Origin of the sequence: Curtobacterium sp. MCPF17_031 (genome assembly GCF_003234035.1) — a bacterium.
Taxonomy (GTDB): Bacteria; Actinomycetota; Actinomycetes; order Actinomycetales; family Microbacteriaceae; genus Curtobacterium.
In genome coordinates this window covers 224,818-280,830 of the sequence record NZ_QKSG01000001.1, presented here as the reverse complement: position 1 = coordinate 280,830, position 56,013 = coordinate 224,818, and the positions used below count along the sequence as shown (strand labels likewise).

At 70.9% G+C, this 56,013-nt stretch carries 59 protein-coding genes and 1 tRNA gene (2 of these 60 cut by a window edge); 36 read left to right on the top strand and 24 right to left on the bottom strand.

Features of this window, described 5'->3' with window-relative positions; all coding sequences use genetic code 11:
- The 9 genes from DEJ31_RS01405 to treS form a co-directional block, all read right to left on the bottom strand.
- Window positions 1-481, bottom strand: the 5' portion of a protein-coding gene (locus DEJ31_RS01405) for a TerD family protein (protein WP_110902250.1). The gene continues 80 nt to the left of window position 1, outside the view; only the first 481 of its 561 coding nucleotides appear in the window; it begins with the start codon at window positions 479-481; its stop codon lies off the left edge, out of view.
- Entirely contained in the window at window positions 478-1,050 is a 573-nt protein-coding gene (locus tag DEJ31_RS01400; RefSeq protein ID WP_110902251.1) for a hypothetical protein, read from the bottom strand. The genes DEJ31_RS01405 and DEJ31_RS01400 overlap by 4 nt, the downstream gene beginning before the upstream one ends.
- 18 nt (window positions 1,051-1,068) lie before the next feature.
- Window positions 1,069-2,289 carry a toxic anion resistance protein gene (locus tag DEJ31_RS01395; RefSeq protein WP_110902252.1) on the bottom strand — a complete coding sequence of 407 codons (1,221 nt, stop codon included), beginning with the start codon at window positions 2,287-2,289 and terminating at the stop codon, window positions 1,069-1,071.
- An 83-nt stretch (window positions 2,290-2,372) separates the two neighbouring features.
- The gene (locus DEJ31_RS01390; RefSeq protein WP_110902253.1) at window positions 2,373-2,951 is read right to left on the bottom strand and encodes a TerD family protein; all 579 of its coding nucleotides are present in this window, start codon (window positions 2,949-2,951) and stop codon (window positions 2,373-2,375) included.
- A gap of 43 nt (window positions 2,952-2,994) precedes the next feature.
- Complete coding sequence (locus DEJ31_RS01385) at window positions 2,995-3,576, bottom strand: TerD family protein (RefSeq protein ID WP_110902254.1); 582 nt, start codon at window positions 3,574-3,576, stop codon at window positions 2,995-2,997.
- Window positions 3,577-3,605: 29 nt separating this feature from the next.
- Window positions 3,606-4,193, bottom strand: a complete 588-nt coding sequence (locus DEJ31_RS01380) for a TerD family protein (protein WP_110902255.1) — start codon at window positions 4,191-4,193, stop codon at window positions 3,606-3,608.
- Between the two features lie 40 nt (window positions 4,194-4,233).
- Complete coding sequence (locus DEJ31_RS01375) at window positions 4,234-5,364, bottom strand: DUF475 domain-containing protein (RefSeq protein WP_110902256.1); 1,131 nt, start codon at window positions 5,362-5,364, stop codon at window positions 4,234-4,236.
- A 91-nt stretch (window positions 5,365-5,455) separates the two neighbouring features.
- Complete coding sequence (locus tag DEJ31_RS01370; protein WP_375334541.1) at window positions 5,456-6,214, bottom strand: 3'-5' exonuclease; 759 nt, start codon at window positions 6,212-6,214, stop codon at window positions 5,456-5,458.
- A 9-nt stretch (window positions 6,215-6,223) separates the two neighbouring features.
- Window positions 6,224-7,978 carry a maltose alpha-D-glucosyltransferase gene (treS, locus tag DEJ31_RS01365; protein WP_111121036.1) on the bottom strand — a complete coding sequence of 585 codons (1,755 nt, stop codon included), beginning with the start codon at window positions 7,976-7,978 and terminating at the stop codon, window positions 6,224-6,226.
- 117 nt (window positions 7,979-8,095) lie between these two features.
- Between treS and DEJ31_RS01360 the strand changes: the two genes are divergently transcribed.
- Complete coding sequence (locus DEJ31_RS01360) at window positions 8,096-9,010, top strand: alpha/beta fold hydrolase (RefSeq protein ID WP_111121035.1); 915 nt, start codon at window positions 8,096-8,098, stop codon at window positions 9,008-9,010.
- On the top strand, window positions 9,007-10,095 hold the full coding sequence (locus DEJ31_RS01355; RefSeq protein ID WP_111121034.1) for a glycosyltransferase family 1 protein: 1,089 nt from the start codon (window positions 9,007-9,009) through the stop codon (window positions 10,093-10,095). Before DEJ31_RS01360 ends, DEJ31_RS01355 begins: the two co-directional genes overlap by 4 nt.
- 19 nt (window positions 10,096-10,114) lie before the next feature.
- Here the strand turns inward: DEJ31_RS01355 and DEJ31_RS01350 are convergent, their stop codons facing one another.
- Window positions 10,115-10,861, bottom strand: coding sequence for a hypothetical protein (locus DEJ31_RS01350; protein ID WP_146243080.1), 747 nt, complete (start codon window positions 10,859-10,861; stop codon window positions 10,115-10,117).
- Between the two features lie 139 nt (window positions 10,862-11,000).
- Between DEJ31_RS01350 and DEJ31_RS01345 the strand changes: the two genes are divergently transcribed.
- A complete protein-coding gene (locus DEJ31_RS01345; protein ID WP_146240625.1) occupies window positions 11,001-11,216 on the top strand; it encodes a hypothetical protein in 216 nt (71 codons plus the stop codon).
- A gap of 6 nt (window positions 11,217-11,222) precedes the next feature.
- Here DEJ31_RS01345 and DEJ31_RS01340 read toward each other — a convergent pair whose 3' ends face one another.
- Together DEJ31_RS01340 and DEJ31_RS01335 are read right to left on the bottom strand one after the other, a co-directional pair.
- Entirely contained in the window at window positions 11,223-11,861 is a 639-nt protein-coding gene (locus DEJ31_RS01340; protein ID WP_111121032.1) for a histidine phosphatase family protein, read from the bottom strand.
- A complete protein-coding gene (locus DEJ31_RS01335) occupies window positions 11,858-12,784 on the bottom strand; it encodes an NAD-dependent protein deacetylase (protein WP_111121174.1) in 927 nt (308 codons plus the stop codon). Before DEJ31_RS01335 ends, DEJ31_RS01340 begins: the two co-directional genes overlap by 4 nt.
- Before the next feature lie 96 nt (window positions 12,785-12,880).
- Here DEJ31_RS01335 and DEJ31_RS01330 point away from each other — a divergent pair, with 96 nt between their 5' ends.
- Window positions 12,881-13,696, top strand: coding sequence for an RNA methyltransferase (locus DEJ31_RS01330; RefSeq protein ID WP_111121031.1), 816 nt, complete (start codon window positions 12,881-12,883; stop codon window positions 13,694-13,696).
- Window positions 13,697-13,718: 22 nt separating this feature from the next.
- Entirely contained in the window at window positions 13,719-14,081 is a 363-nt protein-coding gene (locus tag DEJ31_RS01325) for a hypothetical protein (RefSeq protein WP_111044125.1), read from the top strand.
- Between the two features lie 43 nt (window positions 14,082-14,124).
- Here DEJ31_RS01325 and DEJ31_RS17040 read toward each other — a convergent pair whose 3' ends face one another.
- Window positions 14,125-14,637, bottom strand: coding sequence for a LysM peptidoglycan-binding domain-containing protein (locus tag DEJ31_RS17040; RefSeq protein WP_181433435.1), 513 nt, complete (start codon window positions 14,635-14,637; stop codon window positions 14,125-14,127).
- A 172-nt stretch (window positions 14,638-14,809) separates the two neighbouring features.
- On the opposite strand from DEJ31_RS17040, the gene DEJ31_RS01315 reads away from it, so the two are divergent.
- Complete coding sequence (locus DEJ31_RS01315) at window positions 14,810-16,066, top strand: D-alanyl-D-alanine carboxypeptidase family protein (RefSeq protein WP_181433434.1); 1,257 nt, start codon at window positions 14,810-14,812, stop codon at window positions 16,064-16,066.
- A 53-nt stretch (window positions 16,067-16,119) separates the two neighbouring features.
- Here DEJ31_RS01315 and DEJ31_RS01310 read toward each other — a convergent pair whose 3' ends face one another.
- A complete protein-coding gene (locus DEJ31_RS01310; RefSeq protein ID WP_111044128.1) occupies window positions 16,120-16,905 on the bottom strand; it encodes an SGNH/GDSL hydrolase family protein in 786 nt (261 codons plus the stop codon).
- A 24-nt stretch (window positions 16,906-16,929) separates the two neighbouring features.
- Between DEJ31_RS01310 and DEJ31_RS01305 the strand changes: the two genes are divergently transcribed.
- The 7 genes from DEJ31_RS01305 to DEJ31_RS01275 all read left to right on the top strand — a co-directional run bounded on the left by DEJ31_RS01305 (window position 16,930) and on the right by DEJ31_RS01275 (window position 24,907).
- The gene (locus tag DEJ31_RS01305) at window positions 16,930-18,096 is read left to right on the top strand and encodes an acyl-CoA dehydrogenase family protein (protein ID WP_111121029.1); all 1,167 of its coding nucleotides are present in this window, start codon (window positions 16,930-16,932) and stop codon (window positions 18,094-18,096) included.
- 78 nt (window positions 18,097-18,174) lie between these two features.
- Window positions 18,175-19,419, top strand: coding sequence for a DNA polymerase IV (dinB, locus tag DEJ31_RS01300; RefSeq protein ID WP_111121028.1), 1,245 nt, complete (start codon window positions 18,175-18,177; stop codon window positions 19,417-19,419).
- Between the two features lie 134 nt (window positions 19,420-19,553).
- A complete protein-coding gene (locus DEJ31_RS01295; RefSeq protein ID WP_111044275.1) occupies window positions 19,554-21,347 on the top strand; it encodes a DEAD/DEAH box helicase in 1,794 nt (597 codons plus the stop codon).
- A gap of 13 nt (window positions 21,348-21,360) precedes the next feature.
- Window positions 21,361-21,567 carry a hypothetical protein gene (locus DEJ31_RS01290; protein ID WP_110902270.1) on the top strand — a complete coding sequence of 69 codons (207 nt, stop codon included), beginning with the start codon at window positions 21,361-21,363 and terminating at the stop codon, window positions 21,565-21,567.
- A gap of 76 nt (window positions 21,568-21,643) precedes the next feature.
- Window positions 21,644-22,972, top strand: coding sequence for an NAD(P)/FAD-dependent oxidoreductase (locus DEJ31_RS01285; RefSeq protein WP_111044131.1), 1,329 nt, complete (start codon window positions 21,644-21,646; stop codon window positions 22,970-22,972).
- 181 nt (window positions 22,973-23,153) lie between these two features.
- On the top strand, window positions 23,154-24,293 hold the full coding sequence (locus tag DEJ31_RS01280; protein WP_111044132.1) for a zinc-dependent alcohol dehydrogenase: 1,140 nt from the start codon (window positions 23,154-23,156) through the stop codon (window positions 24,291-24,293).
- Window positions 24,294-24,319: 26 nt separating this feature from the next.
- Window positions 24,320-24,907 (top strand): hypothetical protein, encoded by a 588-nt coding sequence (locus tag DEJ31_RS01275; protein ID WP_220033180.1) that lies wholly within the window; start codon window positions 24,320-24,322, stop codon window positions 24,905-24,907.
- A 236-nt stretch (window positions 24,908-25,143) separates the two neighbouring features.
- Here DEJ31_RS01275 and DEJ31_RS01270 read toward each other — a convergent pair.
- Window positions 25,144-25,229, bottom strand: a tRNA-Leu gene (locus DEJ31_RS01270).
- A gap of 165 nt (window positions 25,230-25,394) precedes the next feature.
- On the opposite strand from DEJ31_RS01270, the gene DEJ31_RS01265 reads away from it, so the two are divergent.
- The 3 genes from DEJ31_RS01265 (at window position 25,395) to mshC (ending at window position 28,823) form a co-directional block, all read left to right on the top strand.
- Window positions 25,395-26,693, top strand: coding sequence for a M20/M25/M40 family metallo-hydrolase (locus tag DEJ31_RS01265; RefSeq protein ID WP_111121027.1), 1,299 nt, complete (start codon window positions 25,395-25,397; stop codon window positions 26,691-26,693).
- 64 nt (window positions 26,694-26,757) lie between these two features.
- Complete coding sequence (locus DEJ31_RS01260) at window positions 26,758-27,585, top strand: undecaprenyl-diphosphate phosphatase (RefSeq protein WP_110902274.1); 828 nt, start codon at window positions 26,758-26,760, stop codon at window positions 27,583-27,585.
- Window positions 27,582-28,823 (top strand): cysteine--1-D-myo-inosityl 2-amino-2-deoxy-alpha-D-glucopyranoside ligase, encoded by a 1,242-nt coding sequence (gene mshC, locus DEJ31_RS01255; protein WP_111077171.1) that lies wholly within the window; start codon window positions 27,582-27,584, stop codon window positions 28,821-28,823. The genes DEJ31_RS01260 and mshC overlap by 4 nt, the downstream gene beginning before the upstream one ends.
- 227 nt (window positions 28,824-29,050) lie before the next feature.
- On the opposite strand, the gene DEJ31_RS01250 is transcribed toward mshC, so the two are convergent.
- Window positions 29,051-29,983 carry a proteasome assembly chaperone family protein gene (locus DEJ31_RS01250; RefSeq protein WP_111044135.1) on the bottom strand — a complete coding sequence of 311 codons (933 nt, stop codon included), beginning with the start codon at window positions 29,981-29,983 and terminating at the stop codon, window positions 29,051-29,053.
- 134 nt (window positions 29,984-30,117) lie between these two features.
- On the opposite strand from DEJ31_RS01250, the gene DEJ31_RS01245 reads away from it, so the two are divergent.
- The 9 genes from DEJ31_RS01245 (at window position 30,118) to DEJ31_RS01205 (ending at window position 40,429) form a co-directional block, all read left to right on the top strand.
- Complete coding sequence (locus DEJ31_RS01245; RefSeq protein ID WP_258366066.1) at window positions 30,118-30,891, top strand: HAD family phosphatase; 774 nt, start codon at window positions 30,118-30,120, stop codon at window positions 30,889-30,891.
- Window positions 30,888-32,024, top strand: coding sequence for a tRNA (adenine-N1)-methyltransferase (locus DEJ31_RS01240; RefSeq protein WP_111121026.1), 1,137 nt, complete (start codon window positions 30,888-30,890; stop codon window positions 32,022-32,024). The genes DEJ31_RS01245 and DEJ31_RS01240 overlap by 4 nt, the downstream gene beginning before the upstream one ends.
- Before the next feature lie 43 nt (window positions 32,025-32,067).
- The gene (locus DEJ31_RS01235) at window positions 32,068-32,991 is read left to right on the top strand and encodes an FKBP-type peptidyl-prolyl cis-trans isomerase (RefSeq protein WP_111044136.1); all 924 of its coding nucleotides are present in this window, start codon (window positions 32,068-32,070) and stop codon (window positions 32,989-32,991) included.
- A gap of 30 nt (window positions 32,992-33,021) precedes the next feature.
- Window positions 33,022-34,104 carry a YafY family protein gene (locus DEJ31_RS01230; protein WP_110902279.1) on the top strand — a complete coding sequence of 361 codons (1,083 nt, stop codon included), beginning with the start codon at window positions 33,022-33,024 and terminating at the stop codon, window positions 34,102-34,104.
- Window positions 34,097-35,068 (top strand): YafY family protein, encoded by a 972-nt coding sequence (locus DEJ31_RS01225; RefSeq protein ID WP_110902280.1) that lies wholly within the window; start codon window positions 34,097-34,099, stop codon window positions 35,066-35,068. Before DEJ31_RS01230 ends, DEJ31_RS01225 begins: the two co-directional genes overlap by 8 nt.
- A 94-nt stretch (window positions 35,069-35,162) precedes the next feature.
- Window positions 35,163-35,915 carry a twin-arginine translocase subunit TatC gene (tatC, locus tag DEJ31_RS01220; RefSeq protein ID WP_110902281.1) on the top strand — a complete coding sequence of 251 codons (753 nt, stop codon included), beginning with the start codon at window positions 35,163-35,165 and terminating at the stop codon, window positions 35,913-35,915.
- Window positions 35,912-38,350, top strand: a complete 2,439-nt coding sequence (locus DEJ31_RS01215) for an RNA helicase (RefSeq protein ID WP_110902282.1) — start codon at window positions 35,912-35,914, stop codon at window positions 38,348-38,350. The genes tatC and DEJ31_RS01215 overlap by 4 nt, the downstream gene beginning before the upstream one ends.
- 23 nt (window positions 38,351-38,373) lie before the next feature.
- A complete protein-coding gene (gene lnt / locus DEJ31_RS01210) occupies window positions 38,374-39,957 on the top strand; it encodes an apolipoprotein N-acyltransferase (protein WP_258366065.1) in 1,584 nt (527 codons plus the stop codon).
- 121 nt (window positions 39,958-40,078) lie between these two features.
- Entirely contained in the window at window positions 40,079-40,429 is a 351-nt protein-coding gene (locus tag DEJ31_RS01205) for an RNA polymerase-binding protein RbpA (protein ID WP_110902283.1), read from the top strand.
- 85 nt (window positions 40,430-40,514) lie between these two features.
- On the opposite strand, the gene DEJ31_RS01200 is transcribed toward DEJ31_RS01205, so the two are convergent.
- The gene (locus tag DEJ31_RS01200; RefSeq protein WP_111121025.1) at window positions 40,515-41,678 is read right to left on the bottom strand and encodes an SPFH domain-containing protein; all 1,164 of its coding nucleotides are present in this window, start codon (window positions 41,676-41,678) and stop codon (window positions 40,515-40,517) included.
- Window positions 41,675-42,148, bottom strand: coding sequence for an NfeD family protein (locus tag DEJ31_RS01195; RefSeq protein ID WP_258366064.1), 474 nt, complete (start codon window positions 42,146-42,148; stop codon window positions 41,675-41,677). Before DEJ31_RS01195 ends, DEJ31_RS01200 begins: the two co-directional genes overlap by 4 nt.
- Window positions 42,149-42,323: 175 nt before the next feature.
- Between DEJ31_RS01195 and DEJ31_RS01190 the strand changes: the two genes are divergently transcribed.
- From DEJ31_RS01190 to DEJ31_RS17035, 3 genes are all read left to right on the top strand, one after another.
- A complete protein-coding gene (locus DEJ31_RS01190) occupies window positions 42,324-43,085 on the top strand; it encodes an SDR family oxidoreductase (protein ID WP_110902285.1) in 762 nt (253 codons plus the stop codon).
- Between the two features lie 4 nt (window positions 43,086-43,089).
- A complete protein-coding gene (locus DEJ31_RS01185; RefSeq protein ID WP_111044139.1) occupies window positions 43,090-43,542 on the top strand; it encodes an NUDIX hydrolase in 453 nt (150 codons plus the stop codon).
- Window positions 43,543-43,656: 114 nt separating this feature from the next.
- Window positions 43,657-43,818: a hypothetical protein gene (locus tag DEJ31_RS17035; RefSeq protein WP_181421453.1), complete on the top strand. Its 162-nt coding sequence runs from the start codon at window positions 43,657-43,659 to the stop codon at window positions 43,816-43,818.
- A gap of 44 nt (window positions 43,819-43,862) precedes the next feature.
- Here the strand turns inward: DEJ31_RS17035 and DEJ31_RS01175 are convergent, their stop codons facing one another.
- A complete protein-coding gene (locus DEJ31_RS01175) occupies window positions 43,863-44,333 on the bottom strand; it encodes an arsenate reductase ArsC (protein WP_111044140.1) in 471 nt (156 codons plus the stop codon).
- Window positions 44,334-44,606: 273 nt separating this feature from the next.
- Here DEJ31_RS01175 and DEJ31_RS01170 point away from each other — a divergent pair, with 273 nt between their 5' ends.
- Window positions 44,607-44,909, top strand: coding sequence for a pentapeptide repeat-containing protein (locus DEJ31_RS01170; RefSeq protein ID WP_111044141.1), 303 nt, complete (start codon window positions 44,607-44,609; stop codon window positions 44,907-44,909).
- Window positions 44,910-45,040: 131 nt separating this feature from the next.
- Here the strand turns inward: DEJ31_RS01170 and DEJ31_RS01165 are convergent, their stop codons facing one another.
- A complete protein-coding gene (locus DEJ31_RS01165) occupies window positions 45,041-45,721 on the bottom strand; it encodes an SDR family NAD(P)-dependent oxidoreductase (RefSeq protein WP_110902290.1) in 681 nt (226 codons plus the stop codon).
- Here DEJ31_RS01165 and DEJ31_RS01160 point away from each other — a divergent pair.
- The gene (locus DEJ31_RS01160; RefSeq protein WP_375537604.1) at window positions 45,720-46,664 is read left to right on the top strand and encodes a helix-turn-helix domain-containing protein; all 945 of its coding nucleotides are present in this window, start codon (window positions 45,720-45,722) and stop codon (window positions 46,662-46,664) included. The two genes, DEJ31_RS01165 and DEJ31_RS01160, sit on opposite strands and share 2 nt — an antisense overlap.
- A gap of 83 nt (window positions 46,665-46,747) precedes the next feature.
- Here the strand turns inward: DEJ31_RS01160 and dhaM are convergent, their stop codons facing one another.
- The 3 genes from dhaM to dhaK form a co-directional block, all read right to left on the bottom strand.
- Complete coding sequence (gene dhaM / locus DEJ31_RS01155; RefSeq protein ID WP_111121024.1) at window positions 46,748-47,473, bottom strand: dihydroxyacetone kinase phosphoryl donor subunit DhaM; 726 nt, start codon at window positions 47,471-47,473, stop codon at window positions 46,748-46,750.
- Window positions 47,470-48,096 (bottom strand): dihydroxyacetone kinase subunit DhaL, encoded by a 627-nt coding sequence (gene dhaL / locus DEJ31_RS01150; RefSeq protein WP_111121023.1) that lies wholly within the window; start codon window positions 48,094-48,096, stop codon window positions 47,470-47,472. The genes dhaM and dhaL overlap by 4 nt, the downstream gene beginning before the upstream one ends.
- A gap of 62 nt (window positions 48,097-48,158) precedes the next feature.
- Window positions 48,159-49,160, bottom strand: coding sequence for a dihydroxyacetone kinase subunit DhaK (dhaK, locus tag DEJ31_RS01145; RefSeq protein WP_111121022.1), 1,002 nt, complete (start codon window positions 49,158-49,160; stop codon window positions 48,159-48,161).
- 419 nt (window positions 49,161-49,579) lie between these two features.
- On the opposite strand from dhaK, the gene DEJ31_RS01140 reads away from it, so the two are divergent.
- Both DEJ31_RS01140 and glpK read left to right on the top strand, forming a co-directional pair.
- Entirely contained in the window at window positions 49,580-50,254 is a 675-nt protein-coding gene (locus DEJ31_RS01140) for an MIP/aquaporin family protein (protein ID WP_375334544.1), read from the top strand.
- 172 nt (window positions 50,255-50,426) lie between these two features.
- A complete protein-coding gene (glpK, locus tag DEJ31_RS01135; RefSeq protein WP_111121021.1) occupies window positions 50,427-51,938 on the top strand; it encodes a glycerol kinase GlpK in 1,512 nt (503 codons plus the stop codon).
- A gap of 154 nt (window positions 51,939-52,092) precedes the next feature.
- On the opposite strand, the gene trpD is transcribed toward glpK, so the two are convergent.
- Window positions 52,093-53,157, bottom strand: a complete 1,065-nt coding sequence (gene trpD, locus DEJ31_RS01130) for an anthranilate phosphoribosyltransferase (protein ID WP_110902296.1) — start codon at window positions 53,155-53,157, stop codon at window positions 52,093-52,095.
- Window positions 53,158-53,227: 70 nt separating this feature from the next.
- Here trpD and DEJ31_RS01125 point away from each other — a divergent pair, with 70 nt between their 5' ends.
- The 4 genes in view from DEJ31_RS01125 to DEJ31_RS01110 are tightly spaced (at most 33 nt apart) and all read left to right on the top strand, a layout consistent with a single transcriptional unit that may run on beyond the window.
- Window positions 53,228-53,866: a heme-copper oxidase subunit III gene (locus DEJ31_RS01125; RefSeq protein WP_110902297.1), complete on the top strand. Its 639-nt coding sequence runs from the start codon at window positions 53,228-53,230 to the stop codon at window positions 53,864-53,866.
- 20 nt (window positions 53,867-53,886) lie between these two features.
- Window positions 53,887-54,702 (top strand): cytochrome c, encoded by an 816-nt coding sequence (locus tag DEJ31_RS01120; RefSeq protein ID WP_110902298.1) that lies wholly within the window; start codon window positions 53,887-53,889, stop codon window positions 54,700-54,702.
- 33 nt (window positions 54,703-54,735) lie between these two features.
- Window positions 54,736-55,803, top strand: a complete 1,068-nt coding sequence (locus DEJ31_RS01115; RefSeq protein WP_110902299.1) for a ubiquinol-cytochrome c reductase iron-sulfur subunit — start codon at window positions 54,736-54,738, stop codon at window positions 55,801-55,803.
- Window positions 55,800-56,013, top strand: the start of a protein-coding gene (locus tag DEJ31_RS01110; protein ID WP_111044144.1) for a cytochrome bc complex cytochrome b subunit. The gene runs 1,478 nt beyond the window's last position; 214 of the gene's 1,692 nt are visible here — the first part of the coding sequence; it begins with the start codon at window positions 55,800-55,802; its stop codon lies off the right edge, out of view. Before DEJ31_RS01115 ends, DEJ31_RS01110 begins: the two co-directional genes overlap by 4 nt.

The following is a 56,013-nucleotide window of genomic DNA, read 5'->3' as shown; positions in this document are numbered from 1 at the left end:
TCCACTCCGACCGGTGGCGGTAGAGCTCGCCGAGGATCACCGCGTCGATCAGGTGGTTCCGCTCCGACGGCAGCGGGAACGCGACGAGTTCGCGACCGTCGGGCGCGCAGACGCGGACCGACATCGACCGGACCGAGCCGAGGTCCTTCGGGGACCGCGGGTCAGGGTCGAGGTAGACCGCGAAGACGATCTTGTCGACGGCGTCGGGGATCGAGGCGAAGTCGACGTCGATCTCCTCCTGGTCGGACTCGGCCAGGTACCGGACGGACGCGTCGGCGCTCTCGATCTGGTTGAAGAAGACGAGGTCCTCGTCGGAGAGGACGTGCCCGTCCGGGCCGCAGACGATCGCCACCGGGACGAGCTCGGCCGAGGGCCCGCGGCTGGCGATCTGGTCCCAGTGGATGCCGACGACGACCGCGGTGAGGCCGGGGTTCTCGGCCGTCAGCGCAGCGTTCGCTCCCGGGACGAGCTGCCCGGTCACGAGTCGGCTCCGCGGAGGCGCAGGCCCTCGTCGCCGTCGCCCAGTCGGTCCCGCAGGAACCGGCCGTGCGAGGAGAGTTCGGCGATGGCACCGCTCCTGATCTGTTCGTGCATGTCCTCCACCGTCTCCGCGACGACGTCGAGTTGGCCGGCGAGGGTCGCCGTGGCGGCGCTCTCCGGGGTGCGGTCCGCCGCGGGCAGCGAGCGGTACGTCCGGACGGGCGTGGGCAGGTAGTCGTTCACGATGGCCTGGAAGAGGTACCGCTGCTCGGTCGAGGCGCCACGCGCGATGACGGTGCCGGCGGCCTCCCGGAGGAGGTCCTCGACGTGTCGGACGCGCGAGGAAACGACGGTCGGCAGATCGGCTCCGGCCGCGCGCACGATGGTCCGGAGGTCGTCGAGCCCGGCCGCGGCTGCAGCGTCGTCGGCCGCGCCACCCGAACCCCGGACGTCGATGCGGGCCGCAGCAGCAGCTGCGGCCGACGACGGCGTCTCGGCGTCCGGGTCGGGCACCCGTCGGTCCTGGTCGTCGTCGTCGCGGCCGAACAGCGCGCGCAGGCGATCACGCACGGCAGCCGACCGCAGGGGTCATCGCGTGACCGACCGGGGGTCGTCGTCGGTCTGGCGGGCGCGCTCCAGGTACGGCTTGGCGCGCTGGATGCCGGACTCGAGCGCCGACACCGTCGAGGACATGTTCTGTGCCGCCTGCGAGCGGAACGAGTCGATCGCGTCCATCGTCTGGAACACGTTGTCGAACGCCTTCTGCAGGGTCTCGACGCTGACACCGGAGTTCGTCGCCTGCTCGTGGATCCGCGTGGTCTGGTCACGCAGCATCTCGCTGGTCTGCAGGATCATCGCGTTCGTGGTGTTGTTCACCGCGTCGATCTGGTCGAGGACCATCTTCTGGTTCGCCAGTGCCTGGGCCACGACGACGGCCGTCCGGAGCGCCGCGATCGTCGTGGTGCGGGCGCGCTCCACACCCTTGATGAGCTCCGTGTTGTTCTTCCGGACCAGGTCCATCGCCAGGTAGCCCTGCACCGACACGGCCAGCTGGGTCAGGATGTCCTGGTGGCGCTGCCGCACCGGGAACAGCACGTCGGACTCGAGCTTCTGCGCTTCGTCGACGCGGCCGCCGTTCCGCAGGCTCTCGATCTTGGTGACCGTCGCGGCGTCCAGGGCCTTCGCGAACACCGCGTACTCGCTCAGCTGCTGCATGGTCTCCCACAGCTGGACCTTCTCGTCGGCGAGCGTCGCGTTGTCCTTGCGGAGCTCGTCCTGCCCGGCCATCAGGGACTTGATGATGTGGTCGAGCTGGGTCTGCGCGGACTCGTAGCGCTGGAAGTACTTCGCCAGCTTGTTGCCGCCCGGGATCATGCCGAGGATCTTCCGGCCGGTGCTGAGGTCGGCCGCGTTGGGCGTCAGGTCCTCGACCGTGGACCGCAGGTCGCCGAGCGTGGTGGCGACCTTGACCTGCGTGCCGTCCCCGGTCCGCTTGGCGCCGGCGACCGACGACTGGGAGCGCTCGAGCATGCGCGAGGAGAACCCGCCGGACCGTGCGATCTCGGACCCGGCGATCGCGTTGATGCCGTCGACCTTCTCGGTGAACGCGGGGGACCGCGGGTCGAGCCGGGCGACCTCGTCGACGAACTCCCGGGCCTGGGCCGCGATCTGCGCCTGCCGGTCCGCGTCCACCGGCACCATGCCCGGAGCGTCGTCCGGGGTGACGACCTCGGCAGCGTCGGCAGCACGCAGGACGAGGGCGTCCTGCGACGGGTCGGTGGGCTCCGGCGGAGCGAGCGGTCCGGGCATCGGTGGTCTCCTGTGACGAGGTGGAACTGCTGGGTGCTGCTGGGCGCTGCTGGGGACTGCTGGGTGCTGCTGGTGGCGCTGGGTCAGCTGAGATTGACGCCGAAGTCCGTCGCGACGCCGGCGAGACCGGACTGGTAGCCCTGGCCGACCGCGCGGAACTTCCACTCGGCGCCGCTGCGGTAGATCTCCGAGAAGATCATCGCGGTCTCGGGGGCGGCGTCCTCGGAGAGGTCGAAGCGGACGATCTCGGCGCCGTCCTGGTCGAGCACACGGGAGTACGCGCTGCGGACCTGGCCGAAGTTCTGCCGACGAGCCTCGCCCTGGTCGATCGAGACCACGACGACGACACGGTCCACGTCGGCCGGCAGGCTCTGCAGGTCGATGGCGATCTGCTCGTCGTCACCGTCGCCCTGACCGGTGCGGTTGTCGCCCTTGTGCTCGACGGATCCGTCGGCGCTCTTGGGCTGGTTGTAGAAGATGAAGTCGGCGTCCGAGCGCACCTTGCCGTCGGGACCGACCAGGAGCGCCGATGCGTCGAGGTCGAACGCCTCGCCGGCCGTGGTGCGCGGGTCCCAGCCGAGGCCGACGGTGGCCACGGTGAGCCCGGGGCTCGTCTTCGTGAGGGAGAGGTTGCCGCCCTTGCTGAGGGAGAGTCCGGCCATGATCGGGTCCTTTCGGTTGTGGGGGAGGGAGGTCGTCTGACCGTCAGTCGAGGACGACGCCGTAGTCGGTCGCGACGCCGCGGAGGCCGGTCGCGTAGCCCTGGCCGACCGCGCGGAACTTCCACTCGCCGTCGTACCGGTAGATCTCGGCGAAGATCATGCCGGTCTCCGACGCGGCGTCCTCGGTGAGGTCGAAGCGGACGACCTCGTTGCCGGTCTCGTCGTTGACGACCCGGCAGAAGGCGCCACGCACCTGCCCGAAGTTCTGGTGGCGGGCGTCGGCCTGGTCGATGGTGACGACGATGACCACCCGGGCGACGTCGGCGGAGACCAGGTCGAGGTCGATGAGGATCTGCTCGTCGTCGCCGTCACCCTCGCCGGTGCGGTTGTCACCCTGGTGGACGACCGAACCGTCGACGGACTGCAGCTGGTTGTAGAAGATGAAGTCGTCGTTCGAGCGGACCTTGCCGTTCGCACCGACGAGCAGGGCCGAGGCGTCGAGGTCGAACTGCTCGCCGGCCGTCGTCCGCGGATCCCAGCCGAGGCCGATCATGGCGCGTCGTAGCCCCGGGTCGGTCTTGGTCAGGGAGAGGTTGTTGCCCTTCGAGAGCGAGAGGGTCGCCATCGGTCGTCCTTCCGTCTGGTGGGGTGCCGTCAGAGCGCGGCGGCCGCGGGACCGACCAGGTCCTGCACCGTCCGGCCGTCGGCACGTTCGCCGATCGCCGTGAAGGTCCATCCTGCTCCGGTGCGGGACACCTTCGCCATCACCATCGCGGTGTGCTGGCCGGAGTCGGTCAGCTGGTAGCGGGCGACCTCGGGCGCACCGGCGGTCGAGTCGTCGACCACCCGGCAGAACGCGTTCTGCACGTTGTCGAACGTCTGCCGGCTGTAGCTGCTGATGACGAAGACGATCTGCTGCACGGCGCCGTGCACCGCGCTGAGGTCGATGCGGATGACCTCGTCGTCGCCGTCGCCCTCACCGGTGAGGTTGTCACCGGTGTGCTGCGCCGAGCCGTCCTTGCTGCGGAGCTGGTTGAACCAGACGTAGTCGACGGGCTGGCCGTCGGCGCCGAAGAAGACCGCCGAGGCGTCGAGGTCGACGTCCGCGGACTTCTTGCCGCCGAACAGGCCGCGCTTCGTCGCCACGGCGTCCCACCCGAGACCGAGACGGACGCGCGTCAGTGCGCTGCCGTCGGTCTTCGTGAGCGAGAGCGCCTGGCCCTTCTGGAGGCTGAGACCCATTGCGGTGAACCCTTCGTCGGTGGTGCAGTCGTCGCGACCGTCAGGAGGCGACGGCTGCGTGGTCGTCTGCCGGCTCGTGGTCGCCGGCCTTGCGCTTGTTGCGGACCACCGAGGAGATGAACGCGGCGAGGATGAAGACGACGCCGATGAGGCCGGTGACGACCTCGTTCACCTCGGTGGTGATCGTGACGAGCAGGATCGCCGCGAGAGCACCGATCGCCCAGTGCGCCCCGTGGTCGAGGTACTCGAACTCGTCCAGCGTGCCCTGTCGGACCAGGAAGACGGTGAGAGAACGCACGAACAGGGCACCGATCAGGCCCAGACCGAGCGCGATGATGATCGGGTCGGCGGTGATCGCGAAGGCGCCGATGACCCCGTCGAACGAGAACGACGCGTCGATGACCTCGAGGTAGAGGAACAGCAGGAACGCGGCCTTGCCGGCGACGTTGCCGACGCGGCGCTTGTTGCTGATGCGGTTCGCCTCGGCGACCATCTCGCCGGTGCTCTCGAACGAGTTGCCGTCGTCCTCCGGGTCGTCGACGTCGAACAGCCCGCCGAGTCCGGTGACCAGGAAGTACGTGACGAGGCCGGCGATGCCCGCGATGAGGACCGTCGACTGGTGCTCGCCGGCGGTGGTGCCCGCGACGGCCAGCAGCACGAGGGCGACGATGACGTTGACCATCGGGAGCTTGCCGATGAAGAGCAACGGGCGCTCGAGCCAGCGCAGCCAGAGGATGTCGCGCTCCTCGAACATGAAGTCCAGGAAGATCATCAGCAGGAACATGCCGCCGAAGGCCGCGATCTGCGGGTGCGCTTCGTGGAGCAGGTACGCGTACGTGCCGGGCTCGTCGATCGGCCCCTTCTCGAGCGCGAGCTGCACGGCCTCGACCGGGTTCAGCGACGCCGTGACGCCGACGATGAGCAGCGGGAAGAGCACGCGCATGCCGAAGACGGCGATGACGATGCCCACCGTCAGGAACATCTTCTGCCAGAACGGGTTCATCCGCTCGAGGATGCGGGCGTTGACGACCGCGTTGTCGAAGCTGAGGCTGATCTCGAGCACGCCGAGGATCGCGGTGATGATGACCGCGCTCCATCCGCCGTAGACCAGCGCGATGGCCAGTGCGAGCACGGTGATGGCCAGGGACCACCCGAAGGTCTTCAGGAACACGTGCGCGGATCTCCCCTTGAGCGGTGCAGGCGGTGCCTGCAGTGCGGTCGTCGAGGGGACGGCGCGATCCGGCCCTCCCCCTCTCGGAATGCTACATGCTCGGGGCCGAGTGCCGTCGGGGCCAGCGGCCGTCGGCGGTGAACGAGGGGTCGCGCTTGCCCCGCATGTACTCCTGGAACGACGCAGCCTGCTCGGAGCACCACGTCACCTGCTTGCGGTGCAGTTCTTCGGCACTGATGCCGAGTTCGTCGGGGTACTTGGCGGCGATCGCCTGCGCGACCCGACCGGCGGCGATCGCGTCGGCACCGGCGTCGTGCGCGTCGTCGAGCTGCACGCCGTAGAGCTGCGACGCCACCTCGAGCGTCCGCTTGCCCTTCCGGTAGGTGTCGAGCGCCTTGTCCATCACCAACGGGTCGACCACGTTGCCGATCACGGGGGAGGCGATCCCGTGGCGCTTGGCCTCCCGGTCGAGCAGCGTCAGGTCGTAGGGGGCGTTGTAGATCACCAGCGGGATGCCGCGCGCGAACACGGCCTCGACCGCGGCGACGATCTCGGCCACGACCTCGCCGGCCGGGCGTCCGTCGGCACGGGCGCGTTCGGTCGTGATGCCGTGCACCGCCGCGGCCTGCTCGGGGATCTCGACGCCGGGGTCGGCGAGCCAGCTGCCCTCGACGATGGAGCGGCCGGTCATGTCGATGAGGCCGACGTGTGCGCTGACGATCCGCGCGGTCTCGACGTCGATCCCGGTCGTCTCGAGGTCGAACACCCCGAGCGCGTGCCACCACGGTCGGGTGGTCAGGTCCTGCGGGGGCCGGGTCGCCGGGTCGAGCGCGGCAGCGGGGGAGGTCACGCGGTCAGGCTAGCCAACGGCACCGACAGCCCCGCGAGGCGCGCTCGTGTTCTCCGCACCCCGACCGACGTGCAGCCAGTAGAACGCTTGCGTGCCGAGCGTCAGCGTCACGGTGCCCTCGGCGTCGAAGGACGGGAACGCGCCGCCACCGAAGAGGTCGACCAGCGGCCGGCCCGCGTACTCGGGCGCGGTGATCGTCACCGAGGTCGGGTTGTGCGCGAACGAGAACACGCAGAGCACGTCCTCGGCGCTCGGCCCGAACTGCTGGTCCGAGCCGGAGCCCGCCCAGGACCGGACGAACGCCAGCACGCTGTCGTTCGAGGTCTGCTGCACGGCGATCGACCCCATGCCGAACACCGGGTGCGCCTTCCGCACGTGGATGACGTTGCGGATCCAGTGCAGCAGGGAGCGCGACTGCGCCAGCTGGGCCTCGACGTTCACCTGGGCGTAGTTGAACACCAGGGACTGCACGACGGGCAGGAAGAGCTTGCCCGGGTCGGCGGACGAGAACCCGGCGTTGCGGTCCGGGGTCCACTGCATCGGCGTGCGGGACGAGTCGCGGTCCGGCAGCCAGATGTTGTCGCCCATCCCGATCTCGTCGCCGTAGTACAGGAACGGCGAGCCGGGGAGCGAGAACAACAGCGCGTGCACGAGCTCGAGTTCGGCGCGCGAGTTGTCCAGCAGCGGTGCGAGCCGTCGCCGGATGCCGATGTTCGACCGCATCCGCGGGTCGTAGCCGTACCAGCCGTACATCGCCTGCCGGTACTCCTCGCTCACCATCTCGAGGGTGAGTTCGTCGTGGTTGCGGAGGAACACACCCCAGGCCGCGGTCTCCGGCACGTCGAGCGTCTCGGAGAGGATCGCCTGGAGCTCCTTGGCGTGCTGGGCCCGCAACGAGTAGAAGATGCGCGGCATCACCGGGAAGTCGAAGGCCATGTGACACTCGGGTTCCTCGTCGGTGCCGAGGAACGCAGCGGTCTCCCGGGGCCACTGGTTCGCCTCCGCGATGAGCACGCGACCCGGGTACTCGTCGTCGATCATCGTGCGGAGCTTCTTGATCCACTCGTGCGTCTCCGGCTCGCCCTCGCCGTTGCCCTCCTCCGACTGGAACAGGTACGGGATCGCATCCAGCCGCAGGCCGTCGACGCCGAGGTCCAGCCAGTGCCGGACGACGTCGTACACGGCCTCGACCACGGCCGGGTTCTCGTAGTTGAGGTCCGGCTGGTGGGAGAAGAACCGGTGGAAGAAGAACTGCCGTCGGACCGGGTCGAAGGTCCAGTTGGACTCTTCGGTGTCGACGAAGATGACGCGGATGTTGGAGTACTCCTCGTCGGTGTCCCGCCAGACGTAGAAGTCGCCGTAGGGGCCGTCCGGGTCCTCGCGCGACTGCTGGAACCACTCGTGCTGGTCGCTCGTGTGGTTGATGACCATGTCGATGACGATGCGCATGTTGCGCTCGTGCGCCTTCGTGACGAGTTCACGGAACTCGTCCAGGGTGCCGAACTCGGGCAGGATCGCCTTGTAGTCGGAGATGTCGTAGCCACCGTCACGCAGCGGTGAACGGAAGAACGGCGGCAGCCAGAGGGCGTCGACGCCGAGCCACTGCAGGTAGTCGAGGCGACTGATCAGGCCCTGCAGGTCTCCGGTGCCGTCGCCGTTCGAGTCGACGAACGAGCGGATCATGCACTCGTAGAACACCGAACGCTTGTACCAGAGCGGGTCGAGGGTCAGTCCGGGCTGCTGGATCGGGGCTGTGAAGGACACCGTGCTCCTCGGAGGTCGTGGCGGCCTCCAGAGCAGGAGGGCCGCCCCGGACACGCTAGCCGGGCGACCCCCGACGCGCACACCACGTCACCGGGGACGTTCCCTAGACTGACGCGGATGGAACCGCCCGTGCTGTCCCCGTACCAGTCGCTGATGGCGGCCACCCCCGTCGTGCACCGCTCGGTCCTGGTGGCGGACCGGACCACGCACTTCTGGGAGTACGGCCCCGCCGACGCCGGGACCGCGCCGGCGACCGTCCTCGCGGTGCACGGGTTCCGCGGCGACCACCACGGACTCGAGTCGATCGCCGCGCACCTGGTGTCCGGACACCCGACCGGCGTCCGGGTGATCGTGCCGGACCTGCCCGGGTTCGGCGTGTCCGACCCGCTCCCGACCTCCGATCTCGACGGCTACGTCCACTGGCTCGAGGGCTTCCGGACGGCACTCGGGCTCGACCGTGACACCGTCGTCCTCGGCCACTCCTTCGGGTCGATCGTCGTGTCGGCTGCGGCCGCCGCCGGGCTCGACACCCGGCTGCTCGTCCTGGTGAACCCGATCGCGGCGCCCGCGCTGCAGGGTCCCCGGGCGGTCGGCACCGCCATCGCCATCGCGTACTACCGTCTCGGCGCCTGGTTGCCGCGCCCGCTCGGACTCGGGCTCCTGCGGAACCGGGCGATCGTCCGGGCGATGAGCATCGCGATGCTGAAGTCGCGCCGGCCGTCGCTCCGGCGGTGGGTGCACGACCAGCACGACCGCTACTTCTCGGCCTTCGCGAACCGCACCAGCGTCATGGAGGCGTTCCGGACGTCCGTGACGCACGACGTCGCCCAGTTCGCCGACCGGATCCCGGTGCCGGTCCTGCTGGTCGCCGCCGAGCACGACGACATCACGGCCGTCCCGGAGCAGCGTGCCCTGGCGGAGCGCCTCGCCGACGCGGAACTCGTCGTCGTCCCCGGCGTCGGCCACCTGGTGCACTACGAGACGCCCGCCGCGGCCGCGAGCGCGGTCCTCCGACGGATGCAGACCTCGTGACCCGCCTCCGGATCGGCATCGACTGCCGCTACGTCCGCATCGGCCGCCATGACGGGATCAGCCGCTTCACGGCGGGGGTCGCCGCGCACCTGCCGGACCGACACGACCACGTGCTGCTCGTGTCCGACGAGCGGCAGCTCGGGTCACTCCCGTCACACCTGCCGTGGGAACTCGTCCCGGCGCCGACCGAGGCGGGGGAGCCGCTGGTGGCGCGGCGGGTCAACCGCCTGGGCCTCGACGCGGTGTTCTCGCCGATGCAGACGATGGGTTCCCGTGGCCGCCGGTACGCCCTGGTGCTCACGCTCCACGACCTCATCTACTACCGGAACCGCACACCCCCGCGGGAGTTCTCGTGGCCGTTGCGCCTCGGCTGGCGTGCGTTCCACCTGGCCTGGTGGCCCCAGCGGATGCTGCTCAACGGCGCGGACGGGGTCGTGACGGTCTCGGAGACGACCGCTGGGCTGATCCGGGAGCACCGGCTGACCGATCGTCCCGTGACGGTCGCGTACAACGCCGCGGACCCGGCCGAGCCCCGGGACGCCGACGCTCCCCGCCAGAAGTCGCTCGTCTACATGGGCTCGTTCATGCCGTACAAGAACGTCGAGACGCTGGCGGCCGCCCTGCCCCTGCTCGGGCCGGACTGGACCCTGCACTGCATGTCGCGCGTGTCGGACGCCGACCGGGCACGCATCGGCCGTCTCGCGCCGGCCGGCGCCGTGGTCTTCCACGACGGCGCGAGCGACGAGGAGTACCGGTCGGTGCTCCGGTCCGCCACGGCCCTGGCGACCGCCTCGTACGACGAGGGCTTCGGGATCCCGCTGGTGGAGTCGATGGGTGTCGGGACACCGGTGGTCGTCAGCGACATCCCGATCTTCCGGGAGATCGGGGGCGAGGTGGCCGAGTACTTCGACCCCTCGTCGCCCTCTGCCGTCGCGGCTGCCGTCCGCCGACTGGAGGCCCGCTGGGGCACCGCCTCGCAGGCGTCGGTCGCGCAGGCGGCCCGGTTCCGCTGGCAGGACTCCGCCGAGCAGGTCGTCCGTGCCGTCGAGCGCGCCGTCTCGGACCGAGCTGCCCACCGCCGCTGACGGGGTCGCCGTCCGGACCTCAGGGCTGGACGGTCCGGACCTGCACGCCCGGGAAGACGTCGTCGCCCACCTGCTCGGCGGCAGCCGCGACCGCGGCGAACCCGGTGCCCGTACCCGCTGACCGGACCGTCACCTGCTGCGCCGCAGGCTCGTCGGAGCGCCCGTCGGCGCCGGCTGCGAACGTGCAGCTGACGCCGACCACGCCACCGATCGCGTCGAGCTGTCCGGCCATCCGCAGTCGTCGCTGGCTGGCATCCTCGGAGTCCGACACCCCGACCTGCTGCGATCCGAAGTCGACGTCGGCCCAGATGCGGACGCCGGAACCCGAGGCATCGGCCGCAGCGGCGCTCACGGCCGAGACGAGTGCGCGGCGGTCCTCGGCACCGAGCGCCGGATCGGCACGCACGAGCGCGGTCACGTCGTAGCCCGCGAACGAGGTCTTCTCACTGCGGGCTCGCTCGACGGCCGTCACCCCGGGCAGCGCCGACGCTGCCGCCACGAACCGCGCCCGGTCGGCCTCGGGCTGCGGGAACACGCCCCCGACGCCGCGTTGCACGCCGGACAGGATCACGCCGAGCACCACGACGAGGACCACCGCGACGCCGATGACGCCGAGGACGATCGCCGTTCCAGCCCGGACCCGCTCGGGACGAGACCGGGCGCGGATCGACGCCGTGTCCGGTCCGAACGCGGTGTCGAGGTCGTCGTCGTCATCCCACGGATCGCGGCCGCGAGGACCGTCGGTGTGCCGTCCACCAGCGCTCACAGCGTCACCTCGCAGCGGGCGGACCGAGCGTCGGGCCGCGTCGTCCACCGGAGCGTAGTCCGCGCACTGGGCGTGTGCTCTCGGTCACGCTACGGTGGAGTTCGACGGGGGCACGGGCCTCCCGTCGGACGGGGGGACCATGCTCTTCACACTCATCGTTGTCGGCGTCGTCATCGTGGCGATCGCCGTCGGGATGGCGGTCACCGACCGCCGCCGAGCGCGTCTGCTGCGCGACCTGCCGGAGGCCGGTGTCCTGCACGGCAGCGGTCCGGGTGACCACGACCTGCGGGTGGCCGAGGCGCAGGCCGCCCGGACCGCGGGTGGGACCGGCTACACGGGCGGTTCGGGCACCTGACCCGGGTCAGTGCCGGCGTTCGAGCGGGTTCTGGTACTCGAAGGCGTAGCGACCCGGGGCGTCCGAGACGTCCTCGATCGGGTCGTCGGAGCGGACGAGTTCTGCACGGAAGCGCTCCGGGTCCCAGCGGAACGAGTGCACCGACCCGTTCCGGATCGGCACGGTCGACCGCTCGATGGTGCCCGGAGCGGCCGCGTCGACCACGGTCCGGATGACTGCGCCGTGGGTCGCGACGACGACCGAGCCGGCGTCGAAGCGGACGGCGATCTCGGCGAGCGTCTCGGTGACGCGGTCGAGCAGCGCCACGCGGGATTGGCGCCCCGGCACCGCGTCGTGCGGCCAGCGGGCCTCGATCTCCGGGTGCGTGAGCCCCTCGGCGTCACCGTAGGAGCGTTCACGCAGCCCGTCGTACGTCGACGGCTCGGGGAGGCCGAGGCGCGTGGCGATGATCGTGCCGGTCTCGAGCGCCCGGGACAGCGGCGACGAGACGACGGCGTCGAACCGGCGGCGGGTGAGCAGCGTAGCGGTCTCGGCGGCCTGTCGGCGCCCGGTGTCGTTGAGCGGCGCGTCCGTCGAACCCTGGATGCGTCGTTGCCGGTTCCAGTCGGTTTCACCGTGGCGGACCAGGTAGAGGAGCGTCGTCACCCGTCGATCATCGCAGACGCGGACAGCCGCGCCGCCAGTTCGACGAGGGTCTCGGTCGTGCCGGCGTCGATCTTCACCGCGGCACGACGGTCGCTGCGGGTCACGCCGCGGTTCACGATCACGACCGGGTGCTTCCGCCGGGTCGCGTGGTCGAGCAGGCGGACACCGGAGTTCACGGTGAGGGACGACCCGACGACGAGCAACGCGTCCGCCTCGGCGACGATCGACACGGCTTCACGGAACTTCTCAGCGGGGACGAACTCGCCGAAGAACACCACGTCGGGCTTCAGCACGCCGCCGCACACGGTGCAGTCAGGCACCCGGAAACGCTGGACGTCGCTGATCTCCACGTCGCCGTCCGGCTGCAGTTGCACCGAACCCGGTTCGTCGATCCACGGGTTCTCGCGGTCCAGCACGGCGGCCAGGTCGGCGCGGGAGAACACCTGCCCGCAGGTCAGACAGACGGCGCGGTCCATCGAGCCGTGGATCTCGACGACACGACGGGACCCGGCTCGCAGGTGCAGGCCGTCGACGTTCTGGGTGACGATGCCGCTGACGATCCCGGCGGACTCGAGGGCGGCGAGTGCCCGGTGTCCGTCGTTCGGCCGGGCCGCAGCGAACGTCCGCCACCCCAGGTGCGAGCCCGCCCAGTAGCGTTGGCGCTTCGCGGGGTCTGAGAGGAACTCCTGGAAGGTCATCGGCTTCCGGACGACTCGGCCCGCGCCGCGGTAGTCGGGGATGCCGGAGTCGGTGCTGACACCGGCACCCGTCAGGACGGCGATGCGCTTGCCGCGGAGGACCGCGACCGCCCGATCGACGTCGGTGACGGTCTCGTCGGTCGCCGTGCCGTCCGTCACCGTGCCGTCGGTCGCCGTGCCGTCCGTCACCGTGCCGTCGGTCGCTGTACCGTCGCTCGTCGCCATCGTGTCCACGGTACCCTCAACCGCCGAGCGTCCCCGGTCCTTCCCCGGGCCGACGTCCGCGACCCGACCACGATCCTCCCGACCGGAACGAGCACCGTGCACCCCGTCCGCATCGACTCCCTCGACGACCCGCGCCTGGACGACTTCGCCCGGCTCACCGACGTGGCACTCCGCCGCGTGACGGAGCCCGAGGGCGGGCTGTACATCGCCGAGTCGAACACCGTCATCGAGCGCGCCGTCCGTGCCGGCCACGTGCCGCGGAGTGTCCTGGTGCAGGAGAAGTGGCTGGACAGCGTGCTGCCGCTGGTCGCCGAGCACGACGGCCCGGTCTTCGTCGGGTCGGACGCGCTGCTCGAGGAGCTCACCGGGTTCCGGATGCACCGCGGCGCGATCGCGGCGATGCACCGTCCGGAACTGCCCTCGGTGGCCGACGTCGTGGGCGACGCCCGGCTCGTCGTCGTCCTCGAGGACATCGTCGACCACACGAACGTCGGCGCCGTCTTCCGCAGCGTCGCTGGTCTCGGTGCCGACGCCGTCCTGGTCAGTCCGCGCTGCGCCGACCCGCTCTACCGACGGAGTGTCCGGGTGAGCATGGGCACCGTGCTGCAGGTCCCCTGGACGCGGATCGGGGAGTGGCCGGCCGCGGGGGAGGACCTCCGCGCGCAGGGCTTCCACGTCGCCGCGATGGCACTCACCGACCGCTCCGTCGACCTGGAGGAGTTCGTCGCCGACGTGCCGGAGCGGGTCGCCCTGGTCATGGGCACCGAGGGACAGGGCCTCACTCCGGCCGCGGTCGCGACGGCCGACACCACGGTGCGGATCCCCATGCACCACGGCGTCGACTCACTCAACGTGGCCGCGGCGAGCGCCGTCGGCCTGTGGGCGGTCGCGCACGCGCAACGTGCACGCTGATCCCCTCCTTTAGGCTTGCCGGATGCTCTCCCGACGCGACGCCGCCGTCCGCCTCGACATCACCCTCGAGATGGCGACCCACCACGGGATCCCGTCGCGCCTCAGCGAGGCTGAACTGACAGCGATCGAGCAGGACCCGCCCGCCTGGCTGGTGCAGTCGCGGGCGAACCGCACGGGTGCGAAGAAGGTCTGGGTGCGCCTGGAGTGCGTCGTGTGCGGCTACTGGGAAGAGGCGCGGCCGAAGAAGTGGTGGCCCGACTGGGACCACCTGATGTGCGACTACCACGCGCCGTACCAGGCTCCTGAGCCGACCGCGGGCTTCGTGCGGCACGAGGTCGAGGGTGTCGGCAGCCGGTTCGTCGCGCTGGTCGACGAGAAGGCGTAGACGGCGGGCGTGCGTTCCCCGCGGTCGTCCGTCGCTCTGGCGGTCAGCCGGGGTAGTTGCAGCGCCAGCCCGAGTGCTCGGCGTCGGCGTCCTGCTGGCTCACGCCGTCCTGTGTCATGCGGCGTTCGAGCGTGAGGACCTCCCCGGGCGTCAGCACACCGGTGTCCGACGCGGGGTACGTGAGGTCCGCGTTGCACAGTCCGAACCGCAGGGCGATCACGGAGACGACGTCGTCCGGCTGCACCGTGTAGGTGTAGACACCGGCAGCGGACCTGCTGGCCGGGCCGGTGGCGTGGGGACGTGTGCCGTGGTCGAGCGCGGGCCACGTCCGGATGGTGTCGGACGCCACGGCGGTCGGTGCGGCGGTCGCGTGTGCCGCGTCGGCCTGTGCCTGTGCGGCGGCGATGTCGGCGCGCGCCTGGGCGCTGAGGGTCGGCTCGGTCGTCGCCGGAGCCGGCGGCACACCCTGGTCCGCCATCGAACAGCCGGTGAGCGCGACGACCGCGGCCACCCCTGCGAGGACCGCCGTCAGGCGTCCCCGGTACCGACTCGTCATGCTGCTGCCCCCTCTGGCTGCCAGGCGCACCGCTGCGCCCGGCAGGAGTCTAGTCAGACTGACGCGCTCCTCCAGAGCAGGACGGCACAGTGCCGGGAGGCCCACCCCGGCCCCGCGACGAGCCGCACCGGAGCCAGGGACCCGCCCCGGGCCTCCAGTACGATCCGGTCTCGTGCCGAACGTCGTCCGCCGCCCCCGCTCCGCGATCCGGAGGCCCGTGACGGTTGCCGTCATCGCGGTGCTCCTGCTCGTCGTCGCCTTCCTGGTGGCCGCCGCAGTCGTGCCGTTCGCACCGGCGACGGCCAGCACGGCGACGTACCGCCCGCCGACCGCGAGCGCCGCGGACGTCCGGTTCCCGGACTACGGTGCGACGGCGGTGGAGGCCGACGGGTTCCCGGAGAGCCTGACCACCAGCGGGGACCGGAAGGCCCGTTCGATCGCGAGCATCTCGAAGGTCGTCACGGCTCTGGTCGTGCTCGAGGAGAAGCCGCTGCAGCCTGGTGACCAGGGCCCGGACGTGCGGTTCACACCTCAGATGGAGGCGCTGTACGGCCAGTACGCGGCGCAGAACGGTGAGGTGGCGCCGCTGCCGACGAACCTGCGGCTGTCCGAGTACCGGGCGTTCCAGGTGATGCTGATGAAGTCGGCGAACAACTACGCCGGCTCGCTGGCGCTCTGGGCGTTCGGGTCGATGGACGGCTACCGGAAGGCCGTGGCGACCTGGCTCGACGACCACGGCCTGGACGACACCACGATCGTGGAACCGACCGGCCTGGACCCCCGGAACCAGAGCACCGCGACGGACCTGGTCGACCTCGGCAAGCTGGCGTTGGCGGACCCGCTCGTCAAGGAGGTCGTCGGGACGGCGTCGGCGACGGTGCCGGGCGTCGGCGACATCGAGAACTCGAACAAGCTGCTCGGCATGGACGGCGTCGAGGGCATCAAGACCGGCACGCTCGACGAGGCCGGAGCGTGCCTGCTCTTCGCGGCGACCTACCAGCGCGGTGGCCGCACGGTGACGGTGATCGGGGCGATGCTCGGCGGGGTCGACCACGACTCGCTCGACGGCGACGTGCGGAGGCTGCTGCACTCGGTGGCGGACGACTTCCACACCATCACCCTGACGAATGCCGGGCAGACCTTCGGCACGTACCAGGCGCCCTGGCAGGAGGAGGTCGACGCGACGGCGAGCCGGGCCGCATCGCTCCTGGTCTGGGGACGGACCGACGTGACCGCGAAGACGACGCTGGAACCACTGACGTTCGGGTCGGCGGGGGAGCGCGTCGGGTCGGTGCGGTTCGCGGTGTCGCACCACGACCCGGTGACGGTTCCGCTCGAGCTCGACCGGTCCATCGAGGACCCGGGAGTCTGGTGGCGGTGGTCGAACCCGTTCCGCGGTGTCGAGCTCGACCGTTCACTCGCCGGCTGACATGACCTGACCTGGCCTGGCCTGGCCTGGCCTGGCCTGGCCTGGGGCAGCGTTCAGTCGCGCGGTGCCACGGGCTGCAGCGAGGTCCGCTTGGCCGTGATGCCGTCGCCCGACGACGTCCCACGGACGCGTCGGACCACCCACGGCACGAGGTACTCCTTCGCCCAGCCGAGGTCCTCGACGCGGGCCTCCCGCCAGGGCCGAGCGGCGAGCGGCTCGGGGACCGCGGCGCCGAGTTCGTGGGCGACGCCGAGCGTGTCGAGCACGGCGGCGGCGACGGTGGCGTGTCCCAGCGGGGAGTGGTGCAGACGGTCGGCGGCCCACATCCGCGGGTCCCGCAGCACCCGGAGCGCCCAGAGGTTCGTGACGAGCGCCCCGTGCTGCAGCGCGATGGCCTGCAGGTGCTCGTTGTAGATGGCGGTCTTGCCGCGCACCATGCCGAGGACCGGCGTCATGCCGACGTCGGGGCCGGTGAACAGCACCACGGTCGCACCGTCACGACGGAGGGTCGCGATCATCCGGTCGTAGCGCTCCGCCAGGGCGTCCGGGTCGGAGCCCGGTCGGATGATGTCGTTGCCGCCCGCCGACACGGTGATCAGGTCCGGAGCGAGGGCGACGGCGGCCTCGGCCTGCTCGTCGACGATCTGCCCGAGCAGACGTCCACGAACGGCGAGGTTGGCGTAGCCGAAGTCCTCGTCGGTGCGGTCGGCAAGGGTCTCGGCCACGCGGTCGGCCCAGCCGCGGTGGCCGCCGACCGAGTGCGGGTCCGGGTCACCGATCCCCTCGGTGAAGGAGTCACCGATCGCGACGTACCGGGTCCAGGGATGCTCGTCTGACACGACAGGCGACCGTACTCTCGTCCCATGACCGAGTCCACTCCCGGCAAGCGACGTCCCTGGACCGTTCCGGACGACCTCCTGGCACGCATCGCCGCACGCGCCCCCGGCTACGACACCGACAACGCCTTCTGCGCGGAGGACCTGGCGGAGCTCCGGCAGGCGGGGTACCTCCGGATCGGGGTGCCGATCGGGGACGGAGGCTCGGGGCTGGGTCTCCGTGAGACCGCTGCGGTCCAGCGGACCCTCGCGACCGCGGCGCCGGCGACGGCGCTCGGACTCGGCATGCACCAGGTGTGGGTGCAGGCGGCGCGCAGCGTGTCCGCACGGGGCGGGACGTTCCTCCAGACCGTCACGGACGCCGCGGCGGCGGACCGGCTGCTCGCCTTCGGGGTGAGCGAGCCGGGCAACGACGCCGTGCTCTTCGACTCGCTGACGACAGCCGAGCCGGACGGCGCTGGCGGGTACCGGTTCACCGGCACGAAGGTGTCGACGTCGCTCGCGCCCGCGTGGGACCTGCTGAGCGTGTTCGGGAAGGACACCTCGGGCACCGGACCGCGGCTCGTGCACGGCTTCGCGGTCCGTGCCGACGACGGGGTCCGGCACCTGGACGACTGGGACACGCTCGGCATGCGGGCGACGCAGAGTCGGACGACGATCCTCGAGGGGCTGCACGTGCCGGCGGAGCGCATCGTCCGGGTGCTGCCGGTCGGGCCGGTCGCGGACCCGCTCGTCTTCGGGATCTTCGCCGCGTTCGAACTGCTCGTGGCGTCGGTGTACGTCGGGATCGCCTCGCGGGCCGTCACCCTGGCGGTCGAGCGGGTCGCCGAACGGGTCGCCATGGACGGGACGCGGCGCTCGGCCGACGCGGACGTCCGGCGCGCGGTCGCCGCGATGCGCAGTGCGACCGACGCCATCGCGCTGCAGGTCGACGCGCTCGCCCGGGACGCTGACGAGCTCGTCGAGCACGACCGGTGGTTCCCGCTGCTCGTCGGCACGAAGACCCGTGCGGTGGACACGGCGCAGTCCGTGGTGGACGAGGCGCTGCGGGTCGTCGGCGGATCGGCGTTCCGGGCGTCGGACGAACTCGCCCGCATGGCCCGGGACGTCCGCGCCGGCCAGTACCACCCGTCGACGCGGGACTCGGCGATGCGGACGATCGCGGCGGCGGAGTTCGGGCCGCTGCCCGGCTGAGCCCGTCCCGGTCGCGCGGGGTCCGGTGTCGCGGGCGCCGTCGGTCCGGGTGTCGCCGGTCCGTGCGAGCATGACCCCGTGAGCAAGCAGGACGGACGGAACCGACTCGTCACCGACGCACCGGTCGACGACGCCACGGCGACGGTCCTGCACGTCGACATGGACGCCTTCTTCGCCTCCGTCGAACTCCTCGACCGCCCCGACCTGGTCGGCCTGCCGGTCATCGTCGGCCACGACTCGGACCGCTCGGTCGTCACCGCCGCCACCTACGAGGCCCGCAAGTACGGCATCAACTCCGCGATGCCGATGGCCGTCGCGAAACGCCGCTGCCCCGCGGCCGTCATCGTCGAACCGCACTTCGAGAAGTACAGCGCGCGCTCCGCCCAGGTCATGCGGATCTTCGACCGGTTCACGCCGCGGGTCGAGCGGCTCGGTATCGACGAGGCGTTCCTCGACGTGGCCGGTGCGCTCCGGCTCTACGGCACGCCGTGGCAGATCGGCACCGAGATCCGACGGACCGTGTTCGCCGAGACCGGGCTGCACTGCTCGGTCGGTGCCGCGTCCACGAAGTTCGTGGCGAAGCTGGCGTCCAGCCGCGCCAAGCCCGACGGGCTGCTCGTCGTCCCGCACGCGTACACGATCGAGTTCCTGCACCCGCAACCCGTCTCCGCGCTCTGGGGCGTCGGCGGCAAGACGCAGGAGACCCTCGAGCGCCGGGGGATCCGCACCGTCCGCGACCTCGCCACCACGCCGCTGCCGTCGCTCGTGGCCCTGCTCGGACCGTCCGGCGGGCAGCGGTTGCACGACCTCGCCTGGGGCCGCGACCCGCGCACCGTCGAGGCCGGGGTGGGCGAGAAGTCGATCGGGCACGAGGTCACCTTCGGCCGCGACCTCACCGAACGCGACGACGTCGCCCGCGAGCTGCTGCGCCTGGCCGAGAAGGTCGCGGTCCGGCTCCGCCGCGCCGAGGTGCAGGCGCGCACGGTCGCGCTCAAGGTCCGGTACACCGACTTCACCACGCTCACCCGGTCCCGCACGCTCCCCGAACCCAGCGACGTCGCCAAGCGGATCCACCGCGAAGCCGTCGAGCTGTACGACGTCCTGCACCGGCCGGGCAACCGCATCCGACTGATCGGCGTCCGCGGCGAGAACCTGGTGCCGGCCGCCGCGAGCAACGCCCTGTGGGACGACGACGCGCCGTGGCGTGAGACCGAGACCACCGTCGACGCCGTCACCGCACGCTTCGGCGCCGGCGTGCTGCGACCCGCCTCGCTCGTCCGCGCGACGCCCGAGCAGCGTGCCCCGCACGCCCGACAGGACTGAGCGTGCCGGTACACTCGGGTGGAGTGAGCGCAGCGGAGAACATCGAGCACCAGGAACCCGCCGAACTCCCGATCGACGGGCCGTCGGCGAACGGGACCGCCCCGACCCAGCCGGCTCCGACCGAACCGGCCGCCATCGCCGAGGTCGCGGGCAACGCGGCCGCCGAGCACCTCTCCCCGGCGTTCCCGGAACGAGCCGCATGGGGCACCGCCTCGAAGCTCCGTGCCTGGCAGGTCGAGGCGCTGACGAAGTACTTCGAGAAGGAGCCGCGCGACTTCCTCGCAGCGGCCACCCCGGGCGCGGGCAAGACGACCTTCGCGCTGCGGCTGGCGACCGAGCTGCTCGCCCGCGGCACCGTCGACCGGCTCGTCGTCGTCGCACCGACCGAGCACCTCAAGCGCCAGTGGGCCGACGCCGCCGACCGCGTCAACATCCGACTCAACCCGATGTTCAAGAACGGCGACGGCATGTTCGGTCGGCACTACCAGGGCGTCGCGATCACCTACGCCCAGGTCGGCATGAACCCCGAGGTGCACGAACGGATCACCGCCGGCGGCAAGACCCTGGTCGTCCTCGACGAGGTGCACCACGGCGGCGACGCCCTCACCTGGGGTGACGGCATCCGGCTGGCGTTCTCGAAGGCCACCCGGCGCCTCTCGCTCTCCGGCACCCCGTTCCGTTCCGACACGGCACCGATCCCGTTCGTGCAGTACGCCCCCGACGAGCAGGGCATCCGCACCTCGATCTCCGACTACAACTACGGCTACGGCCGCGCGCTCAAGGACGGCGTCGTCCGACCCGTGCTGTTCATGGCGTACGCCGGCCAGATGCGCTGGAAGACCCGGATGGGCGACGAGATGTCGGCGTCCCTCGGCGAAGCCGTCACGAAGGACATCACCGCGCAGGCGTGGCGGACCGCCCTGTCGCCCGAGGGCGAGTGGATGCCCGCCGTGCTCTCGGCCGCCGACAAACGCCTCACCGAGGTGCGCCGCGGTGTCCCCGACGCCGGTGGGTTGGTCATCGCGACCGACACGACCACCGCCCGGGCCTACGCACGCATCCTGCAGCGGATCACGGGGGAGCGCCCCACCGTCGTGCTCTCCGACGAGGCCGCCGGTTCCAGCCGCATCCAGTCCTTCGCCGAGGACACCTCGCGCTGGATGGTCGCCGTCCGCATGGTCTCCGAAGGCGTCGACGTCCCGCGCCTGTGCGTCGGCGTGTACGCGACGAGTGCGAGCACACCGCTGTTCTTCGCCCAGGTCATCGGCCGGTTCGTCCGCGCCCGTCGTCGTGGTGAGACCGCGTCGGTGTTCCTGCCGAGCGTGCCCGGCCTGATGGCCCTCGCCGCCACCCTCGAGCTGGAGCGGGACCACGCACTCGACCGTCCGAAGGACGCCGAGGACGGCATGTACAACCCCGAAGACGCCATGGTCGCCGAGGCCAACAAAGAGGACCGTGCCTCCGAGAGCCTGCTCGACATGCAGCCGTTCGAGGCGCTCGACTCGCAGGCGTCCTTCGACCGGGTGCTCTACGACGGCGGTGAGTTCGGCACCGGGGGCGAGGTCGGCTCGCTCGAGGAACTCGACTTCATCGGGATCCCGGGCCTGCTCGAACCCGACCAGGTGCGGGACCTGCTCCGTGCCCGTCAGGCCACGCAGGCGAAGCGGTCCAAGGGCCGCGTCGTGAAGGACGGGCTGCCGAAGGCGCCGGAGCCGGAGAACCGGCCGATGTACATGACCATCAAGGAGCAGCGCTCCGAACTCCAGCGCCTCGTCTCGATCTGGTCCCGACACGCGAACGAGCCGCACGGGTCGATCCACGCCGAACTCCGTCGGATCAGCGGGGGACCCGCCGTGGCGCAGGCGAGCATCGAGCAGATCCAGAAGCGCATCGACATCCTGCGGTCCCGCATCGGCGGTCGTCGGTGAAGACGGTCCGCGCGTGATCGAGCCCGTCGACGACGACCGCACCTGGTACGTCAAGCGCGACGCGGACTCCTCACCCGAGGCGATCATCGACCGGTTCGGCGGCGGCTACCGGCTCCGGCGGTTCTCGCTGCACGAGTCCCGCCGCACCCAGTACGGCGTCTACACCGGCCGGGAGATCGCCGAGACCGCCTGGTGGCGCCTCCGGGACGGCAGGAAGTGACCAGGATCCGGTACGGATCGCCCGGACAGGTGCGGCGCTGGTGACGGGGACGGGCAGGATCGGGTAGACCGGAGGAATGGCAGACTCCATCCCTCACGTCCTCGTCCTCGGCGGCGGCTCGGCCGGCTACACCGCCGTCAAGCAGCTGCAGAAGCACGCCGCCACGGTGCCGATGCGCATCACCCTCGTGGACCAGAACACGTACTACACGTACCTGCCGTTCCTGCCCGAGGTCGCCGGCGGTCACATCGCCCCCAAGGACGTCACCGTCGAACTCCGACGCGCGCTCCGCAAGACCCGGGTCATCCAGGGCAAGGTGACCGGCATCTCCTCGGCCGACAAGGCCGTCGCGGTCGCCACGGCCGGCGGCGACGACCGCACCCTCGGCTACGACCACCTCGTCGTCGCGCTCGGTTCGGTCACCCGCACCTTCCCGACCCCGGGCCTCGACGAGGTCGGCGTCGGCTTCAAGACCGTCGAGGAAGCCGCGTACGTGCGTGCGAAGCTCCTCGACAACATCGCGAAGGCCGCCGCCACCCGTGATGAGGACGAGCGTCGTCGTCTCCTCACCAGCATCTTCATCGGCGGTGGCTACACGGGCGTCGAGGCGATCGGTGAGCTGTTCGACGTCTCCCAGGCCGCGATCGCCACGTACCCGTCGCTCGCCGGCGAGCAGCCTCGCTGGGTGCTCATCGACGCCCTCGACCGGGTCGCACCCGAGGTCGGCCCCGAGCTGTCGAAGTGGACCCTCGAGTCCCTCCGTGCCCGCGGCATCGACGTCCGCCTGAAGACGACCATGCCGAGCTGCGAGGGCGGGATCGTCAAGCTCTCCGACGGCGACGAGTTCGCCACCGGTCTGCTCGTCTGGACGGCCGGCGTCAAGCCGAACCCGCTGCTCGACGCCACCGACCTGCCGCGCGGGCCGAAGGGGCACCTCGCGGCCAACGCGAAGCTCCAGGTCGAAGCCGAGGACACCCACGAGGTCGTCCCCGGTGTCTGGGGCCTCGGTGACGTCGCCCAGGTCCCCGACCTGACCGCCGAGAAGCAGCCGGCCTACTACCCGCCGAACGCCCAGAACGCCGTCCGTCAGGCCGTCGTCGTCGCCGACAACATCGTGGCGTCGATCACCGGCAAGCCGCTCGAGGAGTACCGCCACCCGTCGATCGGCACGGTCGCCTCGTACGGTGTCGCCAAGGGTGCGGCGAACATCAAGGGCATCAAGATGACGAACCTGCTGGCCTGGCTCGCGCACCGGGCGTACCACGTGTACGCGATGCCGACGCTGAACCGCAAGGCGCGCATCGTCATCGGCTGGGTCACCGGTGCGGTGTCCGGCCGGGACGCGACCTCCCTCATCAAGGAGACCGACCCGCGTCGCACCTTCGTCGACGCGGCGAAGAGCTAGCGCACGCGTCGCGACGCGACTGTCTGCCGACGGGAGGCCCGGTACCAGCTGGTACCGGGCCTCCCGTCGGTCTGCCACCGGTCCTGGTCTGCGCTGCTGTCGGCTGGGACAGGGAACGCGACCCTGGACCTCCTCCCAACCGCCGACCGTCAGCGTGGACGGCACGACCGAGAGGAGCGCCATGCGCGCCATGACCTACCGCGGCCCCTACCGGGTCCGCGTCGAGGACAAGCCGGACCCCCGCATCGAGCACCCGAACGACGCCGTGATCCGCGTCGAACGGGCGGCGATCTGCGGGTCGGACCTGCACCTGTACCACGGCATGATGCCCGACACCCGCGTCGGCCACACCTTCGGCCACGAGTTCATCGGGGTCGTCGAACAAGTCGGGTCGTCCGTGGAGACCCTGAACGTGGGAGACCGGGTGATGGTGCCGTTCCACATCTCCTGCGGCACCTGCTGGTTCTGCGCCCGCGGTCTCTTCACGAACTGCCACAACGTGAACCCGAACGCCACCGCGGTCGGCGGCATCTTCGGCTACTCACACACCACCGGCGGCTACGACGGCGGCCAGGCGGAACGCGTCCGAGTGCCGTTCGCTGACGTCGGCCCGCAGGTGATCCCGGACTGGCTCGACCCGGAGGACGCGCTGATGATGACGGACGCCCTGGGCACGGGGTACTTCGGAGCGCAGCTCGCCTCCATCCGGGAGGGAGACACCGTCGTGGTGCTCGGTGCCGGACCGGTCGGGCTGTACGCAGCGAAGTCGGCGTGGTTCATGGGTGCCGGACGGGTGATCGTCATCGACCAGCTCGAGTACCGCCTGGCCAAGGCGCGCGAGTTCGCCCAGGCCGAGACGATCAACTTCGCCGAGGTGGACGACGTCGTCGTCGAGATCAAGAAGCAGACGGACTTCCTCGGAGCGGACAGCGTCATCGACGCGGTCGGTGCCGAAGCGGACGGCAACTTCCTGATGCACGTCTCGAGCGCGAAGCTGAAGATGCAGGGCGGGTCGCCGGTCGCGCTGAACTGGGCGATCGACGGCGTCCGGAAGGGCGGCACCGTGTCGGCGATGGGCGCCTACGGGCCCATCCCGAACCTCGTGAAGTTCGGCGACGCGATGAACAAGGGCGTCACGATCCACATGAACCAGGCGCCGGTGAAGCGTCAGTGGCCGCGCTTGCTGGAGCACATCCAGGCCGGGCACCTCAAACCGAGCGACATCATCACGCACCGGATCCCGCTCGAGCACATCGGTGAGGCCTACCACCTGTTCTCGTCGAAGCTCGACGGGTGCATCAAGCCGGTGATCGTGCCGTGAGCGGGACCGGGAACGGAGAGCAGAGCATGAGCAACGCAGACGACCACATCGCCTACGTGGCGGACAAGCCCCGGGACCTGCCGTCCGCGGACGAGCTCCGGGCACGGATCCCGGGGTGGGGGAGCGACCTGGACCTGGCCGACCGGCCGAGCGTGCCGAAACTGTCCCGCGAGGCCGGCTCCGCCACCAACGCCCACTGGGAGCGTCCCGAGCAGCAGGCCGGAGCCGAGGGACGCGAGCGGTCGATCGAGCACGCCCACGTCACGCCCGTGTTCGGGACCGCGCAGCCGCTCGCCGGTCCCGCCGGGATCGTCAAGCGGTACGCGTACCGGCGGTTCAGCGAGGGGCGCCTGGCGCACTGGATGCTGCTCGTCGTCGGCGACCGGCTCGACGTGGCCACCCACCGCGTGACGGACGCGCTGCGTGGGCGGCCGGACCGGTTGATCCGCGAGACCGGCATCGCGGCGGAGCAGGCCGACAGTCCGATCGGCGCGCGGCTCGGGTCGACCCGGAGCGACTGGCGGCACGGGGTGCTCGACCCGGTCGTCACCATGTGGCCCTACCTGCTCATCGGCGGCGTGGCGGTGTGGGTGGTGCGGCGCGCGCGACGCTGACGCGCAGTGTCCGTGAGGCCCAGTGTCCGTGAGGGCGTACGGGACGGACGGGAGGCGCGAGCCCAGGTGGTGACGGGCCTCCCGTCCGTGACGTCGCGGCCGGAGAACGCAGAGCCCCCGTCACGCGCACCAAAATCACGGGCGCACCAAAACGAACGGCCCTCCCGAAGGAGGGCCGTTCGCCGCTTGTCTCAACACAAGTGTTCGAGTACGTGCTCCGAAGAGCGGGTACTGCGTGTCCGAGAGGGGACTTGAACCCCTACGCCCTAATACGGGCACTAGCACCTCAAGCTAGCGCGTCTACCAATTCCGCCACCCGGACTGGGTGTGATGCGTTGCACATGATGCCCGCATCGGGCCGTTCAACCGGGTTTCCCCGGCGTTCCTGCCGAGAGAAGACACTAGCACGGGTGTGAACGCGCGTTGAACACGGTCGCGCATCCCGGGCGCGGCGCAGTCGGAGCGGCTTCGCCGGTAGCGTTGGACCATGACGTCCGAGCTGGAACGCACCGCGGCGATCGCGCGGGACCTGATCCGGATCGACACGACGAACTGGGGTGAGGGGAAGTCGCGCGGTGAGACCGAGGCGGCGCACTACGTCGAGTCCGCGCTGCAGGAGCTCGGGCTCGCGCCGCAGCTGTTCGAGTCCGAACCGGACCGCGTCAGCGTCGTCGCCCGCGTGCCCGGTCGTGACCGCAGCAAGCCGGCACTCGTCGTGCACGGACACCTCGACGTCGTCCCCGCCGACCCGGCCAACTGGTCCGTCGACCCGTTCGGCGGCGAGGTGCGCGACGGGTCCCTCTGGGGCCGCGGCGCCGTGGACATGAAGAACATGGACGCGATGATGCTCACCGCGCTGTCGGACGTCATCGAGCAGCGGGGCGCCCCGGAGCGGGACCTGGTGATCGCGTACTTCGCCGACGAGGAGGCGGGCGGCATTCTCGGCGCCCACCACGTGGTCGACACCCACCCCGAGGTCTTCGACGGCGCCACCGCGGCGATCAGCGAGGTCGGTGGCTACTCGATCACGGTCGGTGACCGGCGCGCCTACCTGCTCCAGACCGGCGAGAAGGCCCTGATGTGGGTGAAGCTCACCGCGCGGGGGACCGCGGCGCACGGCTCGCACGTCATCAAGGACAACGCGGTCACCACGATCGCCGCCGCCGTCGCCCGGATCGGCAGCGCGGAATGGCCGGTCCGGCTGTCCGACACGACCACCGCGATGGTCACCGAGGTGGCCCGGTTCCTGGGGGTCGACCCGGTCGCCACCGGACCGGACGAGGTCGCGCTCGCCACCGGGTCGGCCGCCCGCTTCATCCACGCCGCCCTGCACACGACGACGAACCCGACCGTCCTGAGCGCCGGGTACAAGCACAACGTGATCCCCGACCAGGCCACCGCGCTCGTGGACATCCGCTGCCTGCCCGGTGACGAGGACGCGGTCCTGGCCCGGGTTCGCGAACTGGCCGGCGACGACGTCGAGGTCACGATGACGCACCAGGACGTCGGGCTCGAGCAGGACTTCGGCGGCCCGCTCGTCGACGCCGTCCGGGACGTCCTCGAGCGTCACGACCCGGGTGCTCCGGTGCTGCCGTACCTGCTGTCCGGCGGTACCGACAACAAGGCGCTCTCGCGACTGGGCATCGCCGGGTACGGCTTCGTGCCGCTGCAGCTGCCGGCTGGCGTCGACTTCCCCGCGATGTTCCACGGCGTCGACGAGCGCGTTCCGCTCGAGTCGTTGGCGTTCGGCCGCCGCGTCCTCGGGGACCTGTTCGCGACCTACTGATACCGTGCATGGTCGTCGTCGGTGACGGCACAACCGAGTCCAGCACCGGCGAAAGGCCGCACACGTGCACATCTTCGAAGCGATCTTCCTCGGCTTCGTCCAGGGGCTGACGGAGTTCCTGCCGGTCTCCTCCAGCGCCCACCTGCGCATCGTCGGGTTGTTCCTGCCCGACGCACAGGACCCCGGCGCGGCCTTCACGGCGGTGACGCAGCTCGGCACCGAGACCGCCGTGCTCATCTACTTCTGGAAGGACATCGTCCGGATCGTCCGGAAGTGGTTCGGCGCCCTGGCCGGCAAGGTGCCACGGAACGACCCGGACGTCCGCGTCGGATGGCTCGTCATCATCGGCACGATCCCGATCGGCGTCATCGGGCTGCTCCTGCAGGACACCATCGAGACCACGTTCCGGTCGCTGTGGATCGTCGCCATCGTCCTCATCGTCTTCGGGGTCGTCCTGGGCGTGCTGGACCGCGTCGGCCGCAAGGTCCGTCCGATCGAGCAGATGACCTTCACCGGCGGCATCCTGATCGGCCTGGCACAGGTCCTGGCGCTCGTGCCGGGTGTCTCCCGCTCCGGAGCCACCGTGTCGATGGGGCTCGCCCTCGGGTACACGCGGCCGGCCGCGGCGCGGTTCGCGTTCCTCCTGGCGATCCCCGCGGTGTTCCTGTCCGGCCTGTACGAGGCAGCGACGAGCCTCGGTGACACCGGCGCACCGTTCGGCCTGGCGGACACGCTCATCGCGACCGTGGTGGCGTTCGTCGTCGGCTTCGTCGTGATCGCCGCCTTCATGAACTACATCAGCAAGCGGAGCTTCATGCCCTTCGTCGTCTACCGGATCCTGCTCGGCATCGTCCTCATCGTGCTGCTCTCGCTCGGGGTGGTGCAGGCATGAGGGCCTGGTCGGCACCGTCCGTCCCGGAGGTCCCCGGCGCCGGTCCCCGCCCGGTCGTCCACGACACCGCCACCGGCAAGCCCGTCGACCCGACGCGCGGTGCCGACCGGGCGGCGCTGTACGTCTGTGGCATCACGCCCTACGACGCCACGCACCTGGGCCATGCCGCCACCTACCTGGCGTTCGACACGCTCGGCCGGGTCTGGCGCGACGCCGGTCTGCAGGTGCAGTACGCCCAGAACACCACCGACGTCGACGACCCGCTGCTCGAGCGCGCGACTCGCGACGGCGTCGACTGGCGGGAGCTCGCCGCGTCCCAGATCGACCTGTTCCGCCGCGACATGGAGGCCCTCCGCGTCCTGCCGCCGGACGACTACGTGGCCGTCACGGACGAGGTCGACCGCGTCGCCGAGGCCGTCGCCTACCTCGAGGAGACCGGCGCCGCCTACACCGTGCCCACGCCCGATTCCGACGGCGAGGACCTGTACTTCGACGTGAACCGGGCGAACGACGTGTGGACGCTCGGTGACGAGAGTCGTCTGGACCGCGACACCATGCTCGCCCTCTCCGCCGAACGCGGCGGCGACCCCGACCGCCCCGGCAAGCGCGACCCCCTCGACCCGCTCCTGTGGCGTGCCGAGCGACAGGGCGAGCCGAGCTGGGACACCGAGATCGGCCCCGGGCGCCCCGGCTGGCACATCGAGTGCAGCGTCATCGCGGGCGACCGCCTCGGGCTGCCGATCAGCGTGCAGGGCGGCGGCAGCGACCTGGTCTTCCCGCACCACGAGATGAGCGCCGGGCACGCCGCAGCCCTCGCCCAGCAGCCGCTCGCGAACGCGTTCGTGCACACCGGCATGGTCGCCTACCAGGGCACGAAGATCTCGAAGTCGCTCGGCAACCTGGTCACGGTCCGAGGTCTGCTGGACGCCGGCGCCGATCCGCGGGCGATCCGCTTGGCACTGCTGTCGCACCGCTACTCGGACGACTGGGAGTGGTTCGACGGCGACCTCGAGGACGCCGAGCGCCGGCTGGCGTCCTGGGACGCCTGGGCCGCTGGCGGTCGCGGCGAGCAGGACGACGCCGACCAGGTGATCGGCCGCCTCCGCGCCCGCGTCGCGGACGACCTCGACACGCCGGGCGCCGTCGCGGTCGTCGACACCGCGATCGCGGCCGGCACGGCGGCGACGCCCGAGCTCGTCGACCTGGTCGACGCGCTCCTCGGTATCCGCATCGGCTGACGCGGCGCTGCGCGTGCCGCGTGCGCGCACGCCCACCCGCTTCGCCGAGGTGCCGACATTCCGGTGTCCCGGGGCCCGAGGTGCCGGGATCCCGGCACCTCGGCGACCGGCGTGCGGCGAGTCGCGCCGCCTCGGCGAGCGGGGTCGCGTTCCTGACGCACGCACCTGACGGACGGGAGGCCCGGGACCAGCTTGTCCCGGGCCTCCCGTCCGTCAGGGTCTCGCGCCTACTGCGGCGGCTGCGGCGGACGCCACGGCCCCTCGCCGGCCGCCCCGTTGCCGTCCTTGCCGTCCTTGTGCTCGCGACGCCGGAGGTACTGCTCGAACTCCTGCGCGATGGCGTCGCCCGAGGCCTCGGGGGAGTCGACGGTGTCACGCGCCTGCTCGAGCTGCCCGATGTACGACGCCATGTCCTCGTCGTCCGAGGCGAGGGCGTCGATGCCCTCTTCCCACTGCGCGGCGTCATCGAGCAGCGTGCCGCGTGGCACGGTGACGTCGGTGAGCTCCTCCATCTTGTCGAGGAGCGACAGCGTGGCCTTGGGGGAGGGTGCGTTGTGCACGTAGTGCGGGACCGACGCCCAGAGCGAGAGCGTCGTGAGACCGGCCTTGTCCATCGAGTCGGCGAGGACCCCGAGGATGCCGGTGGGCCCCTCGTACGTCGACTTGTCCACGTCGAACGCGGCCCGGACGCCGGCGTTCTCGCTCGACACGAAGACCGAGATCGGACGGGTGTGCGGCACGTCGGCGAGCATCGCGCCGACGAACACGACGGCGTCGATGGAGTAGACGTCGGCCAGGTCGATGACCTCGGCGCAGAAGCCGCGCCACGTGCGCGACGGTTCCGGGCCGACGAGGACGAACACGTCGCGTTCGGTCGGCGCGCCGGTCGCCCCGATCACCGGGCGGCCCTCGGCGCTGGGGCCGTGCAGGACGATGCGGGGCCACTGCACTCCGCGTTCGCCGTCGTCGTCGAAACCGACCTCGGGCCGGTTGAACTGGTAGTCGACGTAACGCTCCCCGTCGATCTCGCGCAGTTCGTCGAGCTCGAGCGCGTCGACGATGCGCCGGGCGAGACCGCTCGCGGCCTCTCCCGCGTCGTTCCAGCCCTCGAACGCGACCACGAGGAGCCGTCCGTCGCTGAAGGGGGAGTGCTGTGGCACGGCAGGGCCTCCTGGTGGTGGAGTGGTCCGCCGCGCTCGCGCGCGTGCCGACCGGACACGATCAGGCATCCACGATAGTCCCGCTCTCCACAGGCCGCCGTCCACCGGCCGCGCCGCCGGTAGACTCGTCGCCCGTGACCGCGCAACCCCCCACCCCCGCCCAGCCCGCATCGGTGCTGCCCGCAGCCGTGCTGTGGGACATGGACGGCACGATCATCGACACCGAGCCGATCTGGCAGGAGTCGCAGGTCGTGCTCACCGCCCGCTACGGCGCCGAGTGGACCCACCAGGACGGTCTGTCGCTGGTCGGGAGCGGCCTGGAGCGGTCGGGGGAGATCCTCCGCGACAAGGGCGTCGACCTGGAGGTCGAGGAGATCGTCCAGTGGATGACCGACTTCGTGGTCGAGCGGCTGCACGGCGACGACCTGCCCTGGCGTCCCGGCGCCCGTGAACTCGTCGAGGAACTGCACGACCGCGGCATCCCGACGGCCCTCGTGACGATGTCCCGTCGCACGATGGCGCTCGTGACTGCCGAGGCGTTCGGTGCCCGCGGTTTCCGGGTCGTCGTGGCCGGTGACGACGTCGACCGTCCGAAGCCGCACCCGGACGCGTACCTGACCGCCGCCGCACAGCTCGGGGTCGAACCCACCGCCTGCGTCGCGATCGAGGACTCGGCCACGGGCGTCGCCTCCGCCCGGGCCTCGGGCGCCGTCACCGTGGCGGTGGAGCACATCGTCCCGATCGCCGAGGGCGCGAGCGACGTCCACCTCACCACGCTGAGCGGCGTCGACGTCGACCGCCTGCTCGAACTCACCGGCCCGGCGCTCAGCGCGCGGGCAGCCGAACGCCAGGGAGGCCCGACCTCCGTCCCGACGTCGGCCCCCGCCATCCAAGGGGACGCGCGATGAGCGACGACACCACCGTGCACGACGCCGCTGCTGCTCCGGAGGTCGAGCTGCCGCACACCGCCGGCGGTGCCCCGCACACCCCGCCCCGCGGTCCGTTCCGCGCTGGCGACCGGGTGCAGCTGACCGGACCGAAGGGCAAGCTCACGACGCTCTCGCTCGAGCCCGGCGTGGTCTACCACACGCACCGCGGCATGCTCGCGCACGACGACGTCATCGGCCAGCCGGACGGCTCGGTCATCCGGGCCAGCACGGGCGACGAGTACCTGGCCCTCCGCCCGCTCCTCAACGACTACGTCATGTCGATGCCGCGCGGTGCAGCGATCGTCTACCCGAAGGACGCGGCACAGATCGTCGCCTTCGCGGACGTCTTCCCCGGTGCCCGCGTGGTCGAGGCCGGTGTCGGGTCGGGCGCACTGTCGCTCTGGCTCCTCCGCGCCATCGGCCCGAGCGGCAGCCTGCAGTCCTTCGAGCGACGCGAGGAGTTCGCGGCGATCGCCCGTGGCAACGTGGGAACGTTCCTCGGAGCCGTCCCCGACAACTGGTCGGTCACCGTCGGCGACCTGGTCGAGGAACTGCCGCGGGCCGTCGAGCCGCAGAGCATCGACCGCGTCGTGCTCGACATGCTCGCGCCCTGGGAGTGCGTCGACGAGGCGGCCGACGCCCTCGCGCCCGGTGGTCTCATCGTCTGCTACGTCGCCACGGTGACGCAGCTCTCCCGCACGGCCGAGGCGCTCCGCGACACCGGACGCTTCACCGACCCGCAGTCGAGCGAGACCCTGGTGCGCACCTGGCACGTGGAGGGTCTCGCAGTCCGACCCGACCACCGCATGGTGGCGCACACCGGCTTCCTCATCACGGCCCGTCGACTGGCCGACGGTGTCGTCCTGCCGAACCTGAAGCGTCGAGCCGGCAAGGCGGAGTTCTCCGACGAGGACGTCGAGGCCTGGACCCCCGGCGCCGTCGGCGAACGCGCTGCAAGCGACAAGAAGCTCCGGAAGGTCGCCCGTCAGGCTGCGGCCCAGGCGCGGAAGGTCGCGGCTGCCGAAGCGGCGTCCGAGGCCGCCGTCGCGGCAGCGTCCGAGGCCACGGCAGCCGTCGTCGGGGCGTCCGGTCCCTCCGACGGCGACCGGTAGGCTTCCCCCCGTGCCCGTCCTGCATCGACCGGAAAGAGGATCCGTGCGCACCATCCCCGCACTCGTCGTCACCATCGGACTCCTCGCGTCGCTGACCGCGTGCGCCACGCCCGGTGCGGGATCGGCCAGCACGTGCGCCCCGTCCGGCGCCGCGTCCCAGGCCGTGTCGGCGAAGGGCGCCTTCGGTTCCGAGCCGAAGGTCACCGTGCCGGCCGGTCTGACCGTCCGCGGCACGCAGGTCTCCGTGCTCCGCCAGGGCGAGGGCCGCACGATCGGCGACGGCACCCCCGTGGTGCTCGAGTACACGCTCGTCGACGGTGCCACCGGGGCGGTGGCCCAGACCAGCGGCTACACCGGCAGCACCGCGCCGTTGACGGCGGGCTCCACCAACGGCGGCGCGCTCGGCGAGGCGCTCGAGTGCGCCCAGGTGGGCGACCGCCTGGCCGTGGCACTGCCGAAGTCCGCGCTCTCCGGCACCGCTGCGGACCGGGGTCGCTCGGGGTCGAAGGCCGAGGACGCCGCGGTCTTCGTCGTCGACGTCAAGCGGGCCTTCGACGCCCGCGCCACGGGCACGCCACAGCTCGCGGGCGACGGCATGCCTGCCGTCGTGCTCGCACCCGACGGCGCGCCCGGCATCACGATCCCGTCGTGGTCCGCCCCGAAGCAGGACGAGCAGCACCTGCTCCGCAAGGGCGACGGTGCGACCCTCACGGCGAAGGACACCGCCGTGGTGAAGTACACCGCCGTCACCTGGGGGAGCAGCACGGCCGACTCGACCGTCGCGGGCTCCAGCTGGACCGACGGCTCGGGCTCCCAGCCGCTGCCGCTGGCGAAGGGGCAGGTCGTCGACGGCATCCGGAACGCCCTGCTCGGCCGCCACGTGGGTGACCAGGTACTGGCGATCGTGCACGAGCAGGGTGCCGCGTACGCGTACGTCATCGACGTGCTCGGCGTGATGCCGCGCTGACCCGCACCACAGGCTGCGTAGGATCGGCACGTGCCCACCACTCGTGCTCCCCGTGTGCCCGCTGAGGAACGGCTGTTCAGCCTGGTCCTCGCGCTGCTGTCGACGGAGTCCGGGCTGACGAAGTCCGAGATCCTCGCGAACGTGCAGGGCTACCGGCAGCGGTACAGCGCCGGCGGGGACAACGCCTCGCTCGAGCGACAGTTCGAGCGCGACAAGGACGACGTCCGCGAGCTCGGCATCCCGCTCGAGACGATCGAGACCCCGGGCGCCGCCGGTAACAACCAGACGCTGCGCTACCGCATCCCGAAGGGCGAGTACGACCTGCCTCTGGACGTCCGGTTCACCCCGGACGAGTCCGCGCTGCTCTCCCTGGCCGCGATGGCCTGGCGCGAGGGCGCACTGTCCGCCGACTCCCGCCGCGGTCTGCTGAAGGTCCGTTCCGCCGGGTCCGACGACGACGGGTCGGAGCACGACGCCGGTGACGGCGCCTCTGCCATCGGTGCGTACGCTCCGCGGCTGCGCACCCGGGACGCTGCCTTCGAGCCGCTGCGTTCGGCCCTCGACCGGGCGGCGGCCGTCCGGTTCTCGTACATCACACCGGGGCACCACGAGGCGCAGGTGCGCGAACTCGCCCCGCTCGCGCTCGTGCAGCACGGCGGCCGGTGGATGCTCGCCGCGCACGAGTTCGCGACCCGCTCCGAGAAGAACTACCTGCTCGCCCGGATCGTCGGGCCGGTCACCCAGTACGAGGTCGGGCAGCACCCGGCGCCGGCCGACGCCGGGGAGCGGGCTCTGGCGGGCCTCGACCGCGTCTGGGCCGAGCGCACGGCGACCGTGCACGTCGTCCCGGGCTCCGATGCTGAGCGACGACTGACCCGACGCCGGGACACGACCTCGACCACCGAGGGTGAACTCGTGATCCACCACGTCGACCCGCAGATCCTGGCCGAGGAACTGGCGGCCTTCGGGCCCGAGGTCCGCGTCGTCGAACCCGAGGACCTGCGGCAGCGCGTGGTCGACCGGCTCCGCGTGCTCGTCGAGGACCACACCGGTGCACCGGACAGCGGCGTCGCGGGCGCGACCACGGGGAACGACGGAGCGACACATGGCTGACGCCCAACCGCTGCAGGCGCAGGACAAACTGGCGTTCCTGCTGGCCCTCGTGCCGTACCTGATCGACCGCGAGCGCGTCTCCGTGTCCGAGGCGGCACGGCACTTTGGCGTCCCGGAGTCCCGGATCCGCCGTGCCGTCGAGCTCATCGCGGTCTCCGGTGTCCCCGGCGAGACCATGCAGTACCAGCACGGTGACCTGTTCGACATCGCGTGGGACGACTTCGACCAGAACGACATGATCGTCCTGACGAACCTGGTGGCGATCGACGACGCCCCGCGGTTGTCCGCCCGCGAGGCCTCGGCGCTCATCGCCGGGCTGCAGTACCTGTCGGCGCTGCCCGAGGCCGCGGACAAGGACGCGATCCGTGCCCTGATGGCGAAGCTGTCCCGTGGCGCCGGCGGTGTGGCGGGCAACGTCGCCGTCGGCCAGGACCTGCACGACGCCGCCCTCACGGTGATCAGGGAGGCCATGTCGGGCCGTCGCGGTCTGCAGTTCGAGTACGCCGGACCGCGGACGCAGGGCAGCACACGCCGGGTCGACCCGCTCCGGGTGGAGTCGATCGACGCGGACTGGTACCTGCGCGCCTGGGACCTCGACCGTGCCGCGATCCGGACCTTCCGACTGGACCGGATGTCCGGCGTGCGCGTCGACGGCCGTCCCGCGGAACGGACCATCGACGACGTGGTCCTGCCGGACACGCTGTTCCAGCAGAGCGCCCAGGACGTCATCGTGACGGTGGAGCTCGACGGGTCGTCGCTGCCGCTGGTGGCCGACTTCCTCGCGGACACCGCGGACGCGCCGGACGACGACGGACGGGTGCGCATCCGGCTCGCGGCCTCGGCCGGGTTCGACGGAGTGGTCCGTCTGGTCGCCGGCTTGCCGGGCCGTGCCGTGGTGCTCGACCCGCCGGCCGCCCGGCAGGCCGTCCACGACTTCGCCGCCGCCGCTCTCGACGTGCACTGAGAGACCGCTGCCGTAGGATCGGACCATGGCTTCGACGACCGCGAGCGGGCGAGAGAAGCGGCAAGGGCGCCGGCCGAAGGAGCCCGAAGGCCGCATGTCCCTCGGGCAGCACCTGATCGAGCTGCGCAACCGTCTCTTCAAGGCGGTCGTCGCGGTGCTGGTGGGCGCGATCGGCGGTTGGTTCCTCACCCCCTTCGTGCTCGATTCGCTCCGTGCCCCGGTGACGCAGCTCGCCCGGGTCGGTGGGCACACTGCCGAGCTGAACTTCCCGATGATCACCGGCGCCTTCGACCTCCGGCTGCAGATCGCGATCACGATCGGCGTCGTCATCGCGAGCCCGGTGTGGCTCTACCAGATCTGGGCGTTCATCGTCCCGGCCCTGGTCCGCCGCGAGAAGCAGTACGTGTGGGGCTTCCTCGGCACCGCGATCCCCCTGTTCTTCGCCGGTTGCGCGTTCGGCTGGTACGTCCTGCCGCACGTGGTCGGGATCCTCGGCAGCTTCGTCTCCGCACAGGACACCTCGATCGTCGATGCGAAGGCCTACTACGACTTCGTCATCAAGCTCATCGTCGCGGTCGGCATCGCCTTCGTGCTGCCGGTCTTCCTGGTGCTGCTGAACTTCGTCGGCGTCCTGTCGGCGGCGGCGATCGTCCGCTCGTGGCGGGTCGCGATCGTCCTCATCCTGATCTTCACCGCACTGGTGACCCCGTCGGCGGACATCCTGTCGATGTTCATCCTGGCGATCCCGATGGTCGTGCTCTACTTCGCGGCCTGCCTGGTCACGTGGATCCACGACCGCCGCGTGGCGAAGCGCCAGGCGAAGCTCGACGAGGAGTACGGCCTGTGACCGAGACCAGCCTCAGCCCCGCCGAGCGGTTCGCCGCCGCGAAGGTCCGCTCCCGGTCCCGGAACCTCGAGCTGTTCCGCACCGACCTGCGCTTCGACCTCGACCCGTTCCAGTTCGCGGCGTGCGACTCCGTCGACCAGGGCCGGAGCGTCCTGGTCGCAGCGCCGACCGGTGCCGGCAAGACGATCATCGCCGAGTTCGCCATCTGGTTGGCGATGCGGCAGCCGACGGCGAAGGTGTTCTACACGACGCCGATGAAGGCGTTGAGCAACCAGAAGTACGCCGAGCTCGTCCAGGCTTACGGGGAGACCGAGGTCGGTCTGCTCACCGGTGACACGAACGTCAACCCCCGGGCCCGCGTCGTCGTGATGACGACCGAGGTCCTGCGGAACATGATCTACGCGGACTCCGACCTGCTCGACGACCTTGCGTGGGTCGTGCTCGACGAGGTGCACTACCTGGCCGACCGGTTCCGCGGCGCGGTGTGGGAAGAGGTCATCCTGCACCTGCCGACCGAGGTCCGGCTGGTCTCGCTGTCTGCCACGGTCAGCAATGCCGAGGAGTTCGGTGACTGGCTGCAGACGGTCCGCGGCGACACCGACGTCATCGTCTCCGAGGACCGTCCGGTCCCGCTCGACCAGCACGTCCTCGTCGGCAACAAGATGGTCGACCTGTTCGACTCGTCGGGTGCCGCCGCGACCAACCGGGTCAACCCGGAGCTGCTCCGTCTGGTGGGCAGCGCCTCCCGGGGGTCCGGTGGTCCGCGGGGTCGACGCGGTGGCCGCGGCGGGTTCCCGGAGCGTCGGGGTCCGCGTACTGAGAAGGCACACCGCGAACAGATCGCGAAGATGCTGGACGAGCGCATGCTGCTGCCGGCGATCTTCTTCGTCTTCAGCCGGAACGGCTGCGACCAGGGCGTCCGCCACGTCGTCCGCTCCGGGCTGTCCCTGACGACGGCCGACGAGCGCCGGGAGATCCGCGAGACGGCCGAGTACCACTGCCGCACCCTGCTCGACGAGGACCTGGCCGTGCTCGGGTACTGGGAGTGGCTGGAGGGCCTGGAGCGCGGTGTCGCCGCGCACCACGCCGGCCTGCTGCCCGCCTTCAAGGAGGTCGTGGAGGACCTCTTCCAACGCAAGCTGGTGAAGGTCGTCTTCGCCACCGAGACCCTCGCGCTCGGGGTCAACATGCCCGCGCGCACCGTCGTGCTGGAGAAGCTCGAGAAGTTCAACGGCGAGGCCCGGGTCCCGATCACGCCGGGGGAGTACACGCAGCTCACCGGTCGCGCGGGTCGCCGCGGCATCGACGTCGAGGGGCACTCGGTCGTGCAGTGGACGGACGGGCTCGAGCCGCAGGCCGTCGCGTCGCTGGCGAGCCGTCGCACCTACCCGCTGAACTCGTCGTTCAAGCCGACCTACAACATGGCCGTGAACCTGATCGAGCAGTTCGGTCGGGACCGCACCCGCGAGGTCCTCGAGACCTCGTTCGCACAGTTCCAGGCGGACCGTTCGGTCGTCGACCTGGCGCGCAAGGTGCGGTCGCAGCAGGAGTCCCTGGACGGCTACCAGGACGCCATGCAGTGCCACCTCGGTGACTTCACCGAGTACGCGGCGCTGCGTCGGCGACTCTCGGACCTCGAGCGCACCAACGTGCCCGGTGGTCGCGAGGCGTCGCACGGTGCCCGCCAGGAGCGTCAGGCAGCGATCAGCGAGGTCCGCCGCCAGCTCCAGCGGCACCCCTGTCACGCCTGCCCCGACCGGGAGGCGCATGCCCGCTGGGCCGAGCGCTGGTACAAGCTCAAGCGCACCAACGACAAGCTCGTGCAGCAGATCCGCTCCCGCACGGGTGCGGTCGCGACGACGTTCGACCGCGTCACCGACGTGCTCCTCGCCCTCGGGTACCTGGTGCAGGACGAGCAGGGCGACGTGACCGTGGCCGCCGGTGGCCGCCGACTGCAGCGCATCTACGGCGACCGGGACCTGTTGGTCGCCGAGTGCCTGGAGGCCGGGGTCTGGAAGGACCTCACCCCCGCGCAGCTCGCCGGCATGGCGGCGACGATCGTCTACCAGCCGCGTCGCGAGGACGCTCCGGGCACCGAGCACGCCGTCCCGCGTGGGGCGTTCCGGCCGGCGCTCGACGAGACGCTGACGATCTGGTCCCGCCTGGACGACGTCGAGCGGGACGCCCGGCTGGCCGGATCCGAGCCGCCGACCCCGGCGATCGCGCTCGGCATGTTCCGCTGGGCGTCGGGTTCGCCGCTCGACGACGTCCTGCGCTCGCTCGACCTGGCCGCAGGGGACTTCGTGCGTTGGTCGAAGCAGGTCATCGACCTCCTCGACCAGATCCGGAACGCCGGCGACCCGGACCTCGCGCAGACCGCCCGACGCGCCACCGACGCGGTCCGCCGCGGCATCGTCGCGTACGCGACGGTCTGACGGGAGGCCCAGTGTCGGTCCCCGTGACAGCCGTGCGCCCGGCACATGCGGACGTCCGCCGTGCGACCCGGACGACGACGCCCGTCGTCGCGGAGTCGACGTCGGTGTTCGCGGCGCTGCCGCTCGGCCAGGCGCTGCCGCTGTCGGTGATCGGGGGGCTCCTCTTCGCCCTGTCGTTCCCGTCGCCCGGCTGGTGGTTCCTGGCCTACCCGGCCGTGGCGTGCCTCCTGCTCGCGGCGATGGGACAGCGCGCTCGTCGGGCGGCCTGGCTCGGACTGCTCGCCGGAGCGACGTTCTGGGTGCCCGCGATCTCGTGGGCGGGCCGCTACCTCGGACCGGTGCCCTGGTTCGCGCTGGCGCTGCTCGAGGCGGCGCTCTTCGCCGTCGGCACGGTGGCGATCGCACTGGCCTACCGCTGGGTCGCGCGCGTGGTGCCCTCGACCGCCGGGCGGGTGTGGGGCCTCCCGGCAGTGGTGGCAGCGCTCTGGACCGGACGCGAGTGGTTCTCGGGCAGCTGGCCGTACGGCGGCTTCGCGTGGGGACGCGTCGGTCTGTCGCAGTCGCAGGGTCCGTTCACACACCTCGCCGCGTACGTCGGCGTGCTCGGACTGAGCTTCGTCGTCGTGTACTGCGTCGCCGTGGTGGTCTCGCTCGGACTGGTCGGCGGTGTCCGGCTGCCGATGCGGATCGCGACGGCGGGACTGCTCGTGGCCGCGGTGCTGGCCGTGCCCGCGTGGCCGACGGCCGTCGACGGGACAGTGCGCGTCGAGTCCGTGCAGGGCAACGGCCCCGCGGGGTACTTCGACCGCGCGCAGCCGGGTGACGTGTTGCGGTCACAGGTCGCCGCGACCGACGTCGACGCCCGGGGCGTGGACCTGGTCGTCTGGCCCGAGGCGGCCGCCGAGTACGACCCGCGCCGGGAACCGGTCATCGCCGGGGCCCTGGACGCGGTCGTGCAGAGCGTCGGCGCACCCCTCGTCGCCGGGGCCGTGACGCAGACGTCGTCGGGCGTGCTCCACAACACCTCGTTCGTCTGGGGCGCGGACGGCTGGCAGGCCTCCTACGACAAGAAGCGCCCGGTGCCGTTCGGCGAGTACGTGCCCGACCGTTGGTTCTACTCGAAGCTCGCGCCCTCGCTCATCGGCCTGCTGCAGCGCGACTACACACCCGGGACGAAGCCGAACGTGCTGCCGGTCGCCGGCATCCGTGCGGGTGTGATGATCTGCTTCGACGTCGTCGACGACGGACTGACCGCCGACCTGGCACGTGGGGGAGCGCAGGTCATCCTGGCGCAGACGAACAACGCGGACTTCGACGGGACCGACGAGAACCTGCAGCAGCTCGAGATCGCGCGGATGCGGGCCGTCGAGACCGGGCGCTCGCTCGTGAACACCTCGACCGTCGGGGCGTCGCAGGTGATCGACCCGGACGGGCGCACCATCGACCGGGTGCCCGCGTACACGGCGACCTCGATGGTGACCGACGTCCCGCTGGGCACCTCGACGACGCCCGCCACGGTCGCCTCCAGGGACGTCACGCTCGTGCTGTCACTCGGTGGACTGCTCGTGCTGCTGGCCTGCGCTCCTTGGCGACGCCGGCACCGCTGACGCCGTCCGACGGGTGCCCGTCGGATCCTGCGCACTGGGAAGCGACTGTGAATGCAGCGCCCTCGGAACGAAACCCGGGTGGTGTGGGTTGGACCGGGGGAACGAGCGAGAGGAGTCGGACATGGCTGATCGGAGTCTCCGAGGCATGCGGCTCGGGAGCCAGAGCCTCCAGAGCGAGGACGGTGTCGAGCTCTCCGAACGGAAGCGCGCCGTCTACCAGGCGGCATCGGGCGAGACCTTCGACGTGGTGTTCTCCGCCGACGCGGAGGTCCCGCCGGTGTGGTCGGACCCGCGAAGCGGCTGGGAAGGGCGTCTGCTCGGCGAGGACGGCAAGCCCGTCGACATCGCTGCAGAGGACGTCAAGGCACCGCGGACCCACTGGGACATGCTGCTCGAACGGCGCTCCCGCGAGGAGCTCGAGGAACTGCTGGAGGAACGTCTCCAGGTCCTCCGAGCCCGTCGCGGCGCCTAGACCAGAGCGGCGCAGCACCCGAACAAAGAACGGCCCGCCCCCCAGCAGGGGAGCGGGCCGTCGTCGTGTCCGGCGGCGGACGGGGTCAGTCGCGCGTCCGGTGGGTGCCGAACGCCGTGTCGGCCTCCTGGTCGGCGGCGGAGAGGCGCTCGTCCACGCTGCGGTCCGACTGGGCCAGGCGGTCGTCGAGCTCCGACGGCGGCACGATGTCCGCGACCGAGGCGTCGGCCGCGGGGGAGCCGGAGCGTCCGGCGCCGTCCCGCGCCTGGGTGTTCGCGAGGCTCTCGTCGGCGAGCTTCGAGATGCGGGACAGGAAGTCCGATCCGGCAGCGCCGCCGGCAGCCGACCCGCCGGAACCGGTCCGCTGGGCGCTGAAGCCCTTGGCGATGCCGGACAGCGCCTCGGTGAACTCGCTCGGGATCATCCACAGCTTGTTCGAGTTGCCCTCGGCGATCTTCGGGAGCATCTGCAGGTACTGGTACGACAGCAGCTTCTCGTCCGGGTCGCCCTGGTGGATGGCGTCGAACACCGTGGCGATGGCCTGCGCTTCACCCTCGGCCCGGAGGACCTGGGCCTTCGCATCACCTTCGGCACCGAGGATCGCGGCCTGCCGCTGCCCCTCGGCCTCGAGGATCTGCGACTGCTTGGTGCCCTCGGCCTGCAGGATCGCCGCACGACGGTTCCGCTCGGCGCGCAGCTGCTGTTCCATGGCGTCGACGATCGACACGGGCGGCTCGATGGCCTTCAGCTCCACGCGGCCGACGCGGATGCCCCACTTGCCGGTCGCTTCGTCGAGCACGACGCGGAGCTGGCCGTTGATGTTGTCGCGGCTGGTCAGCGCCTCTTCGAGGTTCAGACCACCGACGACGTTGCGCAGGGTGGTCGTGGTGAGCTGCTCGACGGCACCGAGGTAGTTCGCGATCTCGTACGTCGCCGCGCGGGCGTCGGTCACCTGGAAGTAGACGACCGTGTCGATCGAGACGACCAGGTTGTCCTCGGTGATGACCGGCTGCGGCGGGAACGAGACGACCTGTTCACGCATGTCGATGAGCGGGCGGAGCCGGTCGATGAACGGCACCAGCAGGTTCAGCCCGGGCGTGAGGGTCTTGTGGTACTTCCCGAGCCGTTCCACGACACCGGCCGTGGCCTGGGGAACGATCCGGATGGCCTTCGCGAGGACCGTGATCACGAAGATCACGATGACCACGATCAGGACGATGAGCACGATCGTCCCGGTGGAGAGCGTCATTGGGCTGCCTTCTGTTCGATGCGGACGACGGCGGTGGAACCTTCGATGGACTCGACGACCACGCGCGTGCCGAGCGGTGGCGTGCGGTCGACGGCGCCGGGTGCGAAGCGGGCACTCCAGGTCTCACCGTTGGCCAGGCGGACCTGGCCGGGGGCGGACGGCGTGAACGCGAGGGCGACCGTGCCGGCCATGCCGACCAGGCCCTCGACGCCGGTGCGGTGCGGGTCGGCACCACGGTTCAGCGCCTGGAGCACGCGGGGGCGGACGACGGCGAGCAGCAGCAGCGCGAGCACCGCGGCGATGATGGCGCTGAGCCACCACGGGGCGCCGAGCAGTGCGGCGATCAACCCGCCGGCGGCACCGGCCGCGAGCATGAGGAAGATGAAGTCGAGCGTGAAGACCTCGACCACTCCCAACACGAGCACCAGGGCGATCCACACGATCACCTGGGTCCATTCCGAGACGTTCACGCGATCTCCCTCCCCTTGCATCGCGCACGGCATCCGCAGCATCGCGACGTCCGGTCCTGTTGCGTCCAACGTATCAGCCACCACTGACGGGCCGACGTGGCGCGGGCCCCTTGCTAGGCTCGATGCCGCCCGGGACGACCAGGACCGGCGCCGCCCGACGACAGGAGTCACCACTGTGAGCAGCCCCCTCGCCCCCGGATCCCTCGACGGCACGCGCGCCCTCGTCACCGGGTCCTCTCGCGGCATCGGTGCGGACACGGTCGGGTACCTGGCCGAGGCCGGTGCGAAGGTCGTCGTCAACTACCGCAACAAGGCGCGTCGCGCCGAGCAGATCGTCGAGAAGGTCGCCGCCGCCGGGGGATCGGCCCTGGCACTGCAGGCCGACCTCACGGATCACGACTCCGTTCAGGCCATGGTCGACGCGGTCGTCGCCGAGTGGGGTGGCATCGACCTGCTCGTGCTCAACGCCTCCGGTGGCATGGAGTCCGGCATGGGCGAGGACTACGCGCTCCGCCTGAACCGCGACGCCCAGGTCGACATGCTCCAGACGGCCGTGCCGCACATGCCGTCGGGCTCCCGCGTGGTCTTCGTCACGAGCCACCAGGCGCACTTCGTCGAGACCGCCGAGACCATGCCCGAGTACGTCCCGGTCGCGAAGAGCAAGCGCGCCGGCGAGCTCGCCCTCCGCGAGCTCCTGCCCCAGCTCGAGGCCGCGGGCATCGAGTTCGTCACCGTCTCCGGCGACATGATCGAGGGCACCATCACGGCGACCCTGCTGAACCGGTTGAACCCGGGCGCGATCGAGGGTCGTCGGGACGCGGTCGGCAAGCTCTACAGCGTCTCCGAGTTCGCCGCCGAGATCGCCCTCGCCGCGGTCGAACCGATCCCTGCCGACCACACGAAGCTCGTCGGCGACGTCAGCTCCTTCACGGCCTGACACCGTGACCGCCGCACCCGGCCTGCGCCGGACCTCCCGCATCCTGTTGCTCGACCCGGCGGGCCGCGTGTTCCTGATGGACACGAAGGCACCGTCGTCCGACGGCGCACACCGGTGGATCACGCCCGGTGGCGGCGTCGACCCGGGGGAGTCCCACCGGGACGCGGCGATCCGCGAGCTCCGCGAGGAGACCGGCATCGACATCACCGACCCGGGCGAGCCGGTGTGGTCGTGGGACTTCACGGTCGGCTGGGACCAGGCCGACCACGACCGCGGGCACGCCGAGTTCTACGTGGTGCGGACCCCGGGGTTCGAGCTGTCGGATACGGGATGGACCGATGACGAACGGGTGGACATCCTGGCGTCGCGCTGGTGGACCGCCGACGAACTCGACGCGACGGACGAGTCGTACGAGCCCGCCGAGCTGCCGGACCTGGTGCGTCGCCACCGCGACTGATCGTCACCCTGTGGTCGGACGGGAGGCCCGTGGCCAGGCCGCCACGGTCCTCCCGTCCGTCGACCGTCACGGTCCCTGCGAGCAGTGACCGGTCTCCGGCGTAGCGTCGCGGCCATGACGTACAGCCAGCCGGATCCGGCAGAAGAGACCACGCAGGCAGAGCCCGAGCAGCCCGACACGGAGCAGTCGACCGTCGGCGAGCAGGGCGGGGAGCAGGCAGCCCTCGAGATCGACAGCTCGGACGTCCCGACCACGTCCGACGACTCGTCGAACTGACGCGAGCGCGCTCGCACACCACGCCGGACGCCTGGTGACGGCACTCAGACGAGTGTCGACACCAGGCGTTCGACGTGTCCGCGGACGTCGTCGCGGATCGGACGGACGGCCTCGAGCGGCAGGCCGGCCGGGTCGGTGAGCTCCCAGTCCTCGTACCGCTTGCCGGGGAAGACGGGGCAGGCGTCGCCGCAGCCCATGGTCACGACGACGTCGGCGTGACGGACGGCCTCGGTGGTGAGGACCGTCGGGGTCCGGCCCACGATGTCGATCCCGACCTCGTGCATGGCGGCCACCGCGACCTCGTTCACCCGGTCGGCGGGCTCGGAGCCGGCGGAGAAGACGTCGATGCGGTCACCGGCGATCGCGCGGAGGAAGCCCGCTGCCATCTGCGACCGGCCGGCGTTGTGCACGCAGACGAACAGGACGGCGGGGCGGGGGCCGTGCTGGTCGGGCTGGTCGTGCTGGTCGTGTTGGTCGCGAGGGTCGTGCTCGTCACGTTCGGGCGCTTCGGTCATACGTCCATCGTGCCGGACAAGCGACCGGTGAGACGCACGTACTCCGGGTGCTCCGGGTCGGGGTCCGACCGGCTGAGCCCGACCGCCGCTACGCCCGGAGCGCCGGTTCGTTCCCGGGCACCACGAACAGGGCCAGTTCCGCCAAGGCGCCGCACAACCGAAGCCGGCCGGAACCGTCGGATGCCGCGGTTCCGGTGGGCTTCCGTTGTGCGCAGCCGATGTGAGCCGTCCCGCACAGCCGTTCGGGCACCTCGAGCAGTGCGCCGATAATGCATATTATGTCAACTAGAAGGAGCGGGTGGGGCGGAGCGCCGCGGTCGATCAGGAGTCGACCTGCGGCAGGCGGACCTGCGCGGCGCGAGCCTCCGCGGTGCGCTCCTCATCGGCGCCGACCTCACCGGCGCGGACCTGCGCCGGTGCGAGTGCATCGGTGCGGACCTCCGTGACACCGACCTCTCCGGAGCCGACCTCCGCGGAGCCGTGTACCTGACGCAGATGCAGGTGAACGCCGCCCGCGGCGACGCGCGCACCCGCCTGGACGACGGGTTCCAGCGGCCGTCCCACTGGCCGTGCTGATGCCCTGACCGACGCCCTGACGGACGGGAGGCCCGTGGCGGTGTCGCCACGGGCCTCCCGTCCGTCAGTCGGCACGCCCGCCAGCCGGTCACGTCAGGACCGACCGGTCTCGTCAGCACCAGCAGGACACGTCAGTAGTCGACGCGCCCGTGCCGGTTGTGGAACTCCCCCGTCGGCCCGTCGGGGCCGAGGAGCGCGAGCATGACCGTGGCGTCGGTCCCCTCGGTCACCGTCTGGTGGCCGGAGTGCCCGTTGAAGTCCGTCGCGGTGTAGCCCGGGTCGCTGACGTTCACGCGGAACCCGGGCAGGTTCTTCGCGTACTGCACCGTGAGCGTGATCACCGCGGCCTTCGACGCCGCGTACGGGATGCTCGGCACGTGGAACTCGTCGTGGCCCGGCGTGCTGAGGAACCGCGGCCAGCCGACACCGGACGCGACGTTGACGATGACGGGGTTCTCCGAGGCGCGCAGCAGCGGCAGTGCCGCCTGCGTGACCCGGACGATGCCGGTGACGTTGGCGTCGAGGACGGACGCCATCGCCTCCGCCGTCAGGTCGTCCACGCCGAACGAGGTGCCCAGGACGCCGGCGTTGTTGACGAGCACGTCGAGCGCGGGGATCGAGGCGAGGGCATCATCGATGCTGGACTGGTCGGTGACGTCGAGGCGGACGACGGTGGCGCCGAGCTCACGCACGGCGTCGGCGTCCTCCGGGTTCCGGACGCCGGCGTAGACGGTGTGGCCGGCCTCGATGAGGCGGCGGGTGGTCTCGAGTCCGAGGCTGCGGTTCGCCCCGGTGATGAGTGTGGTGGTCATGGGGACCATCGTGCTCGCTCCGCGCGCCGTCCCCCAGGCCCCGCTCGACGTGCTGTCCCACGGACCCTGGGACTGGCAGTACCACGGTCCGCTGGCCGAAGCGCGCGAGGATGTGTGCATGAGCGAGTTCGCCGACGTCCTGCGGTCCTGGCGCGACCGGGTCACCCCAGCCGAGGTCGGCCTGCCCGCTGGCCCCGGACGACGCACCGCGGGCCTCCGACGTGAGGAACTGGCCGCCCTCGCCGGGGTCAGCGTCGACTACGTCGTGCGGCTCGAACAGGGCCGCGCGACGAACCCGTCACCGCAGCTGCTCGCCGCTCTGGCCACCGCGCTCCGCCTGACCGAGCAGGAGCGCGACCACCTGTTCCGCGTCGCCGGTGCCGCTCCCCCGACGCGCGGGCTCGTCCCCCGGCACATCACACCGGGAGTTCAGCGGATCGTCGACCGGTTGACGGACGTGCCACTCGCCGTCTTCACCGCCAGCCACGACCTGCTGTACCGCAACGACCTGTGGGCTGCAGCGACGGGGGACGGCGACCGGTGGCAGGGTCGTTCCGTGAACCTCGTCTGGCAGTTCTTCACCGACGGGCACGCCGGCGTGGAGTTCGACGACGACCACGCCGAGGCGTTCGCGTCCGACCTCGCCGCCGACCTCCGCACTGCCTTCGGCCGCTACCCGGACGACCGGCGCCTCGCCGAGCTGGTGCGGGACCTGCGGTCGGCGAGTCCCGAGTTCGAACGGCGCTGGGGCGAGGCGCGGATCGCCGAGCACCGGACCAGCCGGAAGACCCTGCAGACCCCGGTCGGCCCGATCGAGGTCGACTGCGACACCCTCTCCGTGCCGGGCAGCGACCTGCGGATCGTCGTCTACACCGTGGTGCCCGGCAGTGACGACGCCTCGCGACTCGACCTGCTTCGGGTCACGGGCCTCCAGCGCGTCTGACCTCCCGCGGGACGCAACGTCGGCGGCCCCGCGCGAGCAGTACCGCTGCGAGGATCCTCCGACGGTGCGTGTTGCGGGAGGGACTACTCACCGAAGCCGGAACGGACCAGGTCCGCCAGGGCGTCGACCGCGTCGCGGGCGTCGGGGCCGGACGCCTCGATCGTCACCGTCGCGCCCTTCGGCAGCGCGAGCGCCATGATCGCGAGCAGGCTCTTCGCGTCGACCCCGTTCACCCGGACCGAGGCGTCGTGCTTCGCGGCCGTCTTCACGAACTCCGCAGCGGGACGGGCGTGCAGGCCCGACGCGTTGACGAGCTCGACGGTGGCGGTCACGTTGGTCCCGTCGGCCGCACCGGCGTCGGAGACGGGCGGCGTGCCTCCCGGGAGGCCCGTCGCCGCGTCGTCCGCACCGGCGCCGGTCCCGACCGTGGTCCCGGATGCGCTCGCAGCGGCCGCGAGGACCGCGTCGACGTCGCCCCCGGTCTGGGCGGCGACGGCCGCCGCGACGGTCCCCTCGACGAGCGGGGCGTCCGAGACGTGCACGCGGGCACGCAGCTCGTCGTCCAGGAAGTCGAGCGCCGTGTCCGTCGTCAGGTAGGCCGACCCGAGGTCGCACAGCACGACGACGCCGTCGGTCCCGGCGAGCTGTTCGATGCCGGCGGTGATCGCCTCGAACGAGGTGCCGATGCCGCCCTCCTCGGTCCCCCCGGCCGCGAGGAGTTGCACGTCGCCGGCCATCTGTCGTGCGATGTCCACCGTGCCCTGCGCGACGGCGGCGCTGTGCGAGACGACCAGGATGCCGACGCTCATGCCGCGTCCACGGCGGCACGGAGGACGTAGGCGCTCGACTGGGCGCCGGGGTCACGGTGCCCGACCGCGCGGTCGCCGAGGTAGCTCGCGCGGCCCTTCCGGGCGACCAGCTCGTCGGTCGATTCGGCACCGTTCGCTGCGGCGTCGGCCGCGGCCGCGAGCACCCGTTGCGGGGTCTCCCCCGCGGCGGCGGCTGCGGCTGCGGCGTCGACGGCCGGCGTCCACGCGTCGATCATCGTCTTGTCGCCGACCTCGGCCTTGCCGCGGGAGACGACGCCGTCGCGGGCGGCGGTCAAGACGGCGACCAGCGTGTCGGCGTCGAGCTCGGCGGCGTCGCCTGCTGCCTGGGCCGCCTTGAGGTACGCCGTACCGAACAGCGGACCGGCCGCGCCGCCCACGGTGGAGATGAGCTTCGTCGCGACGAGCTTGAACACCGCACCCGGGGTCTCGAGATCCGCGTCGTCGAGCGCGACGACCACCGCGCGGAACCCCCGGTCGAGGTTCTCACCGTGGTCGCCGTCGCCGATCTCGCGGTCGAGCGTGATCAGCTCCGCCCGGTGCTCGTCGATGGTGGCGGCGGTGCGGCGGACCCAGTCGATGGCCCAGGCGGTGTCGAGCGACAAGGTGTGTCCCTTCGTGCGGCCGACCGGGGGGTCGGCGTCGTGAGCGGAGTCGTCGTGCGGTGTCAGCGTCCCCAGCGGAGCGACGGCGTCTCCACCGGCGCGTCCCAGAGTGCCGTGAGGTCCTCGTCGAGCACCGTGACGGTCAGCGAGAACCCCTGCATCTCGAGGGAGGTGACGTAGTTGCCGACCAGGCTACGCGCGACGGTGTAGCCGCGGTCCGAGAGGACCTCGGCGGCCCGTCGGTAGGCGATGTAGAGCTCGGACTGCGGCGTCCCGCCCATACCGTTGACGAGCAGGAGCAGTTGCGCCCCGGCCGGTGCGTGCAGGTCGGTCAGGATCGGCTCGAGCACCCGGTCGACCAGTTCGTCGGCCGGTGCCATCGGGATCCGCTCCCGACCGGGCTCGCCGTGGATGCCGATGCCCAGCTCGGCTTCGTCGTCGGCCAGCGTGAAGGACGGCTCCCCGGCGTGCGGGACGGTGCCGGAGGCCAGCGCGAGCCCCATGGACCGCGTCACCTCGTTGACGTGGCGGGCCACGGCCGCGACGGCGTCCAGGTCGTCGCCACGTTCGGCGGCGGCACCCGCGCACTTCTCCACCACGACGGTGCCGGCGACCCCGCGACGACCGGCGGTGAAGAGCGAGTCCTGCACGGCGACGTCGTCGTCCACCACGACGCTCTCGACCCGGACGTCGTCCATCCCGGCGAGTTCGGCGGCGGTCTCGAAGTTCAGGACGTCCCCGGTGTAGTTCTTCACGATGTGGAGGACGCCCGCTCCCCCGTCGACGGCCTTGGTGGCGGCCACGATCGGGTCGGGCGTCGGGCTGGTGAACACGGGGCCCGGGACGGCGGCGTCGAGCATGCCGTGCCCGACGAATCCGGCGTGCAGGGGCTCGTGTCCGCTGCCGCCACCACTCACGATGCCGACCTTGCCCGACACCGGGGCGTCACGGCGGTACAGGTGGACCGGGTCCTCGACGAGCACGACGTGCTCGGCGTGGGCGAGGGCGAACCCCCGGACGGTCTCGATGACGACGTCCTGCGGGTCGTTGATGAGCTTCTTCATGCTGCGCCTCCGGGAGTGTGACGAGGTCGTGCCACGGGTACGACACGGATGTCCGGCACGGGTCCATCGCCTGCACACCGCCGACGTCGTCCGGAGTTCGGCTCACTGTACCGCCGTGAGGTGTCCTCACCAGGGGCAGTTGCGGGCACGTGTGCCGCCGTTGTGCACGTTCGTGCACCGGCCCTACCCTCCTACCCGGTCGCCGCGACTCTCGGCATCCAGGACCCGTGCACGTCCGTTCACTTTCGCGGGATTGCGGTTCGAGTCCATCGCCCTCCGGAAATTCCCAGCACTATGCTCGGGCTCAATCACTCGACGGGGAGTGCCGGTGCTCAGCCGGGGCCCCCGACCACAGCAAATCGGAGGTACCGGTGGACGACATCGGCGTCAAATTCCTGTCTGAGCTCGTCGGCACGGCGATGCTCATCATCCTGGGTGGCGGCGTGGTCGCCGCGGTCTCGCTCACGAAGTCCAAGGGCTTCGGCGCAGGCTTCCTCATGGTCACGATCGGTTGGGGCTTCGCGGTCTTCGCCGGCGTCACCGTGTCGTACAAGTCCGGTGGACAGCTGAACCCGGCGGTCAGCCTCGCGCAGGCCATCATCGGCAACATCTCGGTCGGCGAGATGTTCCTCTTCTGGCTCGCGCAGCTCATCGGCGCGATCATCGGTGCCGTCATCGTCTGGCTCGCCTACAAGCAGCACTTCGACGAGGAGCCCGACGCCGCGGCGAAGCTCGGCGTCTTCTCCACCGGCCCCGCGATCCGCAACTACGGGTGGAACCTGGTGACCGAGATCATCGGCACCTTCGTCCTCGTGTTCGTGGTCCTCGCCTTCACGAACGGCAAGACCCCGTCCGAACTCGGCGCCATCCCGGTCGCGTTCCTCGTGATCGCGATCGGTGTCTCGCTCGGTGGCCCCACCGGCTACGCGATCAACCCGGCACGTGACCTCGGCCCGCGCATCGCGCACGCCCTCCTGCCGATCAAGGGCAAGGGCACCAGCGACTGGTCCTACGCCTGGGTCCCGGTCGTCGGCCCGCTCGTCGGTGGCGCACTCGCCGCGATCCTCTCCGGCGCGCTGCTCCCGATGGCGTAGTCACCGGACCACCAGCACCTCTGCACCACCGACGCGGCCGCCACGCTGCACCTCCCTCGTGGCGGCCGCGTCCCACCACCCGCGCGGCCGCCCCGCGCTGCACCACCCGAACCCCCGCGGCCGGGTCGACCCGTCCCGACCGCAGCACCGAACACCGTCGTAAGGAGCACCAATGGCTGACTACATCGTCGCCATCGACCAGGGCACGACCAGCACGCGAGCGATCGTCTTCGACCACTCCGGGTCGATCGTCTCCGTCGGTCAGAAGGAACACGAGCAGATCTTCCCGCGCGCCGGTTGGGTCGAGCACGACCCGGCGGAGATCTGGGACAACACCCGTGAGGTCATCGGCCAGGCCCTGTCCCGTGCCGACATCACCCGCCACGACGTCGCAGCGGTCGGCATCACGAACCAGCGCGAGACCGCGGTCGTGTGGGACCGCACCACCGGCAAGGCGGTCTACAACGCCATCGTCTGGCAGGACACCCGCACCCAGTCCATCGTCGACAAGCTCGCCGACGGTGACACCGACCGCTACAAGGCCATCGTCGGCCTGCCCCTGGCGACGTACTTCTCCGGCACGAAGATCGCCTGGATCCTCGAGAACGTCGAGGGTGCCCGTGCGAAGGCCGAGGCCGGCGACCTGCTCTTCGGCACCACCGACACCTGGGTCCTCTGGAACCTGACCGGTGGCACGGACGGCGGCGTCCACAAGACCGACGTCACGAACGCCTCGCGCACCCTGTTCATGGACCTCGAGACGCTGCAGTGGCGCGACGACATCCTCGCTGACTTCGGTGTGCCCAAGTCGATGCTCCCGGAGATCGTCAGCTCCTCCGAGGTCTACGGCCAAGTCGAGTCCTCGAGCCTCCTCCGCGAGGTCCCGATCGCCGGCATCCTGGGTGACCAGCAGGCGGCGACCTTCGGCCAGGCGGCGTTCGACCAGGGCGAGTCGAAGAACACCTACGGCACCGGTAACTTCCTCATCTTCAACACGGGCACGGACATCGTCCGCTCGGAGAACGGGCTGCTCACCACCGTCGGGTACAAGCTCGGCGACCAGGAGACGCACTACGCGCTCGAGGGTTCCATCGCCGTCACCGGCTCGCTCATCCAGTGGCTCCGCGACAACCTCGGCATCATCGGCAGCGCGCCCGAGGTCGAGACCCTCGCCACCACGGTCGAGGACAACGGCGGCGTCTACTTCGTCCCGGCCTTCTCGGGGCTCTTCGCGCCGTACTGGCGTCCGGACGCCCGCGGCGCGCTCGTCGGCCTCACCCGGTACGTCAACAAGGGGCACATCGCCCGTGCGGCCCTCGAGGCGACGGCACTCCAGACCCGCGAGGTCCTGGACGCCGTCAACGCCGACTCCGGCGTCGAGCTCACGGAGCTCAAGGTCGACGGCGGCATGACCGCCAACGACGCGCTCATGCAGTTCCAGGCCGACATCCTCGACGTCCCCGTGGTCCGCCCGGTGGTCGCCGAGACCACGGCGCTCGGCGCCGCCTACGCCGCCGGCCTGGCCGTCGGGTTCTGGGCCAACCTCGACGAGCTCCGCGCCAACTGGCAGGAGGACAAGCGCTGGGAGCCCCAGCTCGACGCCGCCGAGCGTGAGCGCACCCTCCGCCTCTGGAAGAAGGCCGTCACGAAGACCTTCGACTGGGTCGACGAGGACGTCCGCTGACGCGGGTCGCCTGACCGCTCCAGACGGGAGGCCGTACCGGTTCCGCAGAACCGGTACGGGCCTCCCGTCGTTGCGTGTGCGTGCGTGTGCGCCTCCTGCCGAGACGCCTCGGCGTCTCGGGTACTCGGCGGCGTCCCGCGTCGGCGCCGGCGTCTCAGGCCGGGCCGGAGGCGGGGGCCACGCCGACCCACTCGTCCAGTTTGCGCGTGGCGGCGCCGGAGTCGATCGAACCCGACGCGACGACCAGCTGCTCGCGGAAGCGCTGCAGGATCGGACGGTCGGCCTCGGTCGGGTCCTGCGCGAGACGGAAGGACACCAGGCCGGCCGCCGCGTTCAGCAGGACGATGTCGCGCACCGGTCCGGTCTCGCCGGCCAGCACCGTCCGGACGATCGCCGCGTTCTCCGCCGGCTCGCCGCCGAGCAGGTCCTCGATCCGGGCGCGGGCGATGCCCAGGTCGCGCGGGTCCAGGTCGTGCTCGGTGATCCGCCCGCCGGACACCTCCCAGATGTGGCTGTGGCCGGTGGTGGTGAGTTCGTCGAGTCCGTCGTCGCCGCGGAACACGAGCGCGGTCGCACCCCGGGTCTGGAACACGCCGGTGATGATCGGCACGAGTTCGAGCTGCGCCACGCCCACGGCGTTCGCCTCGCAGCGCGCCGGGTTGACCAGCGGGCCGAGGAAGTTGAACACCGTCGGTACGCCGATCTCGCGGCGTACCGGGCCTGCGTGGGCGAATCCGGGGTGGAACGCGCTGGCGAACGCGAAGGTCAGACCGACACGCCGGAACGTCTCGGCGACACGCGCGGCGTCCATCGTGAGGTCGAGGCCGAGGGCGGCGAGCACGTCACTCGACCCGGACTTGGACGAGCTCGCCCGGTTGCCGTGCTTGACGACGGGCACACCCGCCGCGGCGATGACGATCGCGGCCATGGTCGAGATGTTGACGGTGCCGACGACGTCCCCGCCCGTCCCGACGATGTCGAGGGCCATCGGGTCGACGTCGAGCGGCACGGCGGCGTCGAGGATCGCGTCCCGGAAACCGACGACCTCGTCGACCGTCTCGCCCTTCGCGCGGAGGGCCACGGCGAAGGCGGCGATCTGGGCGGAGGTCGCCTTGCCCTGCACGATCTGCTCCATGGCCCATGTGGACTGCCTGATCGAGAGGTCCTCGCGCGCCATGAGCGCGCTGATCACCGAGGGCCAGGAGAGTGCGTCAGACATGGCTCGATCGTACTGATTCTGGAGGACCCGCCAGTTGCCTGCGAAAACACTGTCGGGGGTTTCCGCCATAATGGAAGACGTGACAAGCACCCCTCTCTCCAGATCCGTCAGCGGTCCGGTCCTGAACAGGCCGAACCCCGTTGCCGTGGGGACGATCGTGTGGCTGGGCAGCGAGGTCATGTTCTTCGCCGGCCTGTTCGCGATCTACTTCACGCTGCGAAGCACCTCCCCCGAGCTCTGGGCAACCGAGAGCGCCAAGCTCGAGGTGCCGTTCGCATCGGTGAACACCATCGTCCTGGTGCTGTCGAGCTTCGCCTGCCAGTTCGCGGTCTTCGCCGCCGAGCGGTTCCAGGTGCACCGGACCAGCTGGAACCCCAAGGACTGGGGCATGACGGAGTGGTTCTTCGTCACCTACTGCATGGGCGCGATCTTCGTCTGTGGGCAGATCTTCGAGTACGCCAACCTCTGGCACGAGGGCATGACGCTCTCCTCGAGCGCCTACGGCTCCGCGTTCTACATGACCACCGGCTTCCACGGTCTGCACGTGACCGGCGGTCTCATCGCCTTCCTCCTCACGCTCGGGCGTGGGTTCGCCGCGAAGAACTTCGGGCACAAGGAAGCCACCACCGCGATCGTGGTGTCGTACTACTGGCACTTCGTCGACGTCGTGTGGATCGGTCTCTTCGCCGTCATCTACCTCCTCAAGTGAGAATCAGGCAGCCCCACAGCATGTTCAACACATCGAAGAAGAACAAGAAGGGCCGTCGCTCGCCCCTGGCGACCGTGTCCCTGCTCGCCGTCGCCCTCATGACGACCGGTGGTGCGTACGCACTGTTCAGCACGTCGGCCAACGCCGACGACAGCACCAACACCACGCTTGCCGCATCCAGCCAGTCCCAGGTCAACGAGGGTCAGAAGCTCTTCGCGTCGAACTGCGCCACGTGCCACGGGCTGTCGGCACAGGGCACCAGCGAAGGCCCGTCCCTCATCGGTGTCGGCTCGGCAGCGGTCGACTTCCAGGTCGGGACCGGCCGCATGCCGCTCGCCGCCCAGGGCCCGCAGGGTGAAGAGAAGCCCGAGCAGTTCACGGACCAGCAGGTCGACGCCATGGCGGCCTACGTCGCCTCCCTCGGCCCGGGCCCGTCGGTCCCGTCGTCGAAGCTCACCGACGGCGCAGAGGGTGACGCTGCCGAAGGTGCCGAGCTCTTCCGCATCAACTGCGCGATGTGCCACAACGTCGCCGGTGCCGGTGGCGCGCTGACCGAGGGCAAGTACGCACCGAACCTGCGCGACGTGTCCGGCAAGCACATCTACGAGGCGATGCTCACCGGCCCGCAGAACATGCCGGTGTTCAACGACCTGAACCTGACCCCGGACCAGAAGGCCGACGTCATCACGTACCTGAAGTACGTGCAGGACAACAAGTCTCCCGGCGGTTTCGCCCTGGGAGACCTCGGCCCGGTCGCCGAGGGTCTGTTCATCTGGATCTTCGGACTCGGCGCGGTCGTCGCGATGACCGTCTGGCTGACCGCGAAGACCAACTGATCGTCCGTGTCGCACGACACTGAAGGGAACACCATGGCAGAGCACGACGACGAGGCACTGAACTCGTCCTCGGCTGTCGAGAGGCACGACGCGAACCAGCCGGTCGGGACCGCGGTCCTGCCGCACGACCCGTTCGAGAACCCGGGTGAGCCGCCGCACCGTGGCCGCCGTACGGACGTCGACCCGAAGAAGCAGCGTCTGGCCGAGCGCCAGGTCGCCACGTTCTTCTACGTGTCGATCGTCGCGAGCGTCCTTTCGATCGCGGCGTACATCGCCTTCCCGATCGACTCCGACGACTTCGGCTCGGTCCGCACCGCGAACCTCTTCCTCGGGCTCGCCATCACGCTCGCCCTGCTCGCGCTGGGCATCGGTGCCGTCTACTGGTCGAAGACGCTCGTCTCGGACCGCGAGATCACCGAGATGCGCCACACCACGCGCGGCTCCGACGCGACCCGCGCCAAGGCGGTCGAAGCGTTCCAGCTCGCCGACAAGGAGTCCGGGTTCAGCCGTCGCAAGCTGATCCGGAACTCACTCATCGGTGCCCTGGTGGCCTTCCCCCTGCCCGGCATCGTCCTGGTGCGCGACCTCGCGCCGAAGGAAGACCCGAACGAGCTGCTCCGTCACACCTTCTGGAAGTCGGGCCTCCGCCTCACCAAGGACCCGACGGGTCTGCCGATCAAGGCGTCCGATGTCACCATCGGTTCGGTCTTCCACGTCATCCCCGAGGGCATGCTCGACTCCGAGCACATGCTCGAAGAGAAGGCCAAGGCGGCAGTCCTGCTGATGCGCCTGGACCCGAAGGACCTCAACCCGGCCAAGGGCCACGAGAACTGGGGCTACGACGGCATCGTCGCCTACTCCAAGATCTGCACCCACGTCGGATGCCCGGTCGCGCTCTACGAGCAGCAGACGCACCACTTGCTGTGCCCGTGCCACCAGTCCACCTTCGATGTCTCGAACAACTGCGAGGTCATCTTCGGGCCGGCGGCCCGCCCCCTTCCCCAACTTCCGATCTCGGTCGATGACGACGGCTACCTGGTCGCACAGAGCGACTTCCACGAGCCGGTCGGCCCGTCCTTCTGGGAGCGTGCCCGCTCATGAGCAGCACAACGACCACCACCCCCACCACCGAGTCGGCGAACAAGCCGGCTCCTGACCGTGGTTCGCGCCTGATCAACTACACCGCGAACTACATCGACGAGCGCACGAGCATCTCCGGACTGGTGAAGGAGGTCGGTCGCAAGATCTTCCCCGACCACTGGAGCTTCATGCTCGGTGAGGTGGCGCTCTACAGCTTCGTCGTCGTCCTGC

Bases quoted from the DNA above. Each gene is read 5' to 3' on its own strand.
- DEJ31_RS01395 (WP_110902252.1), bottom strand. From the start codon at position 2,289: ATGCCCGGACCGCTCGCTCCGCCGGAGCCCACCGACCCGTCGCAGGAC.
- DEJ31_RS01390 (WP_110902253.1), bottom strand. From the start codon at position 2,951: ATGGCCGGACTCTCCCTCAGCAAGGGCGGCAACCTCTCCCTCACGAAG.
- DEJ31_RS01385 (WP_110902254.1), bottom strand. From the start codon at position 3,576: ATGGCGACCCTCTCGCTCTCGAAGGGCAACAACCTCTCCCTGACCAAG.
- DEJ31_RS01380 (WP_110902255.1), bottom strand. From the start codon at position 4,193: ATGGGTCTCAGCCTCCAGAAGGGCCAGGCGCTCTCGCTCACGAAGACC.
- DEJ31_RS01360 (WP_111121035.1), top strand. From the start codon at position 8,096: ATGGAACCGCCCGTGCTGTCCCCGTACCAGTCGCTGATGGCGGCCACC.
- DEJ31_RS01345 (WP_146240625.1), top strand. From the start codon at position 11,001: ATGCTCTTCACACTCATCGTTGTCGGCGTCGTCATCGTGGCGATCGCC.
- DEJ31_RS01335 (WP_111121174.1), bottom strand. From the start codon at position 12,784: ATGGCGACGAGCGACGGTACAGCGACCGACGGCACGGTGACGGACGGC.
- DEJ31_RS01325 (WP_111044125.1), top strand. From the start codon at position 13,719: ATGCTCTCCCGACGCGACGCCGCCGTCCGCCTCGACATCACCCTCGAG.
- DEJ31_RS17040 (WP_181433435.1), bottom strand. From the start codon at position 14,637: ATGACGAGTCGGTACCGGGGACGCCTGACGGCGGTCCTCGCAGGGGTG.
- DEJ31_RS01305 (WP_111121029.1), top strand. From the start codon at position 16,930: ATGACCGAGTCCACTCCCGGCAAGCGACGTCCCTGGACCGTTCCGGAC.
- DEJ31_RS01285 (WP_111044131.1), top strand. From the start codon at position 21,644: ATGGCAGACTCCATCCCTCACGTCCTCGTCCTCGGCGGCGGCTCGGCC.
- DEJ31_RS01280 (WP_111044132.1), top strand. From the start codon at position 23,154: ATGCGCGCCATGACCTACCGCGGCCCCTACCGGGTCCGCGTCGAGGAC.
- DEJ31_RS01275 (WP_220033180.1), top strand. From the start codon at position 24,320: ATGAGCAACGCAGACGACCACATCGCCTACGTGGCGGACAAGCCCCGG.
- DEJ31_RS01265 (WP_111121027.1), top strand. From the start codon at position 25,395: ATGACGTCCGAGCTGGAACGCACCGCGGCGATCGCGCGGGACCTGATC.
- mshC (WP_111077171.1), top strand. From the start codon at position 27,582: ATGAGGGCCTGGTCGGCACCGTCCGTCCCGGAGGTCCCCGGCGCCGGT.
- DEJ31_RS01240 (WP_111121026.1), top strand. From the start codon at position 30,888: ATGAGCGACGACACCACCGTGCACGACGCCGCTGCTGCTCCGGAGGTC.
- DEJ31_RS01225 (WP_110902280.1), top strand. From the start codon at position 34,097: ATGGCTGACGCCCAACCGCTGCAGGCGCAGGACAAACTGGCGTTCCTG.
- tatC (WP_110902281.1), top strand. From the start codon at position 35,163: ATGTCCCTCGGGCAGCACCTGATCGAGCTGCGCAACCGTCTCTTCAAG.
- DEJ31_RS01205 (WP_110902283.1), top strand. From the start codon at position 40,079: ATGGCTGATCGGAGTCTCCGAGGCATGCGGCTCGGGAGCCAGAGCCTC.
- DEJ31_RS01200 (WP_111121025.1), bottom strand. From the start codon at position 41,678: ATGACGCTCTCCACCGGGACGATCGTGCTCATCGTCCTGATCGTGGTC.
- DEJ31_RS17035 (WP_181421453.1), top strand. From the start codon at position 43,657: ATGACGTACAGCCAGCCGGATCCGGCAGAAGAGACCACGCAGGCAGAG.
- DEJ31_RS01175 (WP_111044140.1), bottom strand. From the start codon at position 44,333: ATGACCGAAGCGCCCGAACGTGACGAGCACGACCCTCGCGACCAACAC.
- DEJ31_RS01160 (WP_375537604.1), top strand. From the start codon at position 45,720: ATGGGGACCATCGTGCTCGCTCCGCGCGCCGTCCCCCAGGCCCCGCTC.
- DEJ31_RS01165 (WP_110902290.1), bottom strand. From the start codon at position 45,721: ATGACCACCACACTCATCACCGGGGCGAACCGCAGCCTCGGACTCGAG.
- dhaM (WP_111121024.1), bottom strand. From the start codon at position 47,473: ATGAGCGTCGGCATCCTGGTCGTCTCGCACAGCGCCGCCGTCGCGCAG.
- dhaK (WP_111121022.1), bottom strand. From the start codon at position 49,160: ATGAAGAAGCTCATCAACGACCCGCAGGACGTCGTCATCGAGACCGTC.
- DEJ31_RS01140 (WP_375334544.1), top strand. From the start codon at position 49,580: ATGCTCATCATCCTGGGTGGCGGCGTGGTCGCCGCGGTCTCGCTCACG.
- glpK (WP_111121021.1), top strand. From the start codon at position 50,427: ATGGCTGACTACATCGTCGCCATCGACCAGGGCACGACCAGCACGCGA.
- trpD (WP_110902296.1), bottom strand. From the start codon at position 53,157: ATGTCTGACGCACTCTCCTGGCCCTCGGTGATCAGCGCGCTCATGGCG.
- DEJ31_RS01125 (WP_110902297.1), top strand. From the start codon at position 53,228: ATGGAAGACGTGACAAGCACCCCTCTCTCCAGATCCGTCAGCGGTCCG.
- DEJ31_RS01120 (WP_110902298.1), top strand. From the start codon at position 53,887: ATGTTCAACACATCGAAGAAGAACAAGAAGGGCCGTCGCTCGCCCCTG.
- DEJ31_RS01115 (WP_110902299.1), top strand. From the start codon at position 54,736: ATGGCAGAGCACGACGACGAGGCACTGAACTCGTCCTCGGCTGTCGAG.